At 62.7% G+C, this 54,442-nt stretch carries 59 protein-coding genes and 1 pseudogene (2 of these 60 cut by a window edge); 36 read left to right on the forward strand and 24 right to left on the reverse strand.

Annotation, left to right across the window (positions count from 1 at the left end; translation table 11 throughout):
- Positions 1-575, forward strand: the 3' portion of a protein-coding gene (locus NKI63_RS15400) for a methyltransferase family protein (protein ID WP_352687802.1). Its footprint begins 22 nt before the window's first position; only the last 575 of its 597 coding nucleotides appear in the window; its start codon lies beyond the left edge, outside the window; its stop codon occupies positions 573-575.
- Positions 576-605: 30 nt separating this feature from the next.
- Positions 606-1,001, forward strand: a complete 396-nt coding sequence (locus NKI63_RS15405) for a (R)-mandelonitrile lyase (RefSeq protein WP_352506734.1) — start codon at positions 606-608, stop codon at positions 999-1,001.
- Between the two features lie 6 nt (positions 1,002-1,007).
- Here NKI63_RS15405 and NKI63_RS15410 read toward each other — a convergent pair whose 3' ends face one another.
- A complete protein-coding gene (locus NKI63_RS15410; protein WP_352506735.1) occupies positions 1,008-2,210 on the reverse strand; it encodes a pyridoxal phosphate-dependent aminotransferase in 1,203 nt (400 codons plus the stop codon).
- A 204-nt stretch (positions 2,211-2,414) separates the two neighbouring features.
- Between NKI63_RS15410 and NKI63_RS15415 the strand changes: the two genes are divergently transcribed.
- The 3 genes from NKI63_RS15415 (at position 2,415) to NKI63_RS15425 (ending at position 5,030) form a co-directional block, all read left to right on the forward strand.
- Positions 2,415-3,308: an EAL domain-containing protein gene (locus NKI63_RS15415; RefSeq protein ID WP_352822144.1), complete on the forward strand. Its 894-nt coding sequence runs from the start codon at positions 2,415-2,417 to the stop codon at positions 3,306-3,308.
- Positions 3,305-4,159 (forward strand): EAL domain-containing protein, encoded by an 855-nt coding sequence (locus tag NKI63_RS15420; protein ID WP_352477841.1) that lies wholly within the window; start codon positions 3,305-3,307, stop codon positions 4,157-4,159. Before NKI63_RS15415 ends, NKI63_RS15420 begins: the two co-directional genes overlap by 4 nt.
- A gap of 262 nt (positions 4,160-4,421) precedes the next feature.
- Positions 4,422-5,030: a glutathione S-transferase family protein gene (locus tag NKI63_RS15425; protein ID WP_352506738.1), complete on the forward strand. Its 609-nt coding sequence runs from the start codon at positions 4,422-4,424 to the stop codon at positions 5,028-5,030.
- A gap of 617 nt (positions 5,031-5,647) precedes the next feature.
- Here the strand turns inward: NKI63_RS15425 and NKI63_RS15435 are convergent.
- Positions 5,648-5,860, reverse strand: coding sequence for a cold-shock protein (locus NKI63_RS15435; RefSeq protein ID WP_023678332.1), 213 nt, complete (start codon positions 5,858-5,860; stop codon positions 5,648-5,650).
- A 298-nt stretch (positions 5,861-6,158) separates the two neighbouring features.
- On the opposite strand from NKI63_RS15435, the gene NKI63_RS15440 reads away from it, so the two are divergent.
- Complete coding sequence (locus NKI63_RS15440; protein WP_352477837.1) at positions 6,159-6,485, forward strand: hypothetical protein; 327 nt, start codon at positions 6,159-6,161, stop codon at positions 6,483-6,485.
- Positions 6,486-6,536: 51 nt separating this feature from the next.
- Here the strand turns inward: NKI63_RS15440 and NKI63_RS15445 are convergent, their stop codons facing one another.
- Positions 6,537-7,109, reverse strand: coding sequence for a methylated-DNA--[protein]-cysteine S-methyltransferase (locus tag NKI63_RS15445; RefSeq protein WP_352740178.1), 573 nt, complete (start codon positions 7,107-7,109; stop codon positions 6,537-6,539).
- 208 nt (positions 7,110-7,317) lie between these two features.
- Here NKI63_RS15445 and NKI63_RS15450 point away from each other — a divergent pair, with 208 nt between their 5' ends.
- From NKI63_RS15450 to NKI63_RS15480, 7 genes are all read left to right on the forward strand, one after another.
- Complete coding sequence (locus tag NKI63_RS15450; protein ID WP_352822148.1) at positions 7,318-8,094, forward strand: transglycosylase SLT domain-containing protein; 777 nt, start codon at positions 7,318-7,320, stop codon at positions 8,092-8,094.
- Positions 8,087-8,575 (forward strand): GNAT family N-acetyltransferase, encoded by a 489-nt coding sequence (locus NKI63_RS15455; RefSeq protein WP_352704194.1) that lies wholly within the window; start codon positions 8,087-8,089, stop codon positions 8,573-8,575. Before NKI63_RS15450 ends, NKI63_RS15455 begins: the two co-directional genes overlap by 8 nt.
- A 160-nt stretch (positions 8,576-8,735) precedes the next feature.
- A complete protein-coding gene (locus NKI63_RS15460; RefSeq protein ID WP_352740181.1) occupies positions 8,736-9,482 on the forward strand; it encodes a DUF899 family protein in 747 nt (248 codons plus the stop codon).
- Between the two features lie 258 nt (positions 9,483-9,740).
- On the forward strand, positions 9,741-10,124 hold the full coding sequence (locus NKI63_RS15465) for a DUF6152 family protein (protein WP_352740182.1): 384 nt from the start codon (positions 9,741-9,743) through the stop codon (positions 10,122-10,124).
- Positions 10,125-10,592: a hypothetical protein gene (locus NKI63_RS15470; RefSeq protein ID WP_352740184.1), complete on the forward strand. Its 468-nt coding sequence runs from the start codon at positions 10,125-10,127 to the stop codon at positions 10,590-10,592.
- Positions 10,593-10,895: 303 nt separating this feature from the next.
- Complete coding sequence (locus NKI63_RS15475; protein WP_352740186.1) at positions 10,896-11,534, forward strand: hypothetical protein; 639 nt, start codon at positions 10,896-10,898, stop codon at positions 11,532-11,534.
- Positions 11,535-11,710: 176 nt separating this feature from the next.
- Positions 11,711-12,502: a hypothetical protein gene (locus NKI63_RS15480; protein WP_352822153.1), complete on the forward strand. Its 792-nt coding sequence runs from the start codon at positions 11,711-11,713 to the stop codon at positions 12,500-12,502.
- Positions 12,503-12,598: 96 nt separating this feature from the next.
- On the opposite strand, the gene carB is transcribed toward NKI63_RS15480, so the two are convergent.
- Both carB and NKI63_RS15490 read right to left on the reverse strand, forming a co-directional pair.
- Entirely contained in the window at positions 12,599-16,102 is a 3,504-nt protein-coding gene (gene carB, locus NKI63_RS15485) for a carbamoyl-phosphate synthase large subunit (protein ID WP_352822155.1), read from the reverse strand.
- Positions 16,103-16,310: 208 nt separating this feature from the next.
- Positions 16,311-17,183, reverse strand: coding sequence for an SH3 domain-containing protein (locus NKI63_RS15490; RefSeq protein WP_352687779.1), 873 nt, complete (start codon positions 17,181-17,183; stop codon positions 16,311-16,313).
- 281 nt (positions 17,184-17,464) lie between these two features.
- Here NKI63_RS15490 and NKI63_RS15495 point away from each other — a divergent pair, with 281 nt between their 5' ends.
- Entirely contained in the window at positions 17,465-19,348 is a 1,884-nt protein-coding gene (locus NKI63_RS15495) for a DNA/RNA non-specific endonuclease (protein ID WP_352822158.1), read from the forward strand.
- Positions 19,349-19,359: 11 nt separating this feature from the next.
- Complete coding sequence (locus NKI63_RS15500; protein ID WP_352822161.1) at positions 19,360-19,890, forward strand: DNA/RNA non-specific endonuclease; 531 nt, start codon at positions 19,360-19,362, stop codon at positions 19,888-19,890.
- Between the two features lie 57 nt (positions 19,891-19,947).
- Here the strand turns inward: NKI63_RS15500 and NKI63_RS15505 are convergent, their stop codons facing one another.
- Positions 19,948-20,694, reverse strand: a complete 747-nt coding sequence (locus NKI63_RS15505; protein WP_352506753.1) for a metallophosphoesterase family protein — start codon at positions 20,692-20,694, stop codon at positions 19,948-19,950.
- A 94-nt stretch (positions 20,695-20,788) separates the two neighbouring features.
- The gene (locus NKI63_RS15510; RefSeq protein WP_352506754.1) at positions 20,789-21,145 is read right to left on the reverse strand and encodes an ArsR/SmtB family transcription factor; all 357 of its coding nucleotides are present in this window, start codon (positions 21,143-21,145) and stop codon (positions 20,789-20,791) included.
- A gap of 181 nt (positions 21,146-21,326) precedes the next feature.
- Between NKI63_RS15510 and NKI63_RS15515 the strand changes: the two genes are divergently transcribed.
- Positions 21,327-22,505, forward strand: coding sequence for an MFS transporter (locus NKI63_RS15515; protein WP_254820339.1), 1,179 nt, complete (start codon positions 21,327-21,329; stop codon positions 22,503-22,505).
- Between the two features lie 37 nt (positions 22,506-22,542).
- Here NKI63_RS15515 and NKI63_RS15520 read toward each other — a convergent pair whose 3' ends face one another.
- On the reverse strand, positions 22,543-23,001 hold the full coding sequence (locus tag NKI63_RS15520) for a MarR family winged helix-turn-helix transcriptional regulator (protein WP_352506755.1): 459 nt from the start codon (positions 22,999-23,001) through the stop codon (positions 22,543-22,545).
- A 192-nt stretch (positions 23,002-23,193) separates the two neighbouring features.
- Here NKI63_RS15520 and NKI63_RS15525 point away from each other — a divergent pair, with 192 nt between their 5' ends.
- Positions 23,194-23,985: an SDR family NAD(P)-dependent oxidoreductase gene (locus NKI63_RS15525; protein ID WP_254820341.1), complete on the forward strand. Its 792-nt coding sequence runs from the start codon at positions 23,194-23,196 to the stop codon at positions 23,983-23,985.
- A gap of 18 nt (positions 23,986-24,003) precedes the next feature.
- Here NKI63_RS15525 and NKI63_RS15530 read toward each other — a convergent pair whose 3' ends face one another.
- Positions 24,004-24,603: a LysE family translocator gene (locus tag NKI63_RS15530; protein ID WP_352506756.1), complete on the reverse strand. Its 600-nt coding sequence runs from the start codon at positions 24,601-24,603 to the stop codon at positions 24,004-24,006.
- A 92-nt stretch (positions 24,604-24,695) separates the two neighbouring features.
- Between NKI63_RS15530 and NKI63_RS15535 the strand changes: the two genes are divergently transcribed.
- On the forward strand, positions 24,696-25,565 hold the full coding sequence (locus NKI63_RS15535) for a LysR family transcriptional regulator (protein WP_352687777.1): 870 nt from the start codon (positions 24,696-24,698) through the stop codon (positions 25,563-25,565).
- A gap of 52 nt (positions 25,566-25,617) precedes the next feature.
- Here the strand turns inward: NKI63_RS15535 and NKI63_RS15540 are convergent, their stop codons facing one another.
- Together NKI63_RS15540 and NKI63_RS15545 are read right to left on the reverse strand one after the other, a co-directional pair.
- Positions 25,618-26,271: a dihydrofolate reductase family protein gene (locus NKI63_RS15540; protein ID WP_352506758.1), complete on the reverse strand. Its 654-nt coding sequence runs from the start codon at positions 26,269-26,271 to the stop codon at positions 25,618-25,620.
- A 151-nt stretch (positions 26,272-26,422) separates the two neighbouring features.
- Positions 26,423-27,790: an Nramp family divalent metal transporter gene (locus NKI63_RS15545; RefSeq protein ID WP_352477808.1), complete on the reverse strand. Its 1,368-nt coding sequence runs from the start codon at positions 27,788-27,790 to the stop codon at positions 26,423-26,425.
- A 235-nt stretch (positions 27,791-28,025) separates the two neighbouring features.
- Between NKI63_RS15545 and mntR the strand changes: the two genes are divergently transcribed.
- From mntR to NKI63_RS15560, 3 genes are all read left to right on the forward strand, one after another.
- Positions 28,026-28,481, forward strand: a complete 456-nt coding sequence (mntR, locus tag NKI63_RS15550) for a manganese-binding transcriptional regulator MntR (RefSeq protein WP_254820344.1) — start codon at positions 28,026-28,028, stop codon at positions 28,479-28,481.
- A gap of 211 nt (positions 28,482-28,692) precedes the next feature.
- Complete coding sequence (gene ypfJ, locus NKI63_RS15555; RefSeq protein ID WP_352478094.1) at positions 28,693-29,613, forward strand: KPN_02809 family neutral zinc metallopeptidase; 921 nt, start codon at positions 28,693-28,695, stop codon at positions 29,611-29,613.
- Positions 29,614-29,766: 153 nt separating this feature from the next.
- A complete protein-coding gene (locus NKI63_RS15560; protein ID WP_352506759.1) occupies positions 29,767-31,035 on the forward strand; it encodes a TCR/Tet family MFS transporter in 1,269 nt (422 codons plus the stop codon).
- 55 nt (positions 31,036-31,090) lie between these two features.
- Here the strand turns inward: NKI63_RS15560 and carA are convergent, their stop codons facing one another.
- A complete protein-coding gene (gene carA / locus NKI63_RS15565; protein WP_352506809.1) occupies positions 31,091-32,299 on the reverse strand; it encodes a glutamine-hydrolyzing carbamoyl-phosphate synthase small subunit in 1,209 nt (402 codons plus the stop codon).
- 327 nt (positions 32,300-32,626) lie between these two features.
- Between carA and NKI63_RS15570 the strand changes: the two genes are divergently transcribed.
- A complete protein-coding gene (locus NKI63_RS15570; protein WP_352506760.1) occupies positions 32,627-33,076 on the forward strand; it encodes a GatB/YqeY domain-containing protein in 450 nt (149 codons plus the stop codon).
- A 56-nt stretch (positions 33,077-33,132) separates the two neighbouring features.
- On the forward strand, positions 33,133-33,690 hold the full coding sequence (locus tag NKI63_RS15575; protein WP_352506761.1) for a GNAT family N-acetyltransferase: 558 nt from the start codon (positions 33,133-33,135) through the stop codon (positions 33,688-33,690).
- 2 nt (positions 33,691-33,692) lie between these two features.
- Here NKI63_RS15575 and NKI63_RS15580 read toward each other — a convergent pair whose 3' ends face one another.
- From NKI63_RS15580 to NKI63_RS15590, 3 genes are all read right to left on the reverse strand, one after another.
- Entirely contained in the window at positions 33,693-34,874 is a 1,182-nt protein-coding gene (locus tag NKI63_RS15580; RefSeq protein ID WP_254820371.1) for an MFS transporter, read from the reverse strand.
- Between the two features lie 128 nt (positions 34,875-35,002).
- On the reverse strand, positions 35,003-35,212 hold the full coding sequence (locus NKI63_RS15585; RefSeq protein ID WP_023678301.1) for a DUF2061 domain-containing protein: 210 nt from the start codon (positions 35,210-35,212) through the stop codon (positions 35,003-35,005).
- Between the two features lie 135 nt (positions 35,213-35,347).
- Positions 35,348-37,012 carry a Na/Pi cotransporter family protein gene (locus NKI63_RS15590; protein WP_352506762.1) on the reverse strand — a complete coding sequence of 555 codons (1,665 nt, stop codon included), beginning with the start codon at positions 37,010-37,012 and terminating at the stop codon, positions 35,348-35,350.
- Between the two features lie 378 nt (positions 37,013-37,390).
- Here NKI63_RS15590 and NKI63_RS15595 point away from each other — a divergent pair.
- The 5 genes and pseudogenes from NKI63_RS15595 to NKI63_RS15615 all read left to right on the forward strand — a co-directional run bounded on the left by NKI63_RS15595 (position 37,391) and on the right by NKI63_RS15615 (position 43,276).
- A pseudogene (locus NKI63_RS15595) lies at positions 37,391-37,773 on the forward strand (RcnB family protein).
- 156 nt (positions 37,774-37,929) lie between these two features.
- Entirely contained in the window at positions 37,930-39,891 is a 1,962-nt protein-coding gene (gene dnaG, locus NKI63_RS15600; protein ID WP_352822167.1) for a DNA primase, read from the forward strand.
- Between the two features lie 374 nt (positions 39,892-40,265).
- Positions 40,266-42,287 (forward strand): RNA polymerase sigma factor RpoD, encoded by a 2,022-nt coding sequence (gene rpoD, locus NKI63_RS15605; RefSeq protein WP_023678297.1) that lies wholly within the window; start codon positions 40,266-40,268, stop codon positions 42,285-42,287.
- A 207-nt stretch (positions 42,288-42,494) separates the two neighbouring features.
- Positions 42,495-42,788 (forward strand): GYD domain-containing protein, encoded by a 294-nt coding sequence (locus NKI63_RS15610; protein WP_352450720.1) that lies wholly within the window; start codon positions 42,495-42,497, stop codon positions 42,786-42,788.
- A 107-nt stretch (positions 42,789-42,895) separates the two neighbouring features.
- A complete protein-coding gene (locus NKI63_RS15615) occupies positions 42,896-43,276 on the forward strand; it encodes a thiol-disulfide oxidoreductase DCC family protein (RefSeq protein ID WP_352506765.1) in 381 nt (126 codons plus the stop codon).
- A 45-nt stretch (positions 43,277-43,321) separates the two neighbouring features.
- Here the strand turns inward: NKI63_RS15615 and NKI63_RS15620 are convergent, their stop codons facing one another.
- Positions 43,322-43,462 (reverse strand): hypothetical protein, encoded by a 141-nt coding sequence (locus NKI63_RS15620; RefSeq protein ID WP_352506766.1) that lies wholly within the window; start codon positions 43,460-43,462, stop codon positions 43,322-43,324.
- A gap of 225 nt (positions 43,463-43,687) precedes the next feature.
- Here NKI63_RS15620 and NKI63_RS15625 point away from each other — a divergent pair, with 225 nt between their 5' ends.
- Positions 43,688-44,368, forward strand: coding sequence for a PadR family transcriptional regulator (locus NKI63_RS15625; protein WP_352506767.1), 681 nt, complete (start codon positions 43,688-43,690; stop codon positions 44,366-44,368).
- Positions 44,369-44,482: 114 nt separating this feature from the next.
- Positions 44,483-44,773 (forward strand): HlyU family transcriptional regulator, encoded by a 291-nt coding sequence (locus tag NKI63_RS15630; RefSeq protein WP_023678291.1) that lies wholly within the window; start codon positions 44,483-44,485, stop codon positions 44,771-44,773.
- A gap of 5 nt (positions 44,774-44,778) precedes the next feature.
- On the opposite strand, the gene NKI63_RS15635 is transcribed toward NKI63_RS15630, so the two are convergent.
- On the reverse strand, positions 44,779-45,000 hold the full coding sequence (locus NKI63_RS15635) for a hypothetical protein (RefSeq protein ID WP_352704224.1): 222 nt from the start codon (positions 44,998-45,000) through the stop codon (positions 44,779-44,781).
- A gap of 166 nt (positions 45,001-45,166) precedes the next feature.
- Entirely contained in the window at positions 45,167-45,811 is a 645-nt protein-coding gene (locus tag NKI63_RS15640) for an FMN-dependent NADH-azoreductase (protein ID WP_254820355.1), read from the reverse strand.
- Positions 45,812-45,921: 110 nt separating this feature from the next.
- Between NKI63_RS15640 and NKI63_RS15645 the strand changes: the two genes are divergently transcribed.
- Complete coding sequence (locus tag NKI63_RS15645; RefSeq protein WP_352738983.1) at positions 45,922-46,878, forward strand: LysR family transcriptional regulator; 957 nt, start codon at positions 45,922-45,924, stop codon at positions 46,876-46,878.
- Here NKI63_RS15645 and NKI63_RS15650 read toward each other — a convergent pair.
- Positions 46,811-47,437 carry a TetR/AcrR family transcriptional regulator gene (locus NKI63_RS15650; protein WP_352704228.1) on the reverse strand — a complete coding sequence of 209 codons (627 nt, stop codon included), beginning with the start codon at positions 47,435-47,437 and terminating at the stop codon, positions 46,811-46,813. The genes NKI63_RS15645 and NKI63_RS15650 overlap by 68 nt on opposite strands.
- A gap of 66 nt (positions 47,438-47,503) precedes the next feature.
- Between NKI63_RS15650 and NKI63_RS15655 the strand changes: the two genes are divergently transcribed.
- Positions 47,504-47,926, forward strand: a complete 423-nt coding sequence (locus tag NKI63_RS15655) for a VOC family protein (RefSeq protein WP_352704230.1) — start codon at positions 47,504-47,506, stop codon at positions 47,924-47,926.
- Between the two features lie 118 nt (positions 47,927-48,044).
- Positions 48,045-48,956 carry an arginase family protein gene (locus NKI63_RS15660; protein WP_352477778.1) on the forward strand — a complete coding sequence of 304 codons (912 nt, stop codon included), beginning with the start codon at positions 48,045-48,047 and terminating at the stop codon, positions 48,954-48,956.
- A gap of 119 nt (positions 48,957-49,075) precedes the next feature.
- On the opposite strand, the gene NKI63_RS15665 is transcribed toward NKI63_RS15660, so the two are convergent.
- Positions 49,076-50,023, reverse strand: a complete 948-nt coding sequence (locus tag NKI63_RS15665) for a S1C family serine protease (RefSeq protein WP_352506773.1) — start codon at positions 50,021-50,023, stop codon at positions 49,076-49,078.
- A 168-nt stretch (positions 50,024-50,191) separates the two neighbouring features.
- On the opposite strand from NKI63_RS15665, the gene NKI63_RS15670 reads away from it, so the two are divergent.
- Together NKI63_RS15670 and NKI63_RS15675 are read left to right on the forward strand one after the other, a co-directional pair.
- Positions 50,192-51,061 (forward strand): S1C family serine protease, encoded by an 870-nt coding sequence (locus NKI63_RS15670; protein WP_352506774.1) that lies wholly within the window; start codon positions 50,192-50,194, stop codon positions 51,059-51,061.
- Positions 51,062-51,068: 7 nt separating this feature from the next.
- On the forward strand, positions 51,069-51,704 hold the full coding sequence (locus NKI63_RS15675) for a helix-turn-helix transcriptional regulator (protein WP_352506775.1): 636 nt from the start codon (positions 51,069-51,071) through the stop codon (positions 51,702-51,704).
- Between the two features lie 6 nt (positions 51,705-51,710).
- On the opposite strand, the gene NKI63_RS15680 is transcribed toward NKI63_RS15675, so the two are convergent.
- Positions 51,711-52,100 (reverse strand): type II toxin-antitoxin system VapC family toxin, encoded by a 390-nt coding sequence (locus tag NKI63_RS15680; RefSeq protein ID WP_352506776.1) that lies wholly within the window; start codon positions 52,098-52,100, stop codon positions 51,711-51,713.
- Positions 52,097-52,363: a type II toxin-antitoxin system VapB family antitoxin gene (locus tag NKI63_RS15685; RefSeq protein WP_352506777.1), complete on the reverse strand. Its 267-nt coding sequence runs from the start codon at positions 52,361-52,363 to the stop codon at positions 52,097-52,099. Before NKI63_RS15685 ends, NKI63_RS15680 begins: the two co-directional genes overlap by 4 nt.
- A gap of 189 nt (positions 52,364-52,552) precedes the next feature.
- On the opposite strand from NKI63_RS15685, the gene NKI63_RS15690 reads away from it, so the two are divergent.
- A complete protein-coding gene (locus NKI63_RS15690; RefSeq protein WP_352506778.1) occupies positions 52,553-53,419 on the forward strand; it encodes an SDR family oxidoreductase in 867 nt (288 codons plus the stop codon).
- A 52-nt stretch (positions 53,420-53,471) separates the two neighbouring features.
- Here NKI63_RS15690 and NKI63_RS15695 read toward each other — a convergent pair whose 3' ends face one another.
- Positions 53,472-53,987 (reverse strand): TIGR00645 family protein, encoded by a 516-nt coding sequence (locus tag NKI63_RS15695; protein ID WP_254820365.1) that lies wholly within the window; start codon positions 53,985-53,987, stop codon positions 53,472-53,474.
- 236 nt (positions 53,988-54,223) lie between these two features.
- Positions 54,224-54,442 carry the 3' end of an OmpA family protein gene (locus tag NKI63_RS30725; protein WP_352704279.1) on the reverse strand. The gene runs 2,010 nt beyond the window's last position, so only the last 219 of its 2,229 coding nucleotides appear in the window; the start codon falls outside the window, past its right edge; the stop codon is at positions 54,224-54,226.

Genomic DNA, 54,442 nt, shown 5'->3' on the forward strand with positions numbered 1-54,442 from the left:
TCCTCTCGATCAGCAGCATCGCGACGCTCGGCCAATATGCCTGGTCGATGCGCGGGCATTTCCAGTCGCCGAGCATGTCTCAAGGCGCCATGATCATTTCGGCCGTCGTGGTCGGCACGGCGCTGTTCTTTCTGGCGCTGCTGTGGATCGAGCGGCAACCGGTTGCAGCGAAGATCGGCGGGTTTGCCGTCGAACTGGCAAGCTCGGCGCTGTTCTGGTGGGCGATCTCGGTTTCGCGCAAGGCGCGGCTGCGTTTCGCGTTTGATCCGGACAATCCCGACAGCCTGGTGACCGAAGGCCCTTATAGCCATGTCCGTCATCCGTTCTACACATCCTACATCATCTTCTGGATCGGATGGGGTATCGCGACCTGGTCGGTGTGGGCGGTCGTGCCGGTCGCCGGCATCGTTGCGATCTATGTGATCGCGGCCTTGGACGAAGAGCGAAAATTTTCACGTACAAGGTTGGCCGGTGCCTACCAGGCCTATAGCGGACGTGCCGGCCTGTTCTGGCCGCGTTTTGCCCGCAGCCGGCAGGAGATGCAGCCGGCATCGGACGAAAGTGGTAGTCTCTAAGACACTGGATTGGATCGAGGATTTGCGACGATGAAGATTATTGGCTGTGGCAGCGTGCCGACGATTGTTGCGCCGGAAAAATACTTCACTGGCCGGGTTTTGCAGACGCCGATCATCGAGAAGGAGGCACCGGCGCGGCTACGCGCCACACTGGTCAGTTTCGAGCCCGGCGCCCGGACCCACTGGCATACGCATCCGCTCGGCCAGACGCTCTACGTCACGTCCGGTGCCGGTCTCGCGCAAAGCTGGGGCGGGCCGATCCAGGAGATCAGGGCCGGCGACGTCGTCTCCTTTGCGCCCGGCGAAAAGCACTGGCACGGCGCCGCGCCGAAATCGGCGATGACGCACATCGCCATGCAGGAGGCGCTGGAGGGCGTGCATGCCGACTGGCTGGAGAAGGTCAGCGACGAGCAGTATGGCGGCTGAAACGTCTCAGACCAGCGCGGCGGTGAAGCGCTGGATGCGCGTGCAGGCTTCTTCGAGCAGAGCCTCCGACGTGGCGTAGGAGATGCGGAAGTTCGGGCCGAGGCCAAAGGCCGAGCCGAAAACAACCGCCACGCCCTCGGCCTCGAGCAGTTCCGAGCAAAAGGTTTCGTCACTGTCGATCACCTTGCCGCTCTTGGTCGTCTTGCCGATCAGCTGGGCACAGGAGGGATAGACGTAGAACGCACCCTCCGGCGATGGGCAGGTGATGCCGCGTGCCTGGTTGAGCATCGAGACGACGAGATCGCGCCGGCCTTGGAAGATCGCCTTGTTCTTCGGGATGAAATCCTGCGGCCCGTTCAGCGCTTCGACCGCCGCCCATTGGGCGATGGTGCAGGCGCCGGAGGTCTGCTGGCCCTGGATCATGTCCATCGCCTTGATCAGCGGCACCGGGCCTGCTGCATAGCCGATGCGCCAGCCGGTCATGGCATAGGCTTTCGACACGCCGTTCATGGTCAGCGTGCGCTCATAGAGCTTAGGCTCGACGTCGGCGATGGTCTTGAAGACGAAGTCGCCATAGGTCAGGTGCTCGTACATGTCGTCGGTCAGCACCCAGACGTGGGGATGCTTCAACAGTACGTCGGCCAGGCTCTTGAGCTCCGCTTCGGTATAGGCGGCGCCCGAGGGGTTCGACGGCGAGTTCATCAACAGCCATTTGGTGCGCGGCGCGATCGCCTTTTCCAGCACGGCCGCCGTCAGCTTGAAGCCGTTGTCGATCGAGGTGTCGGCAAAAGTCGAGGTGCCGCCGCAGATCGCCACCATTTCGGGATAGCTCACCCAGTAAGGCCGCGGGATGATCACCTCGTCGCCGGGGTTCAGCGTCGCCATGAAGGCGTTGAACAGGATCTGCTTGCCGCCGGTGCCGACGATGGTCTGCTCCGGCCGGTAGTCAAGATTGTTCTCGCGCTTGAATTTTTTCGCGATCGCCTCGCGCAGCGGCACGATGCCGGAGACCGGCGGATATTTAGTTTCGCCGCGGCGGATGGCCTCGATCGCGGCGCTCTTGATGTTGTCGGGGGTGTCGAAGTCCGGCTCGCCGGCGCCCAGCCCGATCACGTCGCGGCCGGCGTTTTTCAGCTCGCGCGCCTTCTGCGTCACCGCGATGGTCGCGGAAGGCTTTACGCGGGAAAGGGCGTCGGCAAGAAAGGCCATGACAGATATCTCCAGGAAGGACCGGCGCGGCGAAGGCGCCGCGGCGCCTCTCATGTCGCATCATCTGGTCAAGCGCAAGCCCAGCGCAGGCATTGTCGAATGAGCCAGCGCGCAATGCTGGCAACAATAAATTCATCAACGATCGGTAAAAGCTTGAACGGCAGGGACCGTAGCCGGTCCGCCTGTCTCGCATAGCGAGGAACCGTGACGCGCAGCATCGAGCTTGCCCATATCGTCCGCCATGATGACGGCACCGCCAGCGGTGTCTGGGGGGTCTATACGCTGCAAAGCGCTTTCCAGCCGATCTTCGCCTTCAACAAGGGCAAGCTGTCCGTCGTCGCGTTCGAGGGGCTGATCCGGCCGTTCCGCGAAGGCGAGCCGCAGCCGCCAATGAGTTTCTTCAACAGCTGTCCGGCGGTCGATCGCCTGCATATCGAGGCGCTGACACGGACGCTGCACCTGCTGAACGCCGGCGCCTGCCTGCCGCGAGACGCCTCCATCTTCATCAACTTCGATCCATCGGTGTTCACCGATCGCAGCATCGCCGACAAGGCGCTGCGCGACATGCGGCTGGTGCTGCACGAGGCCGACATCGATCCGCGCCGCGTCGTCTGCGAGGTCACCGAGCAGAAATCGGCGTCGCAGGAAACGCTCTACAATTTCGTCGAGGCGCTCAGGGGCAATGGTTTGCGCATTGCGGTCGACGATTACGGCGCCGACGAATCCGACATCAATCGCATCAAGGAACTCAGGCCAGACATCGTCAAGTTCGACGCCGACTGGATCATGACGCTGATGGAGTCCGGTGCCGGCTTCGCCTTGCTGACCGCCATGGTGACAAGCTTCGAAGAGCAAGGCATCCGAACGGTATTCGAGGGCATCGAGACGGGCTGGCAGCTCGAGCTTGCCGAAAAGTCGGGCGCCTCGATGGTGCAGGGCTATGTGCTGGCGCGCCCCGAGCTTGCGCCAACCAGCTTCCACGTCTTCGACAAGAGCGGGCAGGCGGCCGCGGTGCCGGCCGATGCTGAGAAGGTTTCTGCGGCCGTTTCGCCATCGCGGCGGCCGATGCGGGCCTTTGGCCGCAGGGTGACATCGTGACCGGGCGGGCCGACATGCGGCGCAAGGTCGGCGAGGCGATCTTTGCCGACGAGGTCGGCATCGAATATGGCGTCTACGGCGCATTCCGGCTGAGGAGCGCCTACCAGCCGGTCTTCGCGCCGCGCGGCAGGTTTCTCGCCGCCGTCGCGGTCGAGGGACTGATCGAGCCGCATCGTGCAGGCAGGCCGGTGGCGCCGCAAATCTTCTTCGAAGGTGTGCCGGCAGCGGATCGGCTGTTTGTCGAAACCATGTGCCGGGTGCTGCATTTGCGCAACTTCCGCAACATCGGCGTCGACGGGCTCGACCTGTTCTTCAACTACAATCCGCTGATAAACGATGACCCCGCACGGGCGCTGGCCGAAATCAGGCTGATGACCAGGCATCTGGCGGATTTCGGCCTGCATCCCGGCATGCTGGTCTGCGAGATCACCGAGCAGGCTGCCGGCGACAAGGTGCTTGTCAGCCTGGCGCGCGAGATGCGGCGCGACGGCGTCCGCATCGCCATCGACGATTTCGGCACCGGGCATTCTACCGAAGAAAGGGTCGCCCTCGTGCAGCCCGACATCGTCAAGATCGACGGCACCTGGTTCGCCGAATTCTGCCGCCATGCCGCCGCCGAGCGGTTTTTCCGGCCACTGGTTTCGACGCTGCACGATCGCGGCGCCAAGGTGCTGGTCGAAGGCATCGAGAACGCCACGCATCTGCGCGTCGCGCTGGATGGCGGCGTCGACCTGCTGCAGGGCTTTTACCTTGCCCGGCCGGCGCTGGCCGGTACGCTGTTCGACGAGGAGCCGCTGTCGATCGACAGGCTGCTTGGCAGGGATAGCAACGTCATCCCCTTGTTCGGCTAGGATATGCCGATATTCAAGTGATGCCGGCCTGCGAACGGGGGGTCCTGCGCTTCCGGTGCTCACGTACCCAAAAAGTACGCTCCGCTCCGGTTCTCGGAACCCGCCCTTCTCGGCTCGGCCTGACTTGAATCTCGACATATCCTGTAATGCATCAGCGGCGCTGATGGTTACGCCAAAACAAATCACTGGATGAAGCCGCCGCTGCCGCGATAGAGGCTGGATCAAGCCTTGAGACGGGTGGTTGCGAGCAAGGGGAGCATCGATGATACTCTATGGAATGATCGACAGCGGCAATTGCTACAAGCCGCGCCTGTTGATGGCCAAGCTCGGCATCCCTTTCACCAATGTCGAGGTCAGCTCGCATACCGGCGAGACGCGCAAGCCCGACTATGTCGCCAAGAACCCGAACGCCATGGTGCCGCTGCTCGAACTCGACGACGGCCGGCGGCTGGCCGAATCCAACGCCATCCTGCTCTACCTCGCCGAAGGCACGCGGTTCCTGCCGGCGGACAGATACGAACGCGCGCTGGCCTATCAGTGGCTGTTCTTCGAGCAATACAGCCACGAGCCTTATATCGCGGTGCGCAGGGCGCTACTGACCTTTCCAGAACGCGCGAAAGACGCGACACCCGAGCGGCTGGCGGTGACGCTGGAGCGCGGCAATAAGGCGCTCGGCGTCATGGACCAGCACCTGGCCGGGAGCAGCTTCTTCGCCGGCAGTGCGCTCAGCGTCGCCGACATCGCGCTCTATGCCTATACGCATACGGCCGAGACGGGCGGGTTTCAGCTCGACGCCTATCCGGCGGTTGCCGCCTGGCTGCAACGGGTCGAGGCCGATCCGGGGCATGTGCCGCTGGACTGGTTGCCTTAGTCATGCTTGTCGCCGCTTCGCGGCTCGCTCCGGGCGTTGGGCTTGTGGCCTTCGGCCAGTGGCGTGAATGCTCGCACGCCTTTGCTCAACGAGGGCAGTTTTGCGTAGGCCTCCCAAAACGAGGGAGTGGCAAAATGATTCACAGAGGCCGGGTCCGGCCGGCGCGATGATCAGCCAAGGCCTGCTCGGCAAGCTTGTCCAGCCTGCCGCCCTTGGCGTCGGCTTCGATCTCCCGGTCCCACATGTCGGCTTGCAGCGCCTCGAACCATGCGGCAAACGCCTTGAGCTCTTCGGGGCCTTAGTTCGGCGACGGATTTCTCAATCTGTTCAAGCTTGCTCATGGTCGATGGTACAATGACCGGGGTAAAAACAACCACAAAGTGGTCCCATAGGACCAAGGCGACGGTTCACCGGATTTCAGACAGCAAAAAGGCGGGACAAAATCCCGCCTTCCCATGCTTGGTAGCCTGATCGGGAGCGTTTTGGCCGGGCCGGCAGCAATCTGCTGCTTCGGCTTGTCGGGTCTTTCGCTCCGGCGCGCTTCTCGCGCGACCGCCAGTACATCCGTGACTTGCCGCGCGCCCCGGGCTATCGCCCGGCGCGCGCCATTTTCAAGATCAGGCCGCCTTGCTCAGAGATCCAGCGGACGACTTGCCAGTGCGGCGGTCCTGCTCGATCTCGAAGTTGATCTTCTGGCCTTCGACCAGGGTCGACAGTCCAGCACGCTCGACTGCGGAGATGTGGACGAAAACGTCCGCGCCGCCGCTATCAGGCTGAATGAAGCCGAAACCCTTGGTGGAATTAAACCACTTGACCGTACCTGTTGCCATTTCGATAGTCCTTACGTTTGCTTTAGTTTGACTGGACCGAAACCCAGCCGGTTTGTATCGAGATTTTGGAGATAGAACGTCAGCAAACGCGAATATCGCGAGGCCCGGATCGATCGGCCGAAATATCAATGGACCGCATATAATATGCCTTCGCGCAAAAAACAAGACGGGGCGGAAAATGGCACGGCGGCAACGCTGCCCAACGGCCGCCCCAATCGCGTGAGAGCGTCGTCGTTGCGCGCCTGACGCGGGAGGATCGCGCCGGCTTCGGGCGCGACTGGGTTTTGGGGAGAGGGACATGAAAATCGTTCTGCTTGCCGCTTGCCTGACGCTGGTGGCCGCCGAGGCGCAGGCGGTCTCGCGCTACGACCCGACCCGCATGAGCTGCGGCAAGGTGCAGGCGACGATCGCGCGCGAGGGGGCGGTCATCCTGCGCTACAGATCGACGCGCGTGCCGGGCCTGGCGCTCTACGACCGCTATGTGCGGAGCCAGCAATTCTGCGACATCGGCGAGGTCAGGGCGCGGGCCTCGGTGCCGAGTGCCGATACGAATTCGTGCACCGTCTACAAGTGCAAGCGGGTGGAGATCGACCGGCGCTTCCGCCGGCGCCTGCTTCCGGATTAGGCTGGTCGAGATGGTGCGCGGGGTGCCGGCCTCACCTGAATATCAGCACAGCTAAAACCCGAACGACACCTGCGCTGGGGGCGGCGGGCCGACGCGTACGCCTTCCATTGCCAGCATCTTTTCCTTGGTAACCGAGCCGCCGGGGGCGGAAAATCCGCCGATCTTGCCGCCGGCGGCAAGGATGCGGTGACAGGGAATGACCAGAGGCACCGGGTTGGCGCCGAGTGCCGCGCCCGTCTCACGCGCCAGCCCGGCATGGCCGGCGCGTTTGGCCAGTTCGCCATAGGTGGTGGTTTCGCCGAAGGCGAGCTTTCGCGCCGCGTCATAGATCGCCAGGCGGAACTCGTCGACGCCGCTGAGATCGACCGGCACGCCGGAGAAATCGATATCCTCGCCGGCGGCATAGGCCTTGATCGACCCGATCAGTTCGGCAACCCATTGCGGTTCGGGTTTCGCTGCCTGGTCGACGTCTGCGGCATGCCGCAGCAGCCGGCGCTCGACCGCGTCGCGATTGCGCTGCGGCAGGCAGAGCCGGGTTAGCCCGGCATCGCTCCAGGCGATGCCCATGAAGCCGAGCACGGTTTCGAAGACCGCGTGGCCGGCGGTGGCATGAGAGGCGTCCATGGCGCTGCTCCTTTCCGGAATCCTTCGAAGTACAAATCCAGAACAATATCGCATTTCCCGGCCCGGCTCGCCACCCGAAAACCACCGGGTACCGCGGATTGCCCGAGGAAAGATGCTGGTGTAAGGACTTCTTAACACCCGACGAACCGGACCCGAGCGCCGCTTGCCAGCAAAATTCCTCTTTCCCGTCCTAGCGGCGGTGTTGGCCGTGGCCGCTCTCAGCGGCTGCACCTCGACTTCGCCGGCGACCCCGGCACCGGCCTTCACCGAAAATGCGGCCAACACCGATGCCGGCTTCACGCTGGCGCTGCCCGACACTGTTTCGGTGCTGCCGGAACCGTCCGGCGCCGCCCAGACAGCAGCACTGCCGGTCGAGTCTGCGGCCGCCTTTGCCGGGCCGACACCGCTGGCGGCAACTGCTCCCGCCGTCATGACCACCAGTGCCCAGCCAGCCACCGCGGTGGCTGCCGTCGCCATGCCGGTCACCGGCCAGACTGCCGCCATGCCCGGCGTTCAGCCGGTCGCCTACACGGTGCCGCAAAACCCGGCCGTTCTGGCCGCGACCGACCCGGCGGAGGGCCAGTCGAACGCCGGCGCCCGCAGCGAGATCGAGCGGCTGATCGAGAAATATTCCGCGCTGTACGAGGTGCCGGTCGATCTGGTGCGCAGCGTCGTCAACCGCGAGAGCACCTTCAACCCGAAAGCCTACAATCACGGGCATTGGGGGCTGATGCAGATCAAGCACGCGACGGCGCGCGGCATGGGCTATGACGGGCCGGCGAGCGGCCTGTTCGACGCCGAGACCAACCTGAAATATGCGGTGAAATATCTGCGCGGCGCCTGGCTGGTGTCGGGCGGCAATCCCAAGCGCGCCGACCGGCTCTACCAGAGCGGCTACTACTATGACGCCAAACGCAAGGGGATGCTGGGCGAAACCGGCCTCGGCAGCGACAGCCTGCGCCGCCGCATGCAGCCCGATGCCTGAGCCGCGCCCACCGGCGCCGAACGACATAAGACTGCGCAAGATCCTCGACGACACGCTTCTGGCGCCGCGCTGGCCGGAAGGTTTTTTCATGCGCGGCTTCGAAGCCGCCGATGCGCTCGCTTTGCATGCACTTTTGACCGCGGTGTTCGACGACGGCGCCGATGGGCCGTTCGACGAATGGTGGCCCCGCATTTCGGGCGACGCGGAATTCGATCCCGCTTTGTGTTTCCTGGTCATCGACGGCAAGGGGCGGTTGGCGGGCGCGGCGCTCTGCTGGGCGACGGGGTTCGTCAAGGATCTTGCCGTTCATCCCGAGGCGCGCGGCAAGGGCATAGCCGAGGCGCTGATGCGCTACGCGTTTGCGGTGTTTCAGGCAAGGGGTGCGGCGCATGTTGATCTCAAGACCAATACCGTCGAGAACGCGGCCGCGGTCAGGCTCTATCAGCGGCTGGGGATGATCGAGGTGGATTGGGCGGGGTGAGGAGCGCCGTTCGTCCTTTTTGAAGGCGGCAGCCCGGGTTCTTGTCGCCACGGCGCCTGCGCAAAAATGTCGGAACCGTTTCGCGCGATGCGTCCTTGGGAGGCAAGGCGCGTTGCCACGAACGGCGCGCCGCCAAAAAGCACGGCAGATGGAGATGACGATGATCAGCTTTCCCAACGAGTCCCAGGAATACCGCACCGCCCGCGAAAAGCTGCTGCGGAAGGAAATCGAGCTGCGCCGCGCCATGGAGGATGTGGCGGTCGCCCGCCGCGCGCTGCCGACGGGCGGGCTGGTGCCGCAGGATTATGTGTTCGACGGGCTCGGCACGGACGGCAAGCCGGCCAGGATCAAGCTTTCGGAACTGTTTGCGCCGGGCAAGGACACGCTGATCGTCTATTCGATGATGTTTCCGCGCCATCCGCAGGAGACGCGCGACGTGGCGACGAGCGGCGGCACGGCGAAGCTGCCCAGACCGGACCAGCCTTGCCCGTCCTGCACGGCGCTGCTCGATCAGTTCGACGGCGCCATTGGCCACCTCGAGGCCGCCGGCTACAATTTCGCTGTCGTGGCCAAGACCGCGCTGGAAAACCTGCTGACGCTCGGCCGCGACCGCGGCTGGAAAAATATGCGGCTGGTCTCGTCGGCCGGCAACAGCTTCAAGCGCGACTATCACGCCGAGGCCGAGGATGGCGCGCAGCTCCCCGTGCTGTCGGTGTTCCACCGCGACGGCGACGGCATCCGCCACTTCTGGAGCTCCGAACTCGGCTTCGCGCCGCCCGAACCCGGCCAGGATCCGCGCGCCATAGGCACCTGCGAGATCCTGTGGAACCTCATGGATTTCACGCCGGAGGGCAGGGCGCAGAGCTGGCAGGAGCAGCTGCAGTATGGGGAAGGATGCTGCCACTAGCGTCGCTCGGCGCCGCCCTCATCTGCCTGCCGGCATCTTCTCCTCGTAGAGGGACGGGAGAAGGGGGCTGGCGGCAAACTCAGCTCCCTTTCTTAAACTCTGGAGATTGGCGAAATGCGTGGCGACGGCAACCTTTCTCCCCGTCACTATACGGGGAGAAATGCCCGGCAGGACAATGAGGGGCGGCGCAGACCCTATGTGATTTGACGCTGCGGCGCGCTGACCTACCCTCTAATGCCGGAACCGAGGAGACGAGCGATGCTGTCACCTTTCAACCGGAGCGTCGCGCTGGCAGCCGCGGTGATCCTTGCCGCCGGCACCGCAGCCTATGCCCATCATGGCTGGTCGTGGACGCAGGACGGGTTCTTCGAGCTCAAGGGCAGGATTACGGCCATCTATATCGGCAACCCGCACGCCACGCTGGATGTCGACGCGAAGGGAGAGGCCTGGCGGGTGGAGATGGCGCCGCCGTCGCGCACGATCGCCGCCGGCTTCACCGAGGAGGTTGCCAAGGTCGGCGACGATGTGACCGCGATCGGCCACCGCTCGCGCGACGAGAGCGAAAAGCGCATGAAGGCGGTCCGCATCATCGTCGGCGGCAAGACCTATGACGTCTATCCCGACCGCGTGCCGCCGGCCTGAATGGACGGGTTTTTCGCCGGCATCGAGCAACTCGCCTTGGTGCGGGGACTGAGGGCCTCCTTCGTCGCCTACCCCATAGTCAATGCGGTGCACATCATGTCGATCGGCGCGCTGCTGACCAGCGTCGGGCTCATGGACCTCAGGATCCTGGGCGCCTTCCGCTCGCTGCCGCAGGCGCCGTTGGTCGCGCTGCTGCGCCGCACGGCGTTGAGTGCGTTTGCAGGCGCGCTTGTGACCGGGGCGCTGCTGTTTTCAGTCAGGGCGAGGGAGTATGCGGCGATGCCGGTTTTCCTCGCCAAGCTGGCGCTCATCCTTCTCGCCGGCGCCAACTTCCTCGCGTTTATGCGGGTGTGCCGGGCAAGGGGCGGAGAGGAGCCGGCGGGTGGGGGCGCTACCGTGCTGGCGGTGGTTTCGCTGATGCTGTGGACGTCCGTGCTTTTCGCCGGACGAATCATCGGGTTTCTCTAGGAAATCGGGCGTGGGCACTGGCCTTCGCCGACCGGCAGAATAGTCTCCAAGCAATCGCGGAGTCGGCGCAGGCCCCCTCATCCGGCCGCTTCGCGGCCACCTTCTCCCCGAGGGGAGAAGAGGTTGGCGCCAGCGCTTCAAGTCTCCTCTCCCCTCGGGGAGAGGTCGCCCGAGCGAAGCGGAGGGCGGGTGAGGGGCTTTGCGCCAACGTCGATCCCAATCCATGGAGATCGTCATGACCAAGGAAATCGTCGAAGCGCCGTAATGGCACGAGCGGATACTCGTCTGACGAGCGTTGTAGATATGGACAACGTCTATTCAGACACGAAAATCATTGCAACTTATCCAGAATCTGCTAAGCCTATCCGTGAAAGGATGGTTGCAATGAACGGAAAGCGATCACGCGAAGCCCTTCTTGAGTTCCTCGACTACCTTGCGAGGAAGGGTTTGATGAACACGACGACTGCCCGCTCTCGCAAGGCATCGGCGAACAAGGTTCTGTCTATACTTGAAAAAGATGAGGCGGAAGACGTCACGATTTTAGATCTAGATCAGCTTCTTGTTCGGTTTTCGAATATTTCTGGTGCAAACTATACCCCAGACAGCCTAAACACATATAAAAGTAGGATAAAATCAGCTATTGATGATTTTAAGAATTATTTAGATAACCCGATGTCGTTTAGGCCGTCTACGCAGGCGTCCGGAAGAAAGTCTTCTGAGCGGCCGAAATCGATTAACACAGCAGACAGCAAGTCGCCCGACGAAATTCCTCAAAAAATATTCGCTAATTTCTCGCCGCCGCCGCCTACTTCAGTTTCGATACTGCCTATCCCAATTAGACCGGACTTGACGATACAGGTGCAGGGGCTGCCCTACGATCTGACACCAGCGGAAGCGGCCAAGATTGCGAACGTAATACGCGCGATGGCGTCCACAGATTGATTCCCGGTCCAAACGGGAATTAAGCTCAGCTCGGCTGAGACCACGGGAGCCGCTGGCTCGGCGTCCAAAGCCGATGTCCAGCGGCCCTCTTTGCCCGTCTAAATACAGGCTGAGGGACTATAGCTCACAAGCCCAATTGTCGCAAACCGAGTTGCCTCGAACCGATTTGGTATACAATGACCGCCCCAGATGCGAACCGGCAGAAAGAAGCATGGCGAGAGATTGACAGCATTTTTTCAGATGCAAAAAATACGTGGGTTATTCACTACTCTTGCGAAAGTTTCTATGATCGAATTGAGGGGCGTTCGCCCAGGGTCACGTCCATTGCAGTTCGCAAGTTGAGTGACGCGCAGACGCACTCATTTTCTATCCATCAAATTGCTGAGCGCCAAGGCGTAGCGTTTGGGGAAATTGAGCAGCATTATGATAGATTGGAGCGCCTCATGCTGGACGCGTTCTTTTCATTTGTGGGCTCGTACCGGAACAGTCATTTCATGCACTGGAATATGCGTGATGCGAACTACGGATTCGCGGCAATCGAGCATCGGTATACAGTTCTTGGCGGTACGTCTGTCGTAATTGACGACGAACGAAAGCATGATTTATCGAGAATTATCATAAATATATATGGGAAGGGTTACATATCACACCCACGAATGGAGTCTTTAATTGAAAAGAACCAGATACGACCTTTGGACTTCATGACGGGCTCGCAAGAAGCGGCAGCGTTCGAAGAGCGAAATTTTAGCGGACTGCATCAATCCACATTGCGCAAAGTGGATATTCTAGCGAATCTCGCAACGTTGGTGAAAGATCGTTCTCTAAGGACGAATACCACACGCTGGGAGATGCATGGCGGTCGTATTCGAACTAGCGTCTCTTGGGTTCTTGAAAACAAACTTGTTGCTTTTTTTGCCAGTATCGCAAGCATCGTTGGCTTAGGTTTGGCAATTTACGCTCTAAAGTAAACGGTACAATCCTCATCGGCCCGCTTCCCGCCGCAGGGTAATCACATATGTGGCGCTGTCATATGCGGTTCCCTGCCGAAAAGGAGGAGAAGCCCCTCACGCAAAATACTCCTGCAGCGGCCGCACCTCTAGGCTCCCCGCCCGCAACGCCGCTATCGCCTCGGCCACCGCCGCCGCGCCCGACAGCGTCGTGTAATACGGCACCTTCTGCATCAGCGTCGCCCTGCGCAGCGATTTCGAGTCCGACACCGCCTTCTGGCCGTCCGTGGTGTTGAAGACGATCTGCACCTGGCGGTTGCGGATGGCGTCCTCGATGTGCGGGCGGCCTTCCAGCACCTTGTTTATCTTCTCCGCGACGACGCCGTTCTCGGCGAGGAAGCGCGCCGTGCCTGAGGTGGCCAGCACTTTAAAGCCCTGGCCGGCGAGACGCTTGACCGCCGGCAGGATGCCTTTCTTGTCCTCGTCGCGCACCGAGACGAACAGCGTGCCCGCGCGGGGGAGATCAACACCCGCGCCGAGCTGGCTCTTGGCGAAGGCCAGCGCGAAGTCGCGGTCGAGACCCATGACCTCGCCGGTCGAGCGCATTTCCGGGCCGAGCAATATATCGACGCCGGGGAAGCGGGCGAAGGGGAAGACTGCTTCCTTGACGGCGATGTGGCCGGGATTGCGGGGGTCGGGCATGGCGCCGTAATGGGCGAAGGCGTCTTCCAGGCTTTCGCCGGCCATGATGCGGGCGGCGATCTTGGCGATGGGCCGGCCGATGGTCTTGGCGACGAAGGGCACGGTGCGCGACGCGCGCGGGTTGACCTCCAGCACATAGACCGTGCCGTCCTTGATCGCATATTGCACGTTCATCAGGCCGCCGACATTGAGTGCGCGGGCAAGGGCCGCCGTCTGGCGCTCCAGCTCGTCGACGAGTTTCGAAGGCAGCGAATGCACCGGCAGCGAGCAGGCGCTGTCGCCCGAGTGGATGCCGGCCTCCTCGATGTGTTCCAGGATGCCGGAGACGTAGGTCGACTTGCCGTCACAGAGGCAATCGACATCGACCTCGATGGCGCCTGAGAGATAGGTGTCGAACAGCAGCGGGTTCTTGCCGAGCAGCGTGTTGATCTGGCCGGTCTTGTCGTTGGGGTATTTCTGCTTGATGTCCTCCGGCACCAGGCCGGGCACGGTGTCGAGCAGGTAGGATTGCAGCATGCTCTCGTCGTGGATGATCTGCATGGCGCGGCCGCCGAGCACATAGGACGGGCGCACGACCAGCGGGAAGCCGAGCTCGCCGGCGACGAGGCGGGCCTGCTCGACCGAATAGGCGATGCCGTTCTTCGGCTGGCTGAGGCCGAGCTTGTGCAGCAGCTTCTGGAAGCGGTCGCGGTCCTCGGCGAGATCGATCATGTCGGGCGAAGTGCCGAGGATCGGGATGCCGGCCTTCTCCAGCGCATCCGCCAGCTTCAGCGGCGTCTGGCCGCCGAACTGGACGATGACGCCGACGAGCTCGCCCGAGGCCTGTTCGGTGCGCAGGATCTCCAGCACATCCTCCGGCGTCAGCGGCTCGAAATAGAGCCGGTCGGAGGTGTCGTAGTCGGTCGAGACGGTCTCCGGGTTGCAGTTGATCATGATCGCCTCGAAGCCGGCGTCGCGCAGCGCAAACGCCGCATGGCAGCAGCAATAGTCGAACTCGATGCCCTGGCCGATGCGGTTGGGGCCGCCGCCGAGGATGACGACCTTTTTGCGCGACGAGACCTGCGCCTCATTGGCGAGACTGCCGGCGAACGGCACTTCATAGGTCGAATACATGTAGGCTGTGGGCGAGGCGAACTCGGCGGCGCAAGTGTCGATGCGCTTGTAGACCGGATGAACGTCGAGCTTTTCGCGAATCTTCTGGACTTCTTCGACGTCTTTCCTGACCAGGGAGGCGAGGCGGGCGTCGGAGAAACCCATCGCCTTCAGCATGCGCAGATTGGCGGCGTCCTCGGGGATGCCGTGCTCGCGGATGCGGTCTTCCATGACGAGGATGCCGGCGATCTGCTCAAGAAACCACGGGTCGATCTTGCACATGGCGTGCACGTCTTCCAGCGAAGTGCCCATGCGGATCGCCTGCGCCACCATGCGCAACCGGTCCGGCGTCGGCGTGCCCAAGGCGGCGCGAATGGCGTTGCGGTCGTCGACATGGCTGGCGGGCGCGCTGCCGTGGCCGATGCCGGGGATCTCGATCTCGTCCAGACCGGTCAGGCCGGTTTCGAGCCCGCGCAAAGCCTTCTGCAGCGATTCCTGGAAGGTGCGACCGATGGCCATGACCTCGCCAACCGACTTCATCGAGGTGGTCAGCACCGGCTCGGCGCCGGGGAATTTCTCGAAGGCAAAGCGTGGGATCTTGGTGACGACATAATCAATGCTCGGCTCGAACGACGCCGGCGTCGCCCCGCCGGTGATGTCGTTCTCGAGCTCGTCCAGCGTGTAGCCGACAGCGAGCTTGGCCGCGATCTTGGCGATCGGGAAACCGGTCGCCTTGGAAGCGAGCGCCGACGAGCGCGAGACGCGCGGGTTCATCTCGATCACCACCAGACGGCCATCGGCCGGGTTGACGGCGAACTGCACGTTGGAGCCGCCGGTCTCGACGCCGATTTCGCGGAGCACCGCGATCGAGGCGTTGCGCATCATCTGGTATTCTTTGTCGGTCAAGGTCAGGGCAGGGGCGACGGTGATCGAATCGCCGGTGTGCACACCCATCGGGTCGATGTTCTCGATCGAGCAGACGATGATGCAATTGTCCGCCTTGTCGCGGACGACCTCCATCTCGTACTCTTTCCAGCCGAGCACGCTCTCCTCGATCAGCACTTCGGTGGTCGGCGAGGCGTCGAGGCCGGACTGGACGATCTCGAAGAATTCGGCCCGGTTGTAGGCAATACCGCCGCCGGTGCCGCCCATGGTGAAGGACGGGCGGATAATTGCGGGCAGGCCGACATGGTCGAGCGCTTGTGCTGCAATCGCCATGGCATGGCTGATGTAGCGCTGCTTGCGGTCACCTTCGCCGAGGTTCCAGCGGGTTTCCAGAGCATCGAGCGCGGCGTCGAGGTTTTCCGGCTTCTCGGCTTTCAGCGCGGCGCGTTCGGCCTCGTGCGTCTTGCGGTCGGCATTCTTGACGTCGGTGGCGTTGGCCAGCATCGACTTCGGCGTTTCCAGGCCGATCTTGTTCATCGCCTCGCGAAACAAAGCGCGGTCCTCGGCCTTGTCGATTGCGGTGGCGTCGGCGCCGATCATCTCGACCTGATAGCGGTCGAGCACGCCCATGCGGCGCAGCGACAAAGCGGTGTTGAGCGCGGTCTGGCCGCCCATGGTCGGCAGCAGCGCGTCCGGCCGCTCCTTGGCGATGATCTTGGCCACCACTTCGGGCGTGATCGGCTCGATGTACGTGGCGTCGGCCAGCTCCGGATCGGTCATAATGGTGGCCGGATTGGAGTTGACCAGGATGACGCGAAAACCCTCTTCCTTCAGCGCCTTGCAGGCCTGGGTGCCGGAATAGTCGAACTCGCAGGCCTGGCCGATGACGATGGGGCCGGCCCCGATGATCAGGATCGACTTGATGTCGGTGCGTCTTGGCATATCGAAGGTCCGTTCGGCAGGCGGCTTGCACGAAAAACCGGACGGGAAGACCCGGCCGGTTGTGCTCGCGATTCTGGTATCAGGCTAGGAGGGCCTTATAGGGAAGAGTTTTGCCGGATGTAACCCCGAAAATGAGGCAGTAGGGCAGTAGGGCAGTAGGGCAGTAGGGCAGTAGGGCAGAGGTTGAGCGCCCTTTAAACATATTGCCCTACTGCCCTACTGCCTTATTCCCCTTACCACTATCCCCCAGCGCCAGTTGATCCGTAATCTCGAAGCGTTCGGACGCGCCGACGCGGATGATGTTGAGGCTGCCTTCGCGCGTGAAGCGGAATTCGCCCGGCCCATTCGAACCGGCCGGCTTGCCGGCCTGGAAGCTGATGATGCGCGTGCCGCCATCGGGCCAGGTCACGGTCACGTCGGTTTTGTCGCCGGTGCGCGCGACGCCTGCCTTGCAGTTGGTCATCGGCTGGCCGAGATAGCGCGCGCAAGGAATGACGTTGCCGGCACCCGGGAATGGTGTCCCCGGCGGCTGCAGCCGTGCAACAGTCTGCGCGTCGGCCGGAGGCGCCGCATTGGTCGCGCCGAAATTCTGGACGGGATCCACTGCCGCGGGCGCCGATCCATCAACCTGTCCAGTCGAGGGATTGCCAGCGGCCAGGGCCAGGCGGTAAGCGTCCTCGATAGCCACCCTGACGATTGCGTCAGCGGAGTTCAGCGACGTTTCGGGAGCAGTTGCGCCGAGGCGCGTTGTCAGATCGGGCAGCGGTTGAGAGGCAGGGCTCTCCGCATTGGCCGCTGCCTGGGGTGTCACTTGCCGGGGATTGATAGGGTCGAGGTAGCGTGCGGGTGCCCATCCGCTCAGCTTCGGGTCGTCAATGTCCTCGACCTTGCACCACTTGTAGCCGCTGACGTCGCCGCAGCCGAGATTTTTCACGCTCGATCCACTCGGCAATCGCGCCTCGATCTTGCCCATGGCCGACGCCGTGGCGCGCACGTTCAGGAGGTCATCGGGCGCGAGACCCGTCACAATCGAGATGATGGGCTCCGGCTCCTGGCCGTTGGCCGGCAACTCCGCCAGCATCAGCGGAGCGGCAACCACCGCAAGCAGCGTCGTCGGGAGTGTTACTGTGCGCCTAATCATCTGCCATGGGCGGTAGGTTCAATTGCCGAAGGCGCGGCCAGGCACGAAAGCGCCGCCGCACGCCAGCCGGTTTTTATAGGCGACGAGGCGGCGCTGTGTAAGCCCGAAAAGGCGCCGCGTGTTGAATCGCGACCAGGCCACTTCCGTGAACTAACAGCCGGCAAAATATTGCACATTTCATGTAAATATGCACTCTCTCAAGTAAGGTTGAGGAGGGCAATATGGTCGACCTTGAAATATTCGCGCAAGTGGAAAACATAGTTCGCCAGCGTATCAAGAAAACCCGCACCGAAATTGAGGCTTCACTTGGTCACATCGCCAACGGCAATCCGCTGGCCGCCGAACAGACCCTCTCCAGGCGCCTCGACAGGTTGCAGGTAAAGGCGTCGCTCAGCCGCACCGAAGCGGAGATGATATCGGCAGCAATCGACATGAGATCTGCCGGGGAGAGAAAGGCGGCCGCCAAACAGCCAGGACCGGAGGCAATTCTCGGCCCAACGCTCGATTTCATCGGGGTCGCATTTCTGGAGCGTGGGCGCCGTGCTGCCGATGCGGTCGGCCGCGTTGCCTTTCTCAACGGCAATCCGCAAGGATCGGGTTTTCTGGTCGGGCCAAGGCTGTTCCTCACAAACAACCATGTGATTTCGTCGCCGGCGGATTCCCGGCGCTTCGAGGTCCAGTTCGATTATGAGCAGGACGGTGCAAATGCCGTGCGCACGCCGACGACGTTCCTGTTCGATCCTGAATCCTGTTTCGTGACCGATAGCATAGAAGGTCTGGACTACACGCTGATCGGGGTCGGCGAGCGGCGTTCCGGCCCAAAGGAACTGGGGGAGTTCGGTTTTATTTCGCTGTCGGACGCGCGCGACAAGCATATGCTCGGCGAAATCGCCAACATCGTCCAGCATCCCGATGGCCGCTTCAAGGAACTGGTGCTGCGTGAAAACCGGCTGGTGGCCCGCGACGAAACGGTTCAAGTGCTGCACTATGTTGCCGATACCGAACAGGGTTCGTCCGGTTCACCGGTCTTCAACAACGAATGGGAGCCCATTGCCCTGCACCATTGGGCCGGCCCGTTCCACGAGGTGACGGGCATAGCTGGCTACGCGCTTGCGCGCGAGATCAACGAAGGCATACGGATCAGCGCCATCGTTGACGATCTGGGCGCTAGAAAGTCCAGGCTGCCGGGCTCATCGGCATCGGCGGTTTCGGAAGCTCTGGCGATTTGGTCCGGCACGCCGCGCATGATGGATGAGACAGTTCGGCTGAACGCCGACAGTCGCGGAGACGTGCCGGACAAGCCGGAGCAGCGGCCTGAACCGGATCGCGGCGCGCCGGCGACGAGACATAATGCCGATGGCTCGGTCACGTGGACTTTTCCCGTCGAGATAAATGTCCGGGCGCCGTTGATCGACGGCGACGGAGGCGATGCGAGACGAAACGACGGTCCAGCAAGCGAACCCGCCAAGGTCGTGGCCATCGCCGAGGCCGCGGGTTGGAAAACAGAGGATTTCGACGATCGTGGAGGGTATGAGCCCGGCTTCATACCGGGCTTTGTCCTGCCAATGCCGACGGTTGCCAATTCACCCTACCGGTTGGCCAAAAACCTTCTTGCCAAACCGGGCGAGGACCCACACGAATTGCGCTACCATCATTTTTCGATCTTGATGAACGCCGATCGCAGGCTTGCCTTCGCCACCGCCTGCAATATCGATGGATCCCACACCAAGGCGGTCGATCGTGAGGACAAGACGGTCATCGACAACCCGTCGCTTGTCGAATTGGGGGTGGAGTCGATTTCCGGTTCGGAAGCCAGCGATGCTTTCCGGCCCGATCGCCGCATCGACCTTGGCGAGCAGATGACCCAGGAATTCTATTCGAGCCAGAATGTGCCCGGATTTCCCGTCGCAAAATCCAAGGAACGAATAGCTCGAATGTTCCAGAAGGGCCATATTACGCTTCGCGGCGACCCCGCATGGGGCGTCGATCAGGAGGCGGTCGCGGCAGAACGCGACACGTTCTTTTATACCAATGCTGCGCCGCAAGTCGGCTTCTTCAATCAGGGAAGCTCGCTTGACCATCCCCGGGCTCCAAGGGGAAGCTGAGATGGCGCGCGGTGGAAACCTATGTGCTGCGCAACGCCTATACGACGCGAGGCCGGGTCTCGGTGTTTGCCGGGCCAGTGTTCCGCGAGGACGATCCTCCCTACCGCTTCGACAGCCATGTTCCGCTGAAGTTCTGGAAGATCGCGCTGTGGTCCGATCAAGCTGGCCTGCGCGCCATCGCGCTGCTGGCCGACCAGAAGCCGGTTTTGGAAGTGATGCCCGAAGCGTTCGGCGAGCGTGCCGAAGCATTCGACGACCCGCTTGAAATTGCCAGGGTATCGGAATTTCTTTCGACGGTGGCCGAGATCGAACAGCTGACCGGTCTGAACTTTGGCCAGCAGGTGCGCGACGCCGACATTCGGGCCGGTTCCGAATCGGCTCCAGCACAGACTTTCAACCCAAGGCATCTAACGCCCAGTACGTCACGGCCAAAGGCTTCACCGCCCAAGGCTTCGGAGACCAAGACTTCGACGCCCAAGACTTCGGCGGCCGGCGCCCGACGTCCTGCCAACCGATCGAAGCGATCCGCGTCCGACAACTGAAGATTGCGGCTTCTGCCGCTCGAAGGCGGTCATCGGTTCAGCCCGGCATGACCAAGCTCAGTCCGGCATGAAGCCGGTGCGCAGCGCGTGAGCCCATTCGGGCCGCCCCGCCTGCTCGGCCTGACGCGCCGCCGCCTCATGGTCATAGTCGACGGCGATGGATTCGAAGCGATCGCGGTGCAAGTCGACGATACCATAGCGGGCGTGTGGCGAGCCTTGCTCGGAGACATGCGCCGGTGGGGTCGAATCGTCATAGGCCGGGCAGCCGATGCTGCCCGGATTGAAAATGACCGGACCGCCGGGAATGCGGATCAGCTCGCTGCGGTGGCTGTGGCCGCAAAGCATGATGCGGCAGGCGGGATCGACCGCGCCGAGGCGCCGCTCGATGGCGGCCAGCGGCGCGCGCACCAGCCGGCCCTCGACGATCGCGTCAGTCAGGTATTTTTCGTCGTGGTCGGGCCGGGCATGGAAGGCGATCACGCCGGGCGCCACCTCCAGCGTGACGGGCAGCGCGAACAGCGCCTCGCGCTGGCCTGCGGTCAGCCGTTCCTGCGCGTAGTGGTCGGACGGCCACATGGTCTCGTCGGCAGTGTCGCGGGCAACGCGGCGGTCGTGATTGCCGCGTACCGTCGGCAGGTCGAGCGCCTCGAGCCGCTCCATGGTCTCGCGCGGCCACAGCGGGCCGGAAACGCAATCGCCGAGATTGACGATGAGGTCGGCGCCGCCACGCTGCCGCAGATCGTCGAGCACGGCGTCGAGCGCCAGGACATTGCCGTGGATGTCGGCGAGGACGGCAATGCGCATGGCAGGCTCCGTTAATTGGAATGGCTGGAGGGCAGGTGAAGCTACTTTGCTCGTCTCGCGAAGCGGGCGAGAGCGGAACCCAGCTTCGCGCCGGTCAGGCGCGGACTTCGATCTCGTGGCCGCCGACCGCCGGCAACGATGCGTCGTCGCCGGCCGCGGCAATAACGCTGTCGAGCAAGCCCGGGAAGCGGCGGTCGAGATCGTCACGGCGCAGCGTGATCAATCGGCTGGTGCCAACCGCCTCGGTGCGGGTGACGCCGGCCTCACGCAGCTTGGCCAAATGGTAACTCAGATTGGTTTTCGAGGCGAAGTCGAGGAACCGGCTGCAATTCAGCGGCACGCCCTCTTTGCTGGCGAGATAGCGCACGATGGCCAGTCGCGTCGGGTCGCCGAGCACAGCAAGCACGTTCGGCAGGCTGATCTGGTCGGCGGTGGGATGGGGCAAGGTCATGCCCAGGAATTAAGCACATTTGGAGCCGATTTCAACGTGGCCAATGGACACATAGTTTCGTCCCGTCGCCCCGTCCTGACACCGGGCTGTCAGGATGGTTCGGCTATTTTGCAGCGGCTTTATTGACATCATGCCCTGTTATGTCCAATTGTTCAATAACCTTTGAACTAAGGAAATTGCCATGGATAAGCGTCTCATCTGGCTTGCGCTCGGATCGTTCACGATTTCGACCGAAGGTTTCGTCATCTCCAGCCTTTTGCCCGATATTGCAAAGGATGCCGCCATCTCCGTCCCGCTCGCCGGCACGCTGATCACCGCGTTTGCGCTCGCCTATGCGATCGGCACGCCGATCCTGGCAACGCTGACCGGCGAATGGGACCGTCGCCGCGTCATCCTGTGGACGCTGGTGTTCTTCGTGTTGGGCAACGTCGCCGCGGCGCTAAGCTCCTCCTTCGAATTGCTGTTGATCGCGCGCATCGTCATGGCGCTGTCGTCAGGCCTGTTTGCGGCGACCGCACAGGGAACGGCCGTTGCGCTTGTCGACGATCATCACCGCGCCCGGGCCATTGCCGTGGTCGTCGGCGGCACTACGGTTGCGGTCGCGGTCGGAGCACCGCTCGGCGCGCTCGTTGCGACGGTTGCCGGCTGGCGCGGCACCTTCTTTGCCATTGCCGGCCTTGGTGCGCTCGCCGGCGCGATCCTGTGGTACCGGCTGCCGCGCGGCATCGTCGGCACAAGGCTGCCGCTCCGCATGCGGCTGGCAGCGGCACTTCGCCCCGGCGTCATGCCTATCCTGGTGACGACCATCCTGGCCCTGATCGGCGCCTTCACCGTCTTTGCCTTTGTCGCGCCGCTCGCGATCGAAGGCGGCGGACTGAACCCGATCGCGCTTCCCGGAATGCTGCTCGCTTTCGGCGTTGGCGCGGTCATCGGCAATATCGGCGGCGGTCAGGCCGCCGACCGTTTCGGCGCGACACGCACCGTCTGCTGGTCGTTGGCGCTGAGTGCCGCCATGCTGGTCACGTTTTCGCTGATCCCGATGTTCCTGCCGCGCGAGATCGCCGGGCCGGCATTGATGGCCATGATGGTGCCGTGGGGCATCGTCGGCTGGGCATTCCCGCCGGCGCAGGCGAGCCGCATCATCAAGCTGGCGCCCGATGCCGCGCCCATCGTGCTGTCGCTGAACGCTTCGGCACTTTATCTCGGCGTCGCACTGGGTGCCGTGGTCGGCGCCGCGGTGCTGCGCTATGGCGCACCGGCCGACCTCGGCGTGGTCGCGGCGGCATTCCCGATCATCGGTCTGGGCGTAGTGCTGGCGGGCCACCTGGCGGCGCGGCCGGTGGCGATGCCGGCCGAATAGGGCTGTTAGCGGAGCTTGGCTGCCGGCCGCCGATAATTCAACTCGCGGCCGGCGGTACGTCGAAATCAAGCGCGGCGATTTCGTCCAGCGCCGCTCGCAGGCTTGCCGCCTGTTCTTTTCCAAACATCTCCTCGAAGCGCTGCTGAGCGACTTGCCACAGCTTCAGAGCTTCTTCGAGCTTGATCCGGCCCTGCGATGTCAGCCTGACGCGCCTGATGCGGCGGTCGGCAGGGTCGGCGAAGGTCTCGATGTAACCATCCCTGATCAGCGGCTTCAGCGTATGACCGAGGGCCGACAGGTCCATGACGAGAGCCGCGGCAATGGCACCCATCGTCGGTTCGTTGCCGATGTGGATCTGGTAGAGCAGGCCCTGCTGCGTGGCCTTCAGACCCGATGGGGCCAGCACATCGTCATAGAACTGGCCCAGTTTCCGCGTCGCGCGGCGCAGCATGGCGTTGTTGCAAAGCGCCAGGCCGGGCAGGGTGGTTTGGGACATTGGCGGATTTCCAATGAGGGACCGGAAGGGCCCTCGATGCACCAGAAATAGTCCTTGCTCCCCGGATTGACAAGATGGTGGCATATGCCTACGTTCCAATAGTGGCATATGCCAATAATTCGTGTGCCAGTCGAAGCAGGGATGTTGCCCTGCGGCACCGGCATTTGGAATCGAACCAGAAGGAACAAGACAATGAGCAATCAGGACAAAGGTACTGCGGTCGTCACCGGCGCCTCGTCCGGCATCGGTGCGATCTATGCCGACCGGCTCGCCGGCCAAGGTTATGATCTGGTGCTGGTGGCGCGGCGCGCCGATCGGTTGGAGGAATTGGCCGAGAGGCTCCGCTATGCTTATGGCATAAAGGTCAGCGTCATCGGCGCCGACTTGGCCGACGACGGCGATCTGCGACGGGTCGAGCAGGCGATATCAACCGACGACAGCGTGACGCTGCTGGTCAACAATGCCGGCCTTGGCGGCGCGCAGGTGGTGGCAACGGCTGAAGCCGATGTCGCCGAGCGCATGATCAAGGTCAATGTCGTGGCGCTGACTCGGCTGACGCGCGCGGTGCTGCCGGGGCTGCTGTCGCGCAACCGCGGCGCCATCGTCAACATCGCCTCGGTCCTTGCCTTCGATACCTCGTTCGGCGGCATCTACAGCGGCACCAAAGCCTACGTCGTCAACTTCACCGAGGCCTTGCAGCGGGAAGTCGCGGGCACGAAGGTCGCCGTGCAGGTGGTCTTGCCGGGGGCCACGCGGACAGAATTCTGGGAAGTTGCGGGAAGCGATATTGCCAATGTGCCGCAAGAGATCGTGATGACGGCCGACGATCTGGTCGATGCAGCGCTGGTTGGCCTGGCAAAGGGTGAAGCGTTCACGGCACCGGGTCTTGCCGACGTTGCCGGGGTGGATGCCTTTCTTGGCGTTCGGCAAGGTTTTTTCGGCAGTCTTCTGGCCGGCAAGCCGGCGGCGCGTTACACTGCCTGACATAGCTAAAGACTAACCTTACGCTGTCCGCCACATCGGAATGATCGAGGCGGCCAGCAGCAGGCCAAGCACGGCGTTGAGCATGCGCCACTGCCGCTCGGTTCGCAGCAACCGGGCGAGCAGCGTGCCCGCCACGCACCATGCTGCCAAGGATAGAGCCGCTGCAAGGCCGAAGACGGCGCCGAGCAGCAAGGCGAGCTGCAGCGGCCCTTTGGCGAGCGCGGCAAAAGATGCCGCCGCTCCCAGCCCCATAGCCCAGCCCTTTGGGTTCACCCATTGCAGGCCGGCGCCGCCCAAAAAGCTGTTCGGCTTTGCCATGGCCACGTCCAGATTGGGCGGACCACTGCGGCCGATCTTGAGGGCAAGCCATACCAGATAGAGGGTACCGGCCATTTTCATTGCCAGCTGCAGCGAAGGAGCGGCGGCCAGCAGACCAGCGAGCCCGGCGGCACCTGCCGCAGCCACTGTGGCCAGGCCGGCCGCACTCCCGGCCATCAGCGGGATAGAGCGGCGAAAGCCGAACTGCGCGCCGGACGCCGTCGACAACGTCGTGGCCATGCCGGGCGTTGAGGTAGAGACCAGCGCGAACAGGACGAGGGGAAGGACGGTTTCAAACATGCTGCTTCCTTTGAAGCCTGCACGGTAGGCTGTTTGGCTCATCAGTAAATGCAATGTTCGCTATGACATGCATTAGCAAATATAATGGCTTGATGTTCCGCAACCTCGACGCTGCCCTGATCCGAACCTTTGTCACCGTTGCCGACAGGGCCAGCATGACGGCGGCGGCCAACGCGCTGCATTTGACGCAAGGTGCCGTCAGCCAGCAGGTCAAGCCTTTGGAAGAGGTTCTCGGCTGTAGGCTGTTCGACCGCGATCGGAGCGGATTGCGGCTGACCCGCTCCGGCGAGCGGCTGTTCGGCAAGGGCAAGCGCCTGCTTTCGCTCAATGACGAGATCCTGGCGGAGATGGCGGGCGATGCAGTTGCCGGTCAGGTGCGGCTTGGCGTGCCGTACGACCTTGTCGGCACCTTGCTTGCACCGGTGCTCAAGGCCTATGCCGAGGCGTATCCGCAGGTCGAGATCTCGCTTGTCTGCGCCTCGTCGCCGGAGCTGGCTGCGGCCTTGGCGGCCGGCACGATAGAGCTCGCGGTGATCGAGGAGCCGGTCGGTCGGTCGGCCGGCGAATGCCTTGTTGTCGACCGGCTGGTCTGGGTCGGCGCCAAAGGCGGCGGCGCCCGCAGCAAACGCCCCTTGCCGGTTTCGATGGTCGCCGAGACCTGCGCGTTCCGTCCGGTTGTACTGGAGGCGCTTAACGAGCACGGGCTGGCATGGCGCACCGTATTCGAAAACGGCAGCATCGACGCGACGACGGCGACAGTGCGTTCGGACTTGGCCGTCACCACCTGGTTGGCGTCGACCGTACCTGCGGACCTCGATATTTTGGCCAACGATCCGGATTTGCCGTCATTGCCGAATTTTGCAATCAATCTGCATTTGCCGAAGCACAGCGTTGCGCCTGCCGTACTGGCATTCGCGGGCCACCTCCGCGATGGATTGGCACGGCGACGAGAGGCGGCTTAAAACAGCAAAAAGGACGGCCAGTGTTCAGCCGTCCTTGATCGCCCTGCGGCATCTACTTCCAGTTCTTGCGCCGCTCGATCTCGGCTTCGGAAGGCTGTTCCGGGGCAAAGGACCCGGTCTTGATCTCGCCGGAGCGCTCATAGCTCGCCATGAGGACGCCGGTGGTCGATGCCTGCGAACGGGTCAGCTTGAAGGCGGCAGGCATCGCGCCGCTGCCGAACAGTTTTTTGCCCTTGCCCAGCACCAGCGGGAAAATCAGCAGGCTGATCTCGTCGATCAGGTCATTGGCGAGCAAGGTCTGGATCAGCTCGCTCGATCCCTGAATGAGCAGGTCGGGGCCGTCCTCCTGCTTCATCCGGCGCAACGTCGCCACGACATCGCTGCCGAGCGGCTGGCTGTTTTGCCAGGACAGCGTATCTGGCCTGTGCGTAGCCACATATTTGGTGACGGCGTTGAAGCTGTCGGCGATCGGGTCATTCTTCTGGTAGGGCCAATGGGCGGCGAAGATGTCGTAGGTCTTGCGGCCGAGAAGCAGCGCGAACGGTTTTGAAAACGTCTCGCCCATGGCGGCACCCATCAAGTCGTCCCAGTAGTGGAATGTCCAGCCGCCAAATTTGAAGCCGCCGACAGGGTCCTCTTGCGGGCCGCCGGGCGCCTGCATGACGCCGTCGAGGCTGACGAATGTTGCGGCGATGATCTTCCTCATTGGAGCTCCCTTTCGCTGATCCGTGCCGTCATGGCCGGACTTCGAGCCAAGGACGGGCAGACAAGACATTTGTCCGACAGCGGCCGGCAAATTTCCAGGGCTGGAAGGACGGATGATTGCCGACGTTGTTGGGTCAGTTTGGAGCAGACGCTCAGCCTAAACCGACGACCGTGTCGTAGAGCAGCTTGAAGTTGAGCACCAGGATGAGGGCGGCAACCACCCAGGCCAGCACGGCAACGGCGCGGGAAATGGCGAAATTGCCCATTTTGCGCTTGTCCGAGACGAACTGCACCAGCGGGACGACCGCGAAGGGAAGCTGCATCGACAGGATCACCTGGCTGAAGACCAGCAACTGGCCGGTGCCCTTCTCGCCATAGAGGGCGGTGACGACCACCACCGGGATAATGGCGATGCCGCGCGTCAGCAGGCGGCGCGCCCATTGCGGGATGCGCAGCCGCAAGAAGCCTTCCATCACGATCTGGCCGGCCAGTGTCGCGGTGACCGTCGAGTTCAGGCCGGAGGCAAGCAGGGCCACGGCAAACAGGATCGAAGCGATGCCGAGGCCGAGGAGCGGCGACAGAAGCTCGAAGGCCTGGCCGATCTCGGCAACGTCATGATGACCGGTGCCGTGGAACGCCACCGCCGACACGATCAGGATGGAAGCATTGACGAACAACGCCAGTATCAGCGCGATGGTCGAGTCGGTCGTCGCCCATTTGATGGCGTCGCGCTTGCCGCGATCGGTGCGCTCGTAGGCGCGGGTCTGCACGATCGAGGAGTGCAGATAGAGATTGTGCGGCATCACCGTGGCGCCGATGATGCCGATGGCGATGTAAAGCATCGCTGGATTGGTGACGATCTCGGACGACGGCACGAACATGGCGTGCAGGATGGAGCCGACCGGCGGCGCGGCGGCAAAGATCTGAATGGCGAAGCAGCCGAAGATGACAATCAAAAGTGCTATGATGAAGGCCTCGAGGAAACGGAAGCCCTTGTTCATCAGCAGCAGCAGCAGGAAGGCATCGAGCGCGGTGATAATGGCGCCGCCGATCAGCGGAATGCCGAACAGCAGTTGCAAGGCGATTGCCGTGCCAATGACCTCGGCCAGGTCGCAGGCGATGATGGCCAATTCGCAAGCGACCCAGAGCATGAAATTGACCGGTCGCGGATAATAGGCGCGGCACGCCTGCGCAAGGTCGCGGCCGGTGGCGATGCCGAGCCGGGCGGCGAGCGCCTGCAGCAGGATCGCCATCAGGTTCGACAACATGATGATGAAAAGCAGCGTGTAGCCGAACTGGGCTCCGCCGGCGAGGTCGGTCGCCCAATTGCCCGGATCCATATAGCCGACCGAAACCATGTAGCCCGGCCCCATGAAGGCGAACAGCCGGCGAAGCCAGATCCCCGAGTGCGGCACCGCGATCGTTGCGTTGACTTCGCGCAGGCTGAGCTGCTCGTCGTCCTCCGGGCGGGCAAATCGCCACATGGACCGGGGGGCTGAGGTGGCTTCGGCTTCCGACATGAAATGGCTTTCCACTGGAACGATCGATGTTCTCTCCTTATCTATGCCACGGCTGAACATTATGCAATATGCTATATTTCATTGTCGGAGCTTTTTCGTGTAGCCGCTTGGCCGTGCGGCCGGACCGCAGTGACCGCCGGTTGCGCCGGCCACCGAATGGAAATAAACGGCCAGAACAAATAGGGTTCCGTGTTATGACTGCAATGTCGATTCAAACTGCCGGGAGGAGCGCGTATTGGCGCTGAAGAAAAGACCGGTTCCTCGCGAAAAGCCGCTGCCTGATGCAGAAATCCACTCGGAAGGCTTCAGGCAGACGCGTGAAGCGCGCCGCAGCGCGCTGGTCGAGGATTATGTCGAGCTCATCGCCGACCTGATCGAGGATGGCAACGAGGCGCGCCAGGTCGATATCGCGGCACGGCTCGGCGTCGCTCAGCCGACGGTGGCGAAAATGCTGACGCGGCTGTGCGCCGACGGGCTGGTCTCCCGGAAGCCTTATCGCGGCGTGTTCCTGACCGAGGCCGGCCGCAAGGTTGCGGAAGAGAGCCGCATTCGCCACCAGACGGTCGAGGCCTTCCTGCGCTCGCTCGGCGTCAGTGCCGAGACGGCGCGCATCGACGCCGAAGGCATCGAGCATCATGTCAGCGCCGAGACGCTCGAAGCCTTTCGCAAGGCAATAATCGCCGCCCGCTGAAAAGCACGTGGCGCGACTCGCTTCCCACGAGCAGGGCGAACGCCACAGACCTTGCGATGTTTCGGCCAGAGCAAACAAGCGTCAGCAAGCATTGCTTGTTCGCACGAAAAATACTGTGACTCGGCGTAACCGTTGAGATAATTGTGGTCGTGTCCGATCGAACCGGGACACGGCCCGATCGGCCGGAAGAAATTGCGTCATGGGGGTTGCCATGCTCTGGAAGGGCCGTCGTCAGAGTGACAATGTCGAGGACGAGCGCGGCCAGAGCGGCGGGTTTGGCGGTGGGCCGGGGCAGTTTCGCATCCCGATCGGCGGTCGCGCCGGCGGCGGCGGCATGTCGGGCATCATTATCGTAGGGTTGATTTTCCTGGCAGGGTGGTATTTCGGCTTCGACCCGAGCCAGATCCTCGATGACAGCGGCTTGCAGCCCGGTGGCGGCGGCCAGATCACCGACAATAGCGGCGGCCAGGGCGGCGGCACCGGTGCGCCCGCGTCCGACGAAATGAAGCAGTTCGTGTCGACCGTGCTGGCCGAGACCGAGGATACCTGGACCGGTATTTTCCAGTCCGAGGGCCTGACCTATCAGGATCCAAAGCTGGTCCTGTTCAGCGGCCGGATCGGCTCTGCTTGCGGTTCTGCCTCATCGGCGGCCGGACCATTCTACTGTCCCAATGATCGCAAGGTCTATCTCGACACCACCTTCTTCCAGCAGCTCGATCAGCAGTTCGGTGCCTCCGGCGATTTCGCACAGGCCTATGTGATCGCGCATGAGGTCGGCCACCACGTGCAGAACCTCGTCGGCATCCTGCCCAAATTCAACCAGATGCGGCAGAATATGAGCGAAGCCGACGCCAACCACATGTCGGTGCAGGTCGAGTTGCAGGCCGACTGCTTTGCCGGCATCTGGGCACATTTCACCGGTCAGAAGGGCATCTTGGAACAGGGCGACATGGCGGAGGCACTGAACGCCGCCAAACAGATCGGCGACGACACGCTGCAGAAGAAGATGCAGGGCTACGTCGTGCCGGAAAGCTTCAACCACGGCACGTCGCAGCAGCGGCAGACCTGGCTGGCGCGAGGTTTCCAGAACGGCAAGCTTTCGGACTGCGACACGTTCAACAACCCGATCTGAGCCGACAGTTTTCTCGTAATTATCTGAGAGACTGCATCGCAGTCAGGGGATGTCAGGATGAAAACACTCTGCCCGTTCCCTCATTGTTCCCGGCGATGTGCTCGCCTATAAGGTGTGTCCCCGTTCGCTCGGGCGGCCCGAGGAGATACCATCATGATAGACCCCAAAACCGCCAGGCGGGGCCTTGCGCTTGTTTTTACCACCCTGCTGCTCGACGTCATCGGCTTCGGCATCATTATGCCGGTGCTGCCGGCCTATCTCAGGGAATTGACCGGCGTCGGCATCAGCGAGGCGGCTATCGAGGGCGGCTGGCTGTTCTTCGTCTATGCGGCGATGCAGTTCGTTTTCGCACCAGTGATGGGTGGGTTGAGCGACCGGTTCGGACGGCGGCCTATCCTGCTCGCCTCGGTGCTGACGTTCGCTATCGACAATCTGATCTGCGCTATCGCCTGGTCCTATCCGATGCTGTTCATCGGCCGCGTGCTGGCCGGCATTTCCGGCGCCAGTTATTCCACGACATCGGCATTCATCGCCGATATCTCGACCGACGAAAATCGTGCGAAGAATTTCGGGCTGCTCGGCATTGCTTTCGGCGTCGGCTTCGTCATCGGGCCGGTTCTGGGCGGGTTGCTCGGCACGTTCGGGCCGCGTGTGCCGTTCTATTTCGCTGCCGGGCTTGCCTTCGCAAACTTTCTGATCGCGCTGTTTCTGTTGCCGGAAACACTTGATAACAAGCACCGTCGCCGCTTCGAGTGGAAACGCGCCAACCCGGTCGGCACGCTCGTCCAGATGCGCAACTACGAAGGTATCGGCTGGATCGGACTTGTCTTCTTTCTGATGACGCTGGGGCACATGATGTATCCTGCGGTCTGGTCGTTCGTCTCCAGTTATCGCTATGGCTGGAGCGAACAACAGATCGGCTTCTCGCTCGGCGCTTTCGGCCTGTGCGGGGCGATCGTCATGGCGACTGTCCTGCCGCGCGTGATCCCTAAGCTTGGCGAGTGGAAGACGGCGGTAATCGGTCTGGCATTTACCGCACTCAGCGCCTTAGGCTACGCCTTCGCGTCACAAGGCTGGATGATCTATGCAGTGATCGTCGTCGGGTGTCTCGAGGCGTTGGCCGACCCGCCGCTCAGAAGCCTTGCGGCCGCCAAGGTGCCACCTTCCGCCCAGGGCGAACTCCAGGGCGCAATGACCTCGATCTTCTCGATCACCTCGATCATCACACCGCTGCTTTATACGGCGATCTTTTCCTGGTTCACGGGGCCGAACGCGCCCGTAGCTTTCGGCGGTGCCCCGTATCTGCTCGGCGCGATTTTCCTCACGCTGGCGCTCGTCGTCTTCGTCACCAAGGTGGCCAAGCCGACGCCGAAGGAAGTCAAACGCATGCACGCGCAGGAAGCGGTGACGGACGGGGCTTGATCGGCGCCGGGAGCCCGGCCGGCGCCGTCAGTCAAATCCGTTTTTACGCAATGCGCTAAACACGCTCGGCCAGTGCCGGCTCGCCGCGCTTTTCGCGGATCAGATTGACGAAGCGGCGAAACAGATAGTGCGAATCCTGCGGCCCGGGCGAGGCTTCGGGATGATGCTGGACCGAGAAGACCGGTCTGCCGGTGAGCGCAATGCCGCAATTCGAACCGTCGAACAGCGAGACATGGGTTTCCTCGACGCCGCTCGGCAACGAGTCGGCGTCGACGGCAAAGCCATGGTTCATCGAGACGATCTCGACCTTGCCGGTGGTGTGGTCCTTGACCGGATGATTGGCGCCGTGGTGGCCCTGATGCATTTTTGCAGTCTTGCCGCCCAGCGCCAGCGCCAGCATCTGGTGGCCGAGGCAGATGCCGAACAGTGGGATATCGGTCTTCAAAAGATCCTGAATGACCGGCACGGCGTAGTCGCCGGTTGCTTCCGGATCGCCAGGGCCGTTGGATAGAAAAATGCCGTCGGGCCGCATCGCCAGGATCTCCTCGGCGCCGGTTTTTGCCGGCACCACAGTTACCTTGGCGCCGAGGCCGGCCAGCAGGCGCAATATGTTGCGCTTGACCCCGTAGTCGATGGCAACGACGTGCATCGACGGATCAGCCTGTTCGCCAAAGCCCTCGTTCCAGACCCAGGGCGTCTCGCGCCAGACCGAGGATTGACCGGAGGTGACTTCCTTGGCCAGATCAAGCCCGATAAGCCCCGACCATGCGGCGGCGCGGCGCTTGAGATCATCGACGTCGAAGATACCGTCGGGCGCGTGCGCGATGACGGCATTTGGCATGCCCTTTTCGCGGATCAACGCGGTCAGCGCCCGCGTGTCGATGCCTGAAAGTGCGACGATGCCGCGCTTCTTCAGCCACTGGTCGAGACCGGTTCCGGCGCGATAATTCGACGGGTTGGTGACGTCGGCCTTGAACACGGCGCCGACGGCGCCGGCGCGGGCCAGCGGGTTGAGGTCCTCGATATCTTCGTCGTTTGTGCCGATATTGCCGATATGCGGAAAGGTGAAAGTGACGATCTGGCCGGCATAGGATGGGTCGGTGAGGATCTCCTGATAGCCGGTCAGCGCAGTGTTGAAGCAGACCTCGGCGACGGCGGAGCCGGCGGCGCCCAGACCGCGGCCCTCGATGACGGTGCCGTCGGCCAGCACCAGCAGGGCAGTCGGCTTGTCGGTGGCCCAAGGGGGGGGCGATGCGGCGGTCATCGTTGCCACGGCGGCACTCCTAAAGGTGCGCCCTCAGTCGGCGCAACAAAAAGCGCGAAGCGGCGATCTCACAGCCTCGGCGCGCTAAGTTTTCACTTGTGCATGTCGTTGCCCCAAAACAGCTACGCACTTTTGGGCGACGTGCACTAGAATTCAGTTCATGCAAGGCCCAGTACATAGGGGAAGGCGCCAAGGCGGTCAATGATGCCAGGAAGTGCGAGCCCGGATTTATTTCGTCGAACAATATCAGGGATTTGCCGGTAGTGTCGCATTTGCGTTGGGCTTTCGGCACGGCTATTGTCCGCCGCATTCGAAGGAGAAAGCACTATGCGAGGCAAAATCGCCGAATCCCTGAAGAGCGCGATGAAGGCGCAGGACAAGCGCCGGCTGCCGACATTGCGGCTGATCCAGGCGGCCATTCACGACCGCGACATCGCCAATCGCGGCGCCGGCAAGGAGCCGGCCAGCGACGACGAGATCCTGCAGATCCTGGCCAAGATGGTGAAGCAGCGCGAGGAATCGGCCAAGGCGTTCGATGACGGCAAGCGGCCGGAGCTTGCGGCGCAGGAGCGCGACGAGATGGCCATCATCCGCGACTTCCTGCCGACGCAACTGGGCGAGGTTGAGACGGAAAGCGCCGTCCGTTCCGCGATTGCCGAGACCGGCGCCAGCGGCGTCAAGGACATGGGCAAGGTGATGGCGGCGCTCAAGGAGAGATACGCCGGTCAGATGGATTTCTCCAAGGCGAGCGGCATCGTCAAGAGCCTGCTTCAGTAAGCTGCCGAAGGCCCTTGCCGTCGCGCCCGCAATCCGGCAGCCAAAAGCTCGCGCCCGTGATCGAACTCGTCAAACCGGCGCTTGAACACCTGCCGTCCTACAAGGCGGCTCTCGAGCGCGGCTGGTCGCCGGACAATGTGCGGCTGCTCGAGGCGACGCGCGAGCAGCTTGCGGCTATCGAAAAGGATCCAGCGACTTTCCTTGGCGATCTCGACGATTCCGATGGCAAGGGACCGCCGATCACCTTGCCCGACGGTTCGACGGTGCCGCGGCTGCCCGGATTCCGGCGCTGGATCTGGGACGGGGAAGTCGCAGGCCCAATCGGTTTGCGCTGGCAACACGGCACCGCGGCGCTGCCGTCGCATGTGCTCGGCCACATCGGCTATGCGGTGGTGCCGTGGAAACGGGGACGCGGCTATGCGACCGAGGCCCTGCGGCTGATGCTGGTGGAGGCGAGGGCTGTTGGCCTGCCCTTCGTCGAAATCACCTGCAAGCCTCACAATGTGCCCTCGCAGAAGGTCGTTCTGGCCAATGGCGGCCGGCTCGTCGGACGTTTCTTCGAGGACGCCGCCTATGGCGGCGCGGAAAGCCTGCGCTACCGGATCGATCTGTAGCCCTATTCGGCGGCAGCCGGCAGCGGCGGCGCAGCCCGGCTTCGCCATTCCCAGACATGCGAGGCAAGCGCAACCGCGACCGCGACCAGCATGGCGACCGCGCCAACCACCGGCAGGCTGCGATAGCCATAGCCGGCATTGAGCATGGCCGCGCCGAGCGATGCGGCGAGCGCGATGCCGACATTGAAGCCCGACGGAATGAGCGACGAGGCAAGATTGGAGGCATCCGCGGTCCAGGTCAGTATCCGGGTCTGGATCGGCGTGCCGATGGCGAAGTTGAGGCCGCCCCAGACGAAGATCGCTATCACCATCGGCAGTGGGTAAGAACTGACGGCATAGATCAAGGCGAGCATCACCGCCTGCAGGAAAAGCATGGCGATGAGCGACGGCATCAGCTTCCAGTCGGCGAGCCGCCCGCCGACGAAGACGCCGATCGTTGCGCCGACCCCGTTCAGCAAGAGCACCCAAGGTATCCATTTCTCGTCGAGGCCTGTGACCTCAAGCAGCGTCGGCGTGATATAGGTGAACAGGCCGAACTGGCCGATCATCAGCATCAGCATGATAATGAGCGAGGTCCAGACCTGCTGACGTGCGAGCACGCGGACCTCGCTTCCAAGGCTCACTGACGGGCTCGACGATCCCGTCTTGCGCGGCAGCAGGGCGCCGATTGCCGCGAAGGCCACCACACCGAGCGCGCACATCACCCAGAATGTTGCACGCCATCCCCAGATGTTGCCGATTGCCGTGCCGGCCGGAACGCCGATGACGTTCGATACGGTGAGGCCGGACAGGATCAGCGCCACCGCCATGCCGCGCTGGTCTTCGCGCACGAGGCCGACGGCCACCACCATGGCAACGCCGAAATAGGCGCCATGCGCCACGGCCACCGCTATCCGCAACAGCAGCATCGAGGCGAAGTCGGGCGCCAGCGCGCAGGCGGCCTGGCCGATGGTGAAGGCTGCAGTCAGTCCAAGCAGCAGGGCCTTGCGGGAGAACCTTTTGGTGGCGAGCGCCAGCAGCGGGCCGCCGACTGCAATGCCGCCGGCATAGCCGGAAACGAGATAGCCGGCGGTCGGAATCGCGACGCCAAGGCCATCCGCCACCTGCGGCAGCACGCCGGCGATGACGAATTCGGTGGTGCCGAAGGCGAAGGCAGCTATGAACAGGGCAATGAGGGGCAGCATGGCGCGAAGGAGATCCTCGGACAAGCTGGCCTCAAACCACGGATGAGGGCGGCGGGCAATCCAGAAATTGGCGACGCCGCTTTAGCTTTTCTTGATCGCCGGTCTGGCGCCCGCCGCGGAGGCAAGAGCTAGGCGGCTGCCTTCCTCCCGTAAGGAATTTTCAGCCACGCCCGTTCGTGAAGATAATAGAGCAGCGACTTGGTGACGACCTCGGTCAGGCCGATGGCCGCGGCGAGCTTGATGCTTCCGGTCACGACGAGCGAGATGATCATTGTGTCGATGGTGCCGGTGACGCGCCAGGAAAGCGCCTTGGCGAAACTGCGAGAATGGGTGTCCATCGACTTTCCTCCCGGTAGATATGGGACGATCCTTTAGCCGACAGACGGGAAAACGCGCAAAGATAATTTTTGCGCATTGGCCCACAGCAATTTTCATAGGCGATGTTCTGAAGCTACCTGGCCTGTGGACGCAATCTATCCAGCCTTCAGCCGTGAACCGGTGAGCAGACCGCGCTCCTCAAGCACGGGATAGGCCATCGAGGCGAGCAGCGAGTTGATCTGCTTGAGGTCCCGAATGGTGTCGAGATGGATGGAACTGGTCTCGACACTCTTGGCGGTGCCGTCGCGCAGCCGCACGAAATGGCTCTGGCTGGTTTCCTTCTCGCGGTCGCGCAGCCGGTCCTTTTCCAGCACCAACTGGCGAGCGGTCTCCGGATCGCGAGACACCAGCACGTTGAAGGCAAGCCTGGCATTGGCAAGCACCAAGGCATGGAAGGCGCAAAGCTCACGCCATCCTTCCGGCGTGAACTCCAGCCCGCGCTCGAATTTCTTCTTCACGTGGACCAGCATGTTGCGCACGATGATGTCGCCGACCTGCTCCAGCTTGACGCAGGCGCCGATCAGCTCCTGGCAACGCAGGGCCTCGTCCTCGCTCAGCGGGTTCTTGGTGACCCTGGCCAGATAGAGCTTGATCGCCGCGTGCTTTCTGTCGACACGGTCGTCGAGTGCGGCCAGCGCGCCAATCTTGTCGGCATCGGCGCTCTCATAGAGCTCGATGATCCGTTTCAGCATGATCTCGACCGTTTCGCAGACCCGCACCACCTCGCGGGTGGCGTTGGCTAATGCCTGGCTCGGCACGTCGAGCGCACTTTCGTTGAGCGCGGAAAGCTCAACGACGTCGAGCGCGTCGGCGGGCTGCGGCTTGGTGCCCAGCGCCACGATCTTTTCCGAGGCGCGATAGACCAGGCGCGCCAGCGGCACGCCGGCGATCAGGATCAAGATGTTGAAGGCGATGTGGGCATTGACGATCTGCTCGGGCACGGTGCTGCCCAAGAAGGCGACCCGCGGCTTGAACGTCAGGAACAGGATCAGCATGATCAGCGAACCCATACCGCGCATCAGGAGATTCCCGATCGGCACGATGCGAACGCCGGGCTCTGCGTTGCGGGTTAGAAGCGGCGCGATGATCGAAGAGCCGAGATTGACGCCGAGCACCAGCACGATGCCGAGTTCGGGCGGGATGAAACCGCGACCGGCGAGCGTCACCATCAGCAGCACCGCGGCGATCGAGGAATGGAACAGCCAGGTGACCAACGCCGCCAGAAGATAGGCGGTGACCGGATCGCCGGAGAAGTAATCGACGATGAGCGGCATCAGCGTGCTCTGGCGCAGCGGCTCCGACGCCTGGCCGATCATCTCCAGCGACAGAAGCAGCAGGCCGATGCCGACCAGGATGCGGCCGAACTGGCGCCAGTCGCGCCGCTCTGTGGCCATGAACATGACCGTGCCGGCGACCAGGCAGACCGGCACCAGCAGCGACAGATCGAAGGTAAGCAGCTTGACCACCAGCGCCGAGCCGATCTCGGCACCGCGCACCGCAAGCTGGCCCGACATGCCGCTGACAATACCGGAGCCGGCGAATGAGCCGACCAGCAAGGTGACGGCGGTCGAGCTTTGCAGTGCGACAGCCAGGCCGCAGCCGGCCAGAACCGCCATGAAGGGATTGCGCATGGTGGCGCGCAGTTTGTGGCGCAGCACATCGCCGTAGGCGCGCTCGACGCCGGTCTTCACCAGACGGGTGGCAAACAGCATCAGTGCCACCGCACCGGCAAGGTGCAGCAAAACGACCGAGCCACTCATGCCAGGCCCCGCAACGCCACAGGCGCCGGCGACGCGGGCGCGGTGAAGTCGAAGGGGCAAAAGCGGGCGCGAATCGTGGACATTGCAGAGGTCGATATTACTCCGATTTATTTTAGCCGAATAATAAATTTTGCCCGGTTCGGACGCCTGTTGGCACGCGACGGGGCGTGTCGGAAATGGATGGCTGACAAAATGGTTGCATAGCCTGCGAGGTTGCGGAGGGTCATGCGTCCATTCTCGGACGGTCGCTTTAAAGGTATCGCTGAATTAGTCGTGCTAAATATAGGAAATCATTACGAAAACGTAATCTATGCATTCAGTTTCGGTTCATCCTTCCGGCTCTATTCCGGAGGCATCGACAACCAAGGAGTACCCGCCATGAAACGTATCGTTCTTTCCGCCATTGCCTTCTCGATGCTGGCTGCAACCGCCTTGCAGGGCCAGGCTGCACCACTGAACACACCAAACGCGCCGCAGTCGAACTACAGCCAGGTCGACTGGCAGAAGCCCGGCAGGCATGTGAACAAGCATGTCGACGTGAACAAGCGCGTCATAGTGAAGAAGAAGATCGTCGTGAGACGCAGCCATTGGCGCAACGGCCAGAGATATTCGAGCTGGAAGCGTCATCAGCCGATTCGCGATTATCGCCACTATGGCCTGCGCCGTCCGGGTCCGGTCAGGAATGGATCCGGGTCGGTAACGACTATCTGCTGGTCAGCGTTCTCTCCGGCCTGATCTTCGGTGCCATCGCCGCGCAGTGAGCGCGGAACGGCTGACCGGCGCTGCGCCGGTTTAGATCAAGAAGGCGGTCCGCGGGCCGCCTTCTCTTTTTGACCTGTGAAAACCGGGTATGGTCGCCATTACGAGTCGTCGAGCTTCGCCCGTGTGATTATATGAAGGCCAAACGAGCTGTCCCCATGCGCTTTCCGCCTGCTTTCCTCGACGAGATACGCGACCGCGTACCGATTTCTTCGGTGATCGGCCAGCGCGTCGCGTGGGACAGGAAGAAGACCAACGCGCCGCGTGGCGATTATTGGGCGTGCTGTCCGTTCCATGGCGAGAAGAGCCCGTCCTTCCATTGCGAGGACAAGAAGGGCCGTTATCACTGTTTCGGCTGCTCGGTTTCGGGCGACCATTTCAAGTTTTTGACCGAACTCGATGGGATAAGCTTTCCCGAGGCCGTCGAGAAGATCGCCGACATGGCCGGCGTGCCGATGCCGGTTCGCGATCCCGATGAGGAACGGCGCGAAAAGGAACGCGCCAGCCTGACCGATGTCATGGAGATGGCGACGGTGTTCTTCCAGGAACGGCTGCAGGGACCGGAAGGGGCAAAGGCCCGCGCCTACCTGCGCGACCGGGGGCTGACACCGGCGACGCAGCAGTCTTTCCGCCTCGGCTATGCCCCCGACAGCCGCAACGCGCTGAAGGAGCACCTTGCCGCCAAGGGTGTCCCCAAGGCCGACATCGAGGCGTGCGGGCTGGTGCGACATGGCGACGACGTGCCGGTTTCCTATGATTGGTTTCGCGACCGCATCATGTTCCCGATCCCGGATTCCAGGGGCAAGATCATCGCCTTCGGCGGGCGGGCACTGGCGCCGGATGCGCTGGCCAAATACATGAACTCGCCCGATACGGAGCTCTTCCACAAGGGCAACGTGCTCTACAATTTCGCCCGTGCGCGCCAAGCGCTCGGAAAGGGAGCGCTGGCCAAGGGCGGCACGGTCATTGCCGTAGAGGGCTACATGGATGTGATCGCGCTGGCGCAGGCCGGCTTCGAGAACGTGGTGGCGCCGCTCGGCACCGCATTGACTGAAAACCAGCTCGAACTTCTGTGGCGCATGGCTGGCGAGCCGGTGCTGTGCTTCGACGGCGACCAGGCCGGGCTGAAGGCAGCATGGCGCGCCGCCGACATGGCGCTGCCGGCGGTCCAGGCGGGCCGCTCCGTGCGCTTCGCCCTGCTGCCGGAGGGCAAGGATCCCGACGATCTGGTCAAGGGGGACGGACCGGATGCGTTCCGCGCCGTGCTTTCCGAGGCGCGGCCGCTGGCCGACCTCTTGTGGATGCGCGAGACCGCCGGTGGCATCTTCGATACGCCGGAGCGGCGGGCGGAGCTCGAAAAGACGCTGCGCGAACTGACCAGCCGCATCCGCGACGAGAGCCTTCGCTATCACTACCAACAGGAAATGCGCGAGCGCGTGCAGAGCTTCTTCGGTGCCCAGCGCGGACGCCAGGGACGTCAGGACGGACGGCCCGGTGAGCGCTTCCCGGGCAGGGTCTCAGCACCTGGCGGACAGTTTGCACGTGGCGGCGGTGCGGGTGGGCGCACCGCGATCACCGAAAGCCTCGGCCGCTCGGCGCTAGTCAAACGCGGCGGCGAGGGCATGTCGGTGCGCGAGGCGACGATCATTGCGGCCCTCGTCAACCATCCCGTGCTGATCGACGAGAATTTCGCCCATGTCGAGTTCCTCGATCTCGCCAATTCCGATCTGAAGCGGCTGCATGTGGCCATCCTCGACGCCATGGCGCACGATATGGCCAACAACCGCGAGGCTGTAATCGCGACGATCGAGCGGGCCGGCTGCGGTGAGATCTGGCAGCGCGCGGTGGCGCTGATCAAACGTGCGCGGCAATGGCCGGCGCTGGAAACGGCAGCACTCGACGATGCTCGTGATGCGTTCAGCCAAGCTCTCCACTTGCAGCGCAGCGCGCGCACCTTACATAAGGAGCTGAAGCAGGCGGAAGCAGCGCTCGCCAGCGATCCTACGGACGAAAATTACCGGCACCTGGTCGAAATCCAGGCGCAATTTCGTGATGTGCAGGCAACGGAAGCGCTGATCGAAGGGTTTGGCGTATCGTCGGGCAGAGCTGGGCGCGTTTAGATCGAAGCCTCCAGAAGACTGAAATGTAAGGACGTGCTTGCGCGTTGAATCGAGCGTGCGGTGCTCTAAGTCGGGTAATTGATTCGCTTTTTTCATGCGAATCATGCGAGAGGCGCTTGACCTTCCGGCAGAATGGCGGAATCAGGTCGATTCGAAACGTTAACCCGCCCCGGCATCGACGGGAATGCAGCGATGTAAGGTACTGATCACTGGACAGGCAGTCTGCTTGCCACAGATATCAGGGTTAATCTGGACTTAACGAGAGATGCAGTTACTGGCCCGGTAAAGCGCGTTCTGGAAGGAGCGCATCCAATTTGACCGGACCGGCAGCTTACGCGGCTTTGATACTCAGCCGCTTGGAGAAAATAAAGACTATGGCGACAAAGGAAAAGGAAGAAGTCGAGACCGAACGCGAGGCCGCGACCGATGGCCCTCTGCTCGACCTTTCCGACGATGCTGTCAAGAAGATGATCAAGGCCGCCAAGAAGCGCGGCTATGTCACCATGGACGAGCTGAATTCGGTGCTGCCCTCGGAGGAAGTGACCTCCGAGCAGATCGAGGACACGATGGCCATGCTTTCCGACATGGGCATCAACGTGGTCGAGGACGACGAGCAGGGCGAGGAGCCCGAAGCCGCCGATACCGCCGCTGACGCCGAGGAAGACGCGAACGAACTCGCCGAGCAGACCGGCACCGCCGTCGCCGCCACCACGACCAAGAAAGAGCCGACCGACCGCACCGACGATCCGGTCCGCATGTATCTGCGCGAGATGGGCTCAGTCGAGCTTCTGTCGCGCGAGGGCGAAATCGCGATCGCCAAGCGCATCGAGGCCGGCCGCGAGACGATGATCGCGGGCCTGTGCGAAAGCCCGCTGACCTTCCAGGCCATCATCATCTGGCGTGACGAGCTCAACGAATCGAAGATCCTGCTGCGCGAGATCATCGACCTCGAGGCGACCTATGCCGGGCCGGAGGCCAAGCAGGCGCCGGTTGTCGAGCGTATCGAGGAAGCCAAGACCGAGGAAAAGTCGCGCCGTTCGCGCGAGGACGAGGACGACATCACCAATGTCGGCGGCGACACCCGTGGCCTGGTGGACGATGACGAGGAAGACGATGACGAGGCGAGCCTGTCGCTTGCGGCGATGGAAGCGGAACTGCGCCCGCAGGTGATGGAGACGCTCGACGTCATTGCCGACACCTACAAGAAACTGCGCAAGCTGCAGGACCAGCAGGTCGAGAACCGGCTGGCTGCCGCCGGCACGCTGTCGCCCAGTCAGGACCGCCGGCTGAAGGAATTGAAGGACCAACTGATCAAGGCGGTGAAGTCGCTGTCCTTGAACACGGCGCGCATCGAGGCGCTGGTCGAGCAGCTCTACGACATCAACAAGCGCCTGGTGCAGAACGAAGGCAAGCTGCTCAGGCTGGCCGAAAGTTATGGTGTGCGCCGCGAGGAATTCCTCAAGGAATATCAGGGCTCGGAGCTCGATCCGAACTGGACCCGCTCGATCGGCAATTTGACTTCGCGCGGCTGGAAGGAATTCACCAAGAACGAGAAGGACGCCATCCGCGACCTGCGCGCCGAGATCCAGAACCTCGCCACCGAGACGGCGATTTCGATCCAGGAATTCCGCAAGATCGTCAACCAGGTGCAGAAGGGCGAGCGCGAAGCCGCGATCGCCAAGAAGGAAATGGTCGAGGCCAATCTGCGCCTCGTCATCTCCATCGCCAAGAAATACACCAATCGCGGCCTGCAGTTCCTCGATCTGATCCAGGAAGGCAATATCGGCCTGATGAAGGCGGTCGACAAATTCGAATACCGCCGCGGCTACAAGTTCTCGACCTACGCGACGTGGTGGATCCGGCAGGCGATCACCCGTTCGATCGCCGACCAGGCGCGCACTATCCGCATTCCGGTGCACATGATCGAAACGATCAACAAAATCGTGCGCACCTCGCGCCAGATGCTGCATGAGATCGGCCGTGAGCCGACGCCGGAAGAACTGGCGGAAAAGCTCGCCATGCCGCTGGAAAAAGTGCGCAAGGTGCTGAAGATCGCCAAGGAGCCGATCTCGCTCGAAACGCCGGTCGGCGACGAGGAGGATTCGCATCTGGGCGACTTCATCGAGGACAAGATGGCGATCCTGCCGATTGACGCGGCGATCCAGGCCAATTTGCGCGAGACGACGACGCGTGTATTGGCCTCGCTGACGCCGCGCGAAGAGCGCGTGCTCAGAATGCGCTTCGGCATCGGCATGAACACCGACCACACGCTTGAAGAGGTCGGCCAGCAATTCTCGGTCACCCGCGAGCGCATCCGCCAGATCGAAGCCAAGGCGCTGCGCAAGCTCAAACACCCGAGCCGGTCGCGCAAGCTGCGGAGCTTCCTCGACAGCTGAGGCCGGGTGACGGATAAGCAGTTTCAAGGGCGCCGGTGGCGCCCTTTTCCGTTTGGGCACATGCGATCACGTTTGAACGCGCCGCTCTTGCGGGTCGTGCCCTACGAGAGGATAATTCCGCGACGGACGCATTCTCTGGGCGACAAACCCGGATGCCCGCCCCGGCGGTTGGACGCCGTGCTCCGTGGCACCGGAGGGAGGTGTGCCATGACAACTTACATCGTGCTGATCAACTGGACGGAGCAAGGCGCCAAAAACGTGCGCGAATCGCCGAAGCGGCTCGATGCCGCCAAGAAGCTGCTGGGAGACATGGGCGGGTCCTTCAAGGCATTTTATCTTACCATGGGGGATTGCGACATGGTGGCCGTGCTCGAAGCGCCCGACGATGCCGTCCTGGCTCGTTTCTCGCTGATGCTGGCGACGGCCGGAAACGTCAGGACGCGGACACTCAAGGCTTTCCCGGAGGATGCCTATCGCGAGATCATCACCTCGCTCGGGTAAGTTGCGCTCCAGGCCTAGCCGGCCATTCCGCGGCTGTCGTGTTGCGTTGCGGCGCAATGGCGTTTGCCGGATAGTCGGTGCGCGTCCCTCTGGTGCCGTCTCGAAACATGAGCAAGCCTCTGCTGACCGTCTGGTATAATACGCGCTGTCCGGTCTGTGATGCCGGCATCAGCCGGCAGAAGCGGCGGCTGGTCGAGGCGGTCAAGGCCGGGCGGATCGAATTTCGCGACATCAATGCCGAACCGACGGCGTTGGCCCGCTACGGCATCAGGCTGGAGGATATCCGGCGTCGGCTGCATGCGACCGACGCCGGTGGCAAATTGCTGGTCGGCGCCGATGTTGCAGTTGCGGTGTGGCTGATAACGCCGGGCGAGGGCTGGTTGGCGACGCTGTTCGGCAATCCCGCCGCACTGCCGTTGACGCGCTATGCCTATGATCGTTTCGCCGATCTGCTCTATGCCTGGAACCGGCGCAAAGGCCGCTGGTAACAGGTATCCATTCCTCCCGCACCGAGCGTTTCGCATGCCCCGCTATCAAGCCGCGGGGTCGCGAAGCCAGCCAACGATGCGGCGCACCGCAGGCAGCACCAGCAGCAGCGTCGGAGGCAGCTTTCTGCGCGAGGTTTTCACATTCGTCTGGGATTTCGCCGAAGCATCCGGTTCGTCGCCTTGCATCCATTCGCCGGTCTTCGGCGTAACTGGAACGGGGGTGGATGCGTTGCTTCACGTTAGACGCCTGGGGAGTGGCCTTCGGCCCCTCGCGCGCTTCCTGACCGCCCTTGCCGGCGAAAACCAATCCTGCTGGCGCTATCTTCAGATACATCGTAAGATATATCTTGACTCCGCCGCTGTGAATACGTAGTTGAGATATATCTTAAGACATAACTTAAGGAGCAAACAATGCACAAAGACAATCATTTCGGGCGTCATCGTTTTGGCGAACACGCCGAGCGCGTTTTCATGCATATGGCCGGCAAGTTCGGCGGACGCGGCGGCGGCTTCGGCCCGTTTGGGCATGGCATGAGAGGCGGACGCGGCGGGCCGGGCGACATGTTCCGCGCCGGGCGCATGCTGGCCGACGGCGACCTCAAGCTGATCACGCTGTCGCTTCTGGCCGAGGCGCCGCGGCACGGCTACGACATCATCAAGGCGCTGGAGGAGCGCACCAGCGGCTTCTACAGCCCGAGCCCCGGCGTGGTCTACCCGACGCTGACCTTCCTGGAAGAGGCCGGCTACGCCGTTTCTGCGGCGGACGGCAACAAGAAGGTGTTTTCAATCACCGAGGCTGGGCAGGCGCACCTCAACGAAAATCGCGAGATGATCGACCACGTGCTCGAACATCTCGAGCGCTTCGGCCGCAAGATGGCAAAGGCGCGCGACTGGTTCGGCTGGAACGATGACGGCGACGGTGGCCGGCGCGGCCGCGGCCGCTCGGAAAAGCGCGACGAGTTTCGCGCCGTGCGCCACCGGCTGCGCGCCGCGCTCGGCGAAATCGTCGATGCGCCTGAAGCAAAGCAGGCCGAGGCAATCAGCATATTGGAAGCTGCCGCAGAGGCCTTGGAAGCGTTGTCGCGCGACTGACCTCTGAGTGCCAAGCCAGTTGCGGCCCTTGCCCGCTCGGCCAAGGACCGGTACTGAAAATCATCCTGCACCGCGCTATGTGGTGCAGGATGATTGCCGTTGGAGGATACCCCCATGTCTTTTCTGAAGCGTCTTTTCGGCGGAGGCAACGAAGCCGCCGAGCCAAAGACAGCGGCGCCGGCAAAGCAGATCGAGCACAAGGGATTTTTAATCAGCGCCACGCCCTACAAGGCGGAGGGCCAGTACCAGACCTGCGGCGTGGTTTCGAAGGAGATCGACGGCGTGATGAAGGAGCACAAATTCATCCGCGCCGACCGCTTTGCCGGGCTTGACGACGCTGTCGACATCTCGATCAAAAAGGGCATCCAACTGGTCGACGAGCAAGGCGAAAAGATCTTCGGGTAGATCGGCTACGACAGCCTTGGGTCGATTGGCCCGCTTTCCAACGCCAGCACGGCGAAGACACACTCGTGAACCCGGCGTAGCGGCTGCTTGGCGACAAATCGCGTCAGTGCTTCGTGACCGAGCGCGAACTCCCGGAGCGTCAGGCTGCGCTTGCCGGCCAGGCCGCGTTCTCGGAGGCGGACGAGATTGTCGGGCGCGTCATATTCGGGACCATAGATGATGGGCAATATTCCGGGCCGCGGACCTTCAGCGCCGGCTGGATGAGCCCCTTCTTGCCACGGCTGACGAATAACCAATGGCAGTTGTGTGGCCCACCACAATAGGTTGTCGCCAACGAAAACAAGGGCAGGCGCCGGGCGCCTGCCCTTGTACAATTCAGATTATGCTGACGCTTTACGCCGCGGTGGCGACGCGCTCGGCATTGCCGGTCGCGGCCACAATGGCGTCGACCTTGGCCGAGGCCTTGGCCAGCGCTGCTGCTACCGCATCGGCGCCCATCCCGACTCCTTCGATGCGGATGACCTCGACATCGTTCATGCCGAGAAAGCCGAGTACGCTGCGCAGGTAGGGAATGGCGTGATCGAACTGCACGGCCGCACCTTCGGAATAGATGCCGCCCGAAGCCAGTACGATATAGACCTTCTTGCCGGTGACGAGGCCCTTGGGGCCGTTCTCGCCATAAGCAAAGCTCTTGCCGGAACGGGCAATGTGATCGACCCAGGACTTCAGCGTCGAGGAGATGTTGAAGTTGATGAAGCCGGTGGCGAGAATGACGGTGTCGGCCGCAAACAGCTCGTCCAGTACCGTGTCGGAAACGCCGACGACCTCAGCCTGGCGCTGGCTGCGCGCTTCGACCGGCATATATATGCCGGTCGAATAGTCGGGGTCGATATGCGGCAGCGGGTTGGCTACGAGGTCGCGGGCGACAAGCCTGGCCGAGGGATTGGCGGCAAGCAGCTTCTCGGCGAGTTCGGTGGCGATGCGGGTCGAGTGCGAGGCGGCGCCGCGTGGGCTGGATGTGACAAGAAGGATCGACATGATGGGTCTCCAGGGTTGGACTTAAAATCTCCCGGCAAATATGTGTGCGCAGACCCATTTGAAAAACTGGTATATTTTTTATATGATCCATCTAAATTGTGGATTGAACGATGCAACCGAACCCGACGCTTGACCAACTGCAGATACTGGTTGCGGTGGCCGAGACCGGCAGCTTCTCGGCCGCCGGGCGCAAATTGAATCGCGCGCAATCGGTGATCAGCTACGCTATCGCCAACCTCGAAGCGCAGCTCGGGCTGAAGCTGTTCGAGCGCGAGGGCACGCGTGAACCGCAACTGACCGATGTCGGCAAGGCGACGCTGGAAGATGCGCGACGCATGGTCGGCGTGCTGCAACGCATCCGCTCGCGTGTCGACGGATACCGGCAGGGATTGGAGGCGGAAGTTACGCTGTCGGTCGACGTGACACTACCGTCGCCGGTGCTGGTTCGGGTGCTAAAGGCATTCGAGGCGCAGTTCCCGGCAGTGACGCTGCGTCTGCATATCGGCTCGCTTGGCCTGATCCTCGATCATGTTGTCGGCGGACAGGCCGATCTCGGCATCGGGGGGCTTCTGGGTGAGACGGACGTGAATCTGCTTCGCATCGGCTTCATCTCCCTGGTGCCAGCTGCAGCGCCTGAACACCCGCTGGCGCTGCTGCCGAGACCAGTGGCGCTAGAGGATGTCCGCGAACACATCCAACTGGTCGTCTCGGACCAATCCGAGCGTACGCGCGGGCGTGACTATGGCGTCTTCGCCTACCGCACCTGGCGGCTGACGGATGTGCGCACCAAGCACGTGCTGATGCGCGAGGGGCTGGGCTGGGGCGGGCTGCCGCGATGGCTGATTGCCGATGATCTGGCGAACGGCCGGCTCGTCGAACTCGATCTCGAGCCTTACAGCGAAGTCCGCTCGCCGCTCTATGCCATGCATCGCGCCGATCGCAGCCCGAAACCGGCGGCCGCCTGGCTGATCGACCAGTTCAAGCGCCAGCTCGGCTGTTTCAACGAGTTCGAGCCGGGTGAGATGCCTGCGAAGGAGCCCGAGACAGGCCGTCGATCAGGGCCATGAGAACGGCGCGGTAATCCTCGATCGAAGCTCCAGCTTCAATGGCGAGCGCTGCGCGGTCGAAGGCAGCGGCGAGCAAAGCGGTCAGTGCTTCCACAGGCAATCTCTTCGTGGAGTGCGACCGCATCGCGGCGATAAGGCCCTCGCGCAGCGAACGGTTGCCATGGCGATTGTCGATCGCATCCATGGCGGCGCGGCCGAGCACGGCCGGGCCATCAAGCAGCAAGAGTCGGGTGCGGCCGGGGGCACGCATGGCAGCCAGATAGGCATCCGAGCCGGCAATCAGCGCATCGTGGGCAAATAGCGAAGGCGGCGACGCGCGTTCGATCTCTTCCGCGATGGCTTGCGCCTCCTGTTCGACCACAGCGGCAAACAGCGCCTGCTTGTCGGCAAAGTGATGATAGAGCGCGCCGCGCGTTACGCCAGCAGCGGCGACGATCTCGGGTGTGCTGGTCTCGGCATAGGACTTTTCGGTGAACAGTTTTCGCGCTGCGGCGATGAGCTCGGCGCGTGTCGCCTCGGTGCGATCACGATTGGAGCGACGAGCGAATCCCTGTTGCATGCATGCAGCCTGTATGTTAGTTCAATTTACATGCAGACTGTATGTTATTCGCCGGGAGAAGGAAAGATGAGGACGACGAGCTATTATCCGGTGCTGATGACGGGCGATGTTGCCGGCACTGCAGCCTTTTATATCGCGCATTTCGGCTTCAAGCCGCTGTTCGAGGCCGACTGGTACGTCCATCTGCGCTCGGCAGAAGATCGTCGCGTCAACCTCGGCATCGTCCAGGGCGATCATGAGACGATCCCGAAGGAGGGGCGGGGCCGCACCTCCGGCCTGCTGATCAATTTCGAGGTCAGGGATGCGGATGCCGTCTATGAGCGGATCACCGCCGCCGGGCTACCGATCCTGCGAACGCTGTGCGACGAACCCTTCGGCCAGCGCCACTTTATCACCAGGGATCCCAACGGCGTGCTGATCGACGTGATCAAGCCGATCCCGCCGAGCCCGGAATTCCTAGCGCAATATGCCGATGGCGCGGCGGGCTGAGCGAGACAGCGGCCGCTGGCAGGAACTGTCCGCAGACGCGACGTGATGGCTTTAGCCGCGTGGCCGGTCACGCCTTTGCGGTTTATGCTTTGGGGTTAATCAACCCTGGGCCTTCTCCATGCGTGAAATCTGCCTTGTCCGCGCACCCTCCAACCTTGGCCTCCGCCCGCTCCGGCCGGGGCATATTCCGGGGACCTGGCGCGCGCCGCAGGCGCTTACCGAAGCCGGCTTGGTCGAGATGCTTTCGCCCGCCAAAGTGGTTGATCTTGATCGGCCCGCCTATAGCACCGAGCCACAGCCGGGCACCCGGCTGCGCAACGGCAACGCCATACGCAGCTTCAATCTCGCACTCGCCGAAATCGTTGCCGGCGCGCTGGGACGAGGCGAGTTTCCGCTGGTTGTGGGCGGCGACTGCGCTGTCCTGCTTGGCGCGCTGGCCGCAGCACGGCGATCTGGTCCGGTTGCGCTGGTCCATGTCGATGGCCACAGCGATTTCCGCCATCCGGGCAATTACGACGTCAACGCCTCGCTCGGCTCGGCCGCCGGCATGGACCTTGCGCTCGCAACCGGACGTGGTGAGCCGTTGCTGACCGACTGGCCCGGCATCGCAAGACCGCTTGTCGCGGACGAACAGGTGATACAGATCGGCGAACGCGAGAACCGCAACGCCAACTTCGCCTGGCCGGACATCCATTCGACCGCGATGACGTTGATCGACGTCTTTGCCGTGCGCGAGCTTGGCGCGGCGAAGGTCCTGGACAAGACCTGGAGCACGTTGGCGCGAACCGGCTGGCCCCACTGGGTGCATTTTGACGTCGATGCGCTCGATCAGACAGTGATGCCGGCAGTGGATTCACCGGGCAGCCCCGGCATCGATCCTGACGATCTCGTCGACATTCTCACGGCGCTGGTGGCGGATCCGCGCTGCACCGGAATGGATATGACCATTTTCGATCCGGATCTCGATCCGACCGGCGAATTGGCCGCGCTGCTGGTGTCGCTGCTTGGCCGGATCTATGCGCCGCGATAGAGCCTGCCCATCCCGATAGGTTCGGGATGGGCTCTATCTTGTTTGACCATGATGTTGTCCGAAAAACCGGTTCCCACTTTTGCTGCGCTGACCTTCGGTTCGGGATCAAGGTCGAGCACTCAGCTTCGCGCCACTGGCATCACCGTGACCTGAGTAATGCCGGAGCGGCGCACCACCGTGCACAGCGTCTCGTGGCCGATGCGCTCGGCGTCGAGCATGCGCACCAGATCGTCGACACCGGTGACCGGGCGGCCGTCGATGGCGGCAATGATGTCGCCTTCCCTGAGGCCGGCCTTGTCCGACGGGCTGTTCTTTTCGACGGTGCGCAGGCGCACCGCCGTGCGGCTCGATACTTGCGACAAAAGGGCTGCGCGGCGCGGCAGGTTGGTGGTGTCGGCTGAAACGCCGATGAAGGCACGGCGCACGCGGCCGAAGCGGATGATTTCCGAGATGACGAAATTGGCCGTGTTGGAGGCAACCGCGAAGGCGATGCCTTGCGCACCATGGATCATCGCGGTGTTAACGCCTATCACCTCGCCGGCCGAGGACACCAGTGGTCCGCCGGAATTGCCGGGGTTGAGCGCGGCGTCGGTCTGGATGACGTCGTCGATCAGCCGGCCGGTGGAGGCACGCATCGAGCGGCCGAGTGCCGAGACGACGCCAGTGGTGACGGTCCATTCGAAGCCGAGCGGGTTGCCGATGGCAATTGCAATCTGGCCGCGCCTCAAACGCTTGGAATCGCCGAGCGGCGCAACGTCGGCAAAGTCACCGTCGGCGCGCACCAGCGCAATGTCGGTGTCGGGGTCGCGGCCGAGCACGCGGCCTTCCCTGGAAGCGCCGTCCGGCATTGATACGCGCACGCTGCGCGCATCGCCGACGACGTGGAAGTTGGTGACGACCAGCCCGTCCGGCGCGATGACGAAGCCGGAACCATGGCCGCCCGGGCCACCGATGCGCTCGATGCGGCAGACGGCGGGCCCGATGCGGTCGACGGCATCGGCGACCGTCGCCGAATAGGCATCGAGAAGGGCATCGTCATATTGCAATTGCTGAGCGGGCAGGGCCACCTGAGGACTCCGTTTGGAACAAGATGAACAATGCCTATATGTGCGGAGCAGCCGGACCGGCCGCGACCTGACCAGATGGCCAGTCAAATGCTCAACTAGCCGTCAGGCGAGTATCCGCCAACCCCCGCCGGGCGATATCTGGGTCACGAAGAACCCAGGAGACAAATCATGAGCGATTTCAATCTGAGCATGTTATCCGACGCCATTGCCGACATCGCGGCAGCTGCGGCACCAGCGACGGCCAGCTTCGCGACGCACCAGCGGACGTCAACTGCTTTCCACTGGCGGGACGGCTATTTCGTCACTGCCGAGGAGGCGGTCGAGGCCGGCGAGGAGATCGAGCTGACGTTTTCTTCGGGCCAAGCCGTCAAGGCCGAACTGGTCGGCCGCGACCCGTCCACCGGCACGGCCGTTTTGAAACCGGCCGGCGCGCCGAGCGCCCCGTCATTGGTAAAGGCGGAGGCGGTGCGGCCGGGCAATCTGGCAATCATCGCGGGCAATAGTGACGGTACGTCACTCGCCACCTGCGGCACGGTCGGCGAGGTCGGTCCGGCCTGGCGCTCGATGCGGGGCGGCACGATCGACCGGCGCATCAACCTTGCCGTCAATGCCGGCGGCCGTTTCGAGGGCGGCCCTGTGCTCGACGCCAAGGGCGGACTGATCGGCATGCTGCTGTTCGGGCCACGCCGGCGGGCACTGGTCATGCCTTACGAAACGATCGAACGGGCAGTCACGACACTGCGCGAGAAGGGTCATGTGGCGCGCGGCTATCTTGGCGCCGGCCTGCATCCGGTCCGCAATGGTGATACACAGGGCGCCATGGTGATGAGCCTGGACGATAACGGCCCGGCGAAAGCAGCCGGTCTCAGCCTCGGCGACATCATCGTGTCGTGGAACGCAGAGGCGGTGCATGGCCCGCGCGAGCTGATCCGCAAGCTCGGGCCAGACAGTGCCGGTGCCCTGGTGACACTCGGCGTGGTGCGCGGCGGCGAGAATCGTGAGGTTTCCCTGACCATCGGTGAAAAACCACTGAGCTGAGGGATAGATGGTAAGCGGTGAGGTCGCTGGCAGACGGCTGACGGTGCTGATCGCGCTCGCTGACGCCGAGCGCGCACGAAGTCTGTCCGCGGCTCTCGCCGCGACCGATGATCTGCGGCCGGTTCTGGCGGGCGATGTCGACGGGCACGGGGCGGCGGATGTCGCCATCGTCGATGACCATGGAGTACAAGGCGGTCTCTTCGACGCGGCTATGCCTCGCGTGCTGCTATTATCGCGAGCGGCCCGTGAACGGCCGGCCGATACAGTGTTTGCCGTGCTGCCGGTGCAAGCGGACGAGTTGCTGATCGCCGCCGCCGCGCGGCTGGCGGCGGCGGGCTACCGGATTTCGCGCGACAGCCATGCTCTATCCGATCTGCATCACGATTTGACCTTCCACGACAGCGGCCGGTTCGAGGAAGAACCAACTGACGAGCATATCGTCCGGCCGACGCTTTCGCCGCGCGAAAGCGAGGTGCTGGCGCTGCTGGCCGAAGGCGCGCCCAACAAGGTTATCGCGCGACGACTGGACATCTCCGTGCACACGGCGAAGTTCCACGTCGCGGCTATCTTGACCAAGCTCGGTGCCGTCAACCGCACCGATGCGATCGCCATCGCCATGCGGCAAGGCTTGGTGCTGGTCTAACGTGGATCAAAGGGCCGGTTCGATGTCGGTCAGCCGGAAGTCGTCACCCTTGAACAGCAATGGCATGGCTTCGAGACGGGCCGTAGCATAAGCAATGCAGTCGCCGAAGTTCAGAGCGGCAGGATGCCGGCCTTTGCCGTAGCGCAGGAAAGCCTGACGGGCGACAGCGGCGTGGTCGGCCGTGAAGGGTATCGTTTCGATCGAGGCAGTGCGCAAAAAGGCTTCGAAACGATCGATAATCTGATCCTGCCAGCGACCGACAAGCACCATTGTCGTTTCGAGCAATGTCGGTGCCGCAAGCAAACGTCTTTCAGCCTGGGCGATTGCCAAAACGAATCGATCGTAGCCCGGTTCCGCGCGCAAGATGGCGACCAGCGCCGAGGAATCGATGATCATCGCGTCGGGATGCCCAGCTCATCGTAACCGAGAATTTCATCTTCGCTCATCGCGTCTTCGCGCTCCGGTATTCGTGCGGCCCGTTCGGCAATGGCCATCAGACGTTGAAAGAGATCACCGGTCTCCTCGCGGGGCACAAGCCGTTCGCGCGCAACTTCCCGCTCAAGGCTTTGACGGATGGCCTCCGTCACCGATACCCGGCGGCGGCGGGCGAGCTCACGCGCCAATTGCTCGACCTTGGTATTCTTGATAGACAAAGCCACTTATATATTCTTCCTGTTTAGGTAGAATATAACAATTTTGCTCGGCGATTCAACGCGTCTCACGAAATCCACAACCCTCCGTGGCGTCACACCGTTACGGCCGCAGGCCCTTGTATCCGTCGTTGGTGCGGGCAAGGATCGCAAAGAGAAAAGATAGCGGAAAAGAGCGTAGCACAAGGAGACGCAACGATGTCGCTCAAGGGAAAGACGCTATTCATCTCCGGCGGGTCGCGCGGCATCGGACTGGCGATTGCGTTGCGCGCGGCGCGCGACGGCGCCAACGTGACGATCGCGGCCAAGACCGCCGAGCCGCATCCGAAGCTGCCGGGGACGATCTACACGGCGGCGCAAGAGATCGAGCAGGCCGGCGGCAAGGGGCTGCCAGCGCCGTGCGACATCCGTGATGAAGCGCAGGTCGCCGAAGCCGTCGCCAAGACCGTGGAGAGGTTCGGCGGCATCGATATTTGTATCAACAATGCCAGCGCCATCCAACTCACCGGCACGCTGGAGACCGACATGAAACGCTACGACCTGATGCACCAGATCAATACGCGCGGCACTTTTCTCGTCTCCAAAATGTGCATTCCATACTTAAGGTTGGCGGAAAATCCTCACATTTTGAATCTGGCACCGCCGCTCGACATGAAGGCCAAATGGTTCAAGAACCATGTCGCCTACACGATGGCGAAGTTCGGCATGTCGATGTGCACGCTGGGCATGAGCGCCGAGTTCGCCAGGGATGGCATCGCGGTTAATTCGCTATGGCCGATCTCTACCATCGACACGGCGGCGGTGCGCAACCTCTTGGGCGGAGCGACGGTGGCAGCGATGAGCCGTTCGCCCGACATCATGGCCGATGCGGCATACGCCATCCTGGTCAGGCCGTCGCGCGAGGCGACCGGCAATTTCTACATCGACGAAGAAGTGCTGCGTGCCGAGGGCGTCAGCGATTTCTCGACCTATGCGCCGGGCGCGACAGGCCCGCTCGCCGGCGACTTTTTTGTGCCGGACGAGGTGTTCGGGCGGACTGATACCAAAATCAAAGCTATCTACTGACGGAAGTATCTACCTACAGAAGTATCCTCAAAAGACCGGCACAGACGCATGCTCACTCCCCGGCTTTCTTGGCTTTGCCCAGGCCCATCAGCCGGTCGATATAAGCAAGCATGAATGCCGAGGCGACGAAGGCCAGATGAATGATGGTCAGCCACATCAGCTGGTCGGTCGTGTAGGAGACCGAGTTCAGGAACACCTGCAAGAGGTGGATCGAGGAGATCGCTACGATTGTCGAGGCGACCTTGACCTTCAGCGAGCCGACATCGATCGTGCCCAGCCAATGCACCTTGCCGTCATTTTCATCGAAGCGGCTGACGAAGTTTTCGTAGCCCGAGATGATCACCATCACCACCAGTGAGGCGACCAGCGCGGCATCGATGAGGCCGAGCATTTTCAGGATGGTGTCGGTGTCATCGAGCGTGAAGGCGACAGGAACGAACTCGAACAGCTTCTTGCCGAAGGACACGGCATAGATGGCAAGTGCCGCGCCCAGTCCGAGATAGAAGGCGACCAGCAGCCAGCGCGAGGCGAGAATGATCGATTCGATGGCAAGTTCGATGCGCTTCATGTGACGGTTCCGGGCTTCTTTGCGGAGCGCCGTATTTCGGGCAGGCTGCGGCGGTTTGCAAGGTCCTAAAAAAACGAAACCCCGCCGGGAGGGGACCGGCGGGGCTCGCGTGTCCCGCTGGAGTCGGGACAGGGCAGGGAAGCCCTGTCCAGAATTTGGGATTGGTAGCCGCGCGTTTCAAGATTGATGACCGCGCGACTCAATGGTTGATCGAATCGCGCGGTTCACATTGCGGTTTATTGGGCGCTGGCCACCGGCGCCACCAGGGGGGTAATCCGGCGGATGGCGACGCGCCGGTTCTCGCGATTGGGTCCCGACGTGTTGACCTTGAGATACTCCTCGCCATAACCCTGCGTCGTCAGGTTCTCCGGCGGGATGCCAAAGGCATTGGTCAGAGCTTCGGCGACCGCCTCGGCGCGGCGGTCGGACAGAGCGAGGTTCGCCTCCGGCGTGCC

Source organism: Mesorhizobium sp. M0410, assembly GCF_040321435.1.
GTDB lineage: Bacteria > Pseudomonadota > Alphaproteobacteria > Rhizobiales > Rhizobiaceae > Mesorhizobium.

Excerpts from the sequence above, each read along its gene's own strand:
- NKI63_RS15405 (WP_352506734.1), top strand. The coding sequence starts at position 606 with ATGAAGATTATTGGCTGTGGCAGCGTGCCGACGATTGTTGCGCCGGAA.
- NKI63_RS15410 (WP_352506735.1), bottom strand. The coding sequence starts at position 2,210 with ATGGCCTTTCTTGCCGACGCCCTTTCCCGCGTAAAGCCTTCCGCGACC.
- NKI63_RS15425 (WP_352506738.1), top strand. The coding sequence starts at position 4,422 with ATGATACTCTATGGAATGATCGACAGCGGCAATTGCTACAAGCCGCGC.
- NKI63_RS15435 (WP_023678332.1), bottom strand. The coding sequence starts at position 5,860 with ATGGCAACAGGTACGGTCAAGTGGTTTAATTCCACCAAGGGTTTCGGC.
- NKI63_RS15440 (WP_352477837.1), top strand. The coding sequence starts at position 6,159 with ATGAAAATCGTTCTGCTTGCCGCTTGCCTGACGCTGGTGGCCGCCGAG.
- NKI63_RS15445 (WP_352740178.1), bottom strand. The coding sequence starts at position 7,109 with ATGGACGCCTCTCATGCCACCGCCGGCCACGCGGTCTTCGAAACCGTG.
- NKI63_RS15455 (WP_352704194.1), top strand. The coding sequence starts at position 8,087 with ATGCCTGAGCCGCGCCCACCGGCGCCGAACGACATAAGACTGCGCAAG.
- NKI63_RS15460 (WP_352740181.1), top strand. The coding sequence starts at position 8,736 with ATGATCAGCTTTCCCAACGAGTCCCAGGAATACCGCACCGCCCGCGAA.
- NKI63_RS15465 (WP_352740182.1), top strand. The coding sequence starts at position 9,741 with ATGCTGTCACCTTTCAACCGGAGCGTCGCGCTGGCAGCCGCGGTGATC.
- NKI63_RS15470 (WP_352740184.1), top strand. The coding sequence starts at position 10,125 with ATGGACGGGTTTTTCGCCGGCATCGAGCAACTCGCCTTGGTGCGGGGA.
- NKI63_RS15475 (WP_352740186.1), top strand. The coding sequence starts at position 10,896 with ATGGACAACGTCTATTCAGACACGAAAATCATTGCAACTTATCCAGAA.
- NKI63_RS15480 (WP_352822153.1), top strand. The coding sequence starts at position 11,711 with ATGACCGCCCCAGATGCGAACCGGCAGAAAGAAGCATGGCGAGAGATT.
- carB (WP_352822155.1), bottom strand. The coding sequence starts at position 16,102 with ATGCCAAGACGCACCGACATCAAGTCGATCCTGATCATCGGGGCCGGC.
- NKI63_RS15490 (WP_352687779.1), bottom strand. The coding sequence starts at position 17,183 with ATGCTGGCGGAGTTGCCGGCCAACGGCCAGGAGCCGGAGCCCATCATC.
- NKI63_RS15495 (WP_352822158.1), top strand. The coding sequence starts at position 17,465 with ATGGTCGACCTTGAAATATTCGCGCAAGTGGAAAACATAGTTCGCCAG.
- NKI63_RS15505 (WP_352506753.1), bottom strand. The coding sequence starts at position 20,694 with ATGCGCATTGCCGTCCTCGCCGACATCCACGGCAATGTCCTGGCGCTC.
- NKI63_RS15510 (WP_352506754.1), bottom strand. The coding sequence starts at position 21,145 with ATGACCTTGCCCCATCCCACCGCCGACCAGATCAGCCTGCCGAACGTG.
- NKI63_RS15515 (WP_254820339.1), top strand. The coding sequence starts at position 21,327 with ATGGATAAGCGTCTCATCTGGCTTGCGCTCGGATCGTTCACGATTTCG.
- NKI63_RS15520 (WP_352506755.1), bottom strand. The coding sequence starts at position 23,001 with ATGTCCCAAACCACCCTGCCCGGCCTGGCGCTTTGCAACAACGCCATG.
- NKI63_RS15525 (WP_254820341.1), top strand. The coding sequence starts at position 23,194 with ATGAGCAATCAGGACAAAGGTACTGCGGTCGTCACCGGCGCCTCGTCC.
- NKI63_RS15530 (WP_352506756.1), bottom strand. The coding sequence starts at position 24,603 with ATGTTTGAAACCGTCCTTCCCCTCGTCCTGTTCGCGCTGGTCTCTACC.
- NKI63_RS15535 (WP_352687777.1), top strand. The coding sequence starts at position 24,696 with ATGTTCCGCAACCTCGACGCTGCCCTGATCCGAACCTTTGTCACCGTT.
- NKI63_RS15540 (WP_352506758.1), bottom strand. The coding sequence starts at position 26,271 with ATGAGGAAGATCATCGCCGCAACATTCGTCAGCCTCGACGGCGTCATG.
- NKI63_RS15545 (WP_352477808.1), bottom strand. The coding sequence starts at position 27,790 with ATGTCGGAAGCCGAAGCCACCTCAGCCCCCCGGTCCATGTGGCGATTT.
- ypfJ (WP_352478094.1), top strand. The coding sequence starts at position 28,693 with ATGCTCTGGAAGGGCCGTCGTCAGAGTGACAATGTCGAGGACGAGCGC.
- NKI63_RS15560 (WP_352506759.1), top strand. The coding sequence starts at position 29,767 with ATGATAGACCCCAAAACCGCCAGGCGGGGCCTTGCGCTTGTTTTTACC.
- carA (WP_352506809.1), bottom strand. The coding sequence starts at position 32,299 with ATGACCGCCGCATCGCCCCCCCCTTGGGCCACCGACAAGCCGACTGCC.
- NKI63_RS15570 (WP_352506760.1), top strand. The coding sequence starts at position 32,627 with ATGCGAGGCAAAATCGCCGAATCCCTGAAGAGCGCGATGAAGGCGCAG.
- NKI63_RS15580 (WP_254820371.1), bottom strand. The coding sequence starts at position 34,874 with ATGCTGCCCCTCATTGCCCTGTTCATAGCTGCCTTCGCCTTCGGCACC.
- NKI63_RS15585 (WP_023678301.1), bottom strand. The coding sequence starts at position 35,212 with ATGGACACCCATTCTCGCAGTTTCGCCAAGGCGCTTTCCTGGCGCGTC.
- NKI63_RS15590 (WP_352506762.1), bottom strand. The coding sequence starts at position 37,012 with ATGAGTGGCTCGGTCGTTTTGCTGCACCTTGCCGGTGCGGTGGCACTG.
- dnaG (WP_352822167.1), top strand. The coding sequence starts at position 37,930 with ATGCGCTTTCCGCCTGCTTTCCTCGACGAGATACGCGACCGCGTACCG.
- rpoD (WP_023678297.1), top strand. The coding sequence starts at position 40,266 with ATGGCGACAAAGGAAAAGGAAGAAGTCGAGACCGAACGCGAGGCCGCG.
- NKI63_RS15610 (WP_352450720.1), top strand. The coding sequence starts at position 42,495 with ATGACAACTTACATCGTGCTGATCAACTGGACGGAGCAAGGCGCCAAA.
- NKI63_RS15615 (WP_352506765.1), top strand. The coding sequence starts at position 42,896 with ATGAGCAAGCCTCTGCTGACCGTCTGGTATAATACGCGCTGTCCGGTC.
- NKI63_RS15620 (WP_352506766.1), bottom strand. The coding sequence starts at position 43,462 with ATGCAAGGCGACGAACCGGATGCTTCGGCGAAATCCCAGACGAATGTG.
- NKI63_RS15625 (WP_352506767.1), top strand. The coding sequence starts at position 43,688 with ATGCACAAAGACAATCATTTCGGGCGTCATCGTTTTGGCGAACACGCC.
- NKI63_RS15630 (WP_023678291.1), top strand. The coding sequence starts at position 44,483 with ATGTCTTTTCTGAAGCGTCTTTTCGGCGGAGGCAACGAAGCCGCCGAG.
- NKI63_RS15640 (WP_254820355.1), bottom strand. The coding sequence starts at position 45,811 with ATGTCGATCCTTCTTGTCACATCCAGCCCACGCGGCGCCGCCTCGCAC.
- NKI63_RS15645 (WP_352738983.1), top strand. The coding sequence starts at position 45,922 with ATGCAACCGAACCCGACGCTTGACCAACTGCAGATACTGGTTGCGGTG.
- NKI63_RS15650 (WP_352704228.1), bottom strand. The coding sequence starts at position 47,437 with ATGCAACAGGGATTCGCTCGTCGCTCCAATCGTGATCGCACCGAGGCG.
- NKI63_RS15655 (WP_352704230.1), top strand. The coding sequence starts at position 47,504 with ATGAGGACGACGAGCTATTATCCGGTGCTGATGACGGGCGATGTTGCC.
- NKI63_RS15660 (WP_352477778.1), top strand. The coding sequence starts at position 48,045 with ATGCGTGAAATCTGCCTTGTCCGCGCACCCTCCAACCTTGGCCTCCGC.
- NKI63_RS15670 (WP_352506774.1), top strand. The coding sequence starts at position 50,192 with ATGAGCGATTTCAATCTGAGCATGTTATCCGACGCCATTGCCGACATC.
- NKI63_RS15675 (WP_352506775.1), top strand. The coding sequence starts at position 51,069 with ATGGTAAGCGGTGAGGTCGCTGGCAGACGGCTGACGGTGCTGATCGCG.
- NKI63_RS15680 (WP_352506776.1), bottom strand. The coding sequence starts at position 52,100 with ATGATCATCGATTCCTCGGCGCTGGTCGCCATCTTGCGCGCGGAACCG.
- NKI63_RS15690 (WP_352506778.1), top strand. The coding sequence starts at position 52,553 with ATGTCGCTCAAGGGAAAGACGCTATTCATCTCCGGCGGGTCGCGCGGC.
- NKI63_RS15695 (WP_254820365.1), bottom strand. The coding sequence starts at position 53,987 with ATGAAGCGCATCGAACTTGCCATCGAATCGATCATTCTCGCCTCGCGC.